This is a genomic window from Algoriphagus sp. SE2 (genome assembly GCF_039563885.1).
GTDB lineage: Bacteria > Bacteroidota > Bacteroidia > Cytophagales > Cyclobacteriaceae > Algoriphagus.
Map to the genome: position 1 here is coordinate 1 of NZ_JBCLWJ010000002.1, position 57,671 is coordinate 57,671.

General features: G+C 37.3%; 48 protein-coding genes and 1 tRNA gene (1 of these 49 running past the window's edge). 30 read left to right on the forward strand and 19 right to left on the reverse strand.

Annotated elements, in window-relative coordinates; translation table 11 throughout:
- Window positions 1-127: 127 nt before the first annotated feature.
- The 9 genes from AAGF08_RS02215 (at window position 128) to AAGF08_RS02255 (ending at window position 9,297) form a co-directional block, all read left to right on the forward strand.
- Window positions 128-754 carry a hypothetical protein gene (locus tag AAGF08_RS02215; protein WP_343509290.1) on the forward strand — a complete coding sequence of 209 codons (627 nt, stop codon included), beginning with the start codon at window positions 128-130 and terminating at the stop codon, window positions 752-754.
- A gap of 71 nt (window positions 755-825) precedes the next feature.
- Window positions 826-3,255 (forward strand): heavy metal translocating P-type ATPase metal-binding domain-containing protein, encoded by a 2,430-nt coding sequence (locus AAGF08_RS02220; RefSeq protein WP_343509291.1) that lies wholly within the window; start codon window positions 826-828, stop codon window positions 3,253-3,255.
- 1 nt (window position 3,256) lies between these two features.
- Window positions 3,257-3,445, forward strand: coding sequence for a cbb3-type cytochrome oxidase assembly protein CcoS (gene ccoS / locus AAGF08_RS02225; protein WP_343509292.1), 189 nt, complete (start codon window positions 3,257-3,259; stop codon window positions 3,443-3,445).
- Complete coding sequence (gene ccoN, locus AAGF08_RS02230; RefSeq protein WP_343509293.1) at window positions 3,438-5,567, forward strand: cytochrome-c oxidase, cbb3-type subunit I; 2,130 nt, start codon at window positions 3,438-3,440, stop codon at window positions 5,565-5,567. The genes ccoS and ccoN overlap by 8 nt, the downstream gene beginning before the upstream one ends.
- Before the next feature lie 11 nt (window positions 5,568-5,578).
- A complete protein-coding gene (locus AAGF08_RS02235) occupies window positions 5,579-5,761 on the forward strand; it encodes a cbb3-type cytochrome c oxidase subunit 3 (RefSeq protein WP_343509294.1) in 183 nt (60 codons plus the stop codon).
- The gene (locus AAGF08_RS02240; RefSeq protein WP_343509295.1) at window positions 5,758-6,684 is read left to right on the forward strand and encodes a cbb3-type cytochrome c oxidase N-terminal domain-containing protein; all 927 of its coding nucleotides are present in this window, start codon (window positions 5,758-5,760) and stop codon (window positions 6,682-6,684) included. Before AAGF08_RS02235 ends, AAGF08_RS02240 begins: the two co-directional genes overlap by 4 nt.
- A 50-nt stretch (window positions 6,685-6,734) precedes the next feature.
- On the forward strand, window positions 6,735-8,150 hold the full coding sequence (ccoG, locus tag AAGF08_RS02245) for a cytochrome c oxidase accessory protein CcoG (protein ID WP_343509297.1): 1,416 nt from the start codon (window positions 6,735-6,737) through the stop codon (window positions 8,148-8,150).
- Between the two features lie 16 nt (window positions 8,151-8,166).
- On the forward strand, window positions 8,167-8,592 hold the full coding sequence (locus AAGF08_RS02250) for a FixH family protein (RefSeq protein ID WP_343509298.1): 426 nt from the start codon (window positions 8,167-8,169) through the stop codon (window positions 8,590-8,592).
- A complete protein-coding gene (locus tag AAGF08_RS02255; protein WP_343509299.1) occupies window positions 8,593-9,297 on the forward strand; it encodes a sulfite exporter TauE/SafE family protein in 705 nt (234 codons plus the stop codon).
- Window position 9,298: 1 nt separating this feature from the next.
- On the opposite strand, the gene hemN is transcribed toward AAGF08_RS02255, so the two are convergent.
- The 4 genes from hemN to AAGF08_RS02275 all read right to left on the reverse strand — a co-directional run bounded on the left by hemN (window position 9,299) and on the right by AAGF08_RS02275 (window position 13,563).
- Window positions 9,299-10,657, reverse strand: coding sequence for an oxygen-independent coproporphyrinogen III oxidase (hemN, locus tag AAGF08_RS02260; RefSeq protein WP_343509300.1), 1,359 nt, complete (start codon window positions 10,655-10,657; stop codon window positions 9,299-9,301).
- 114 nt (window positions 10,658-10,771) lie between these two features.
- A complete protein-coding gene (locus AAGF08_RS02265; RefSeq protein WP_343509301.1) occupies window positions 10,772-11,815 on the reverse strand; it encodes a VWA domain-containing protein in 1,044 nt (347 codons plus the stop codon).
- Entirely contained in the window at window positions 11,796-12,692 is an 897-nt protein-coding gene (locus AAGF08_RS02270) for a hypothetical protein (protein ID WP_343509302.1), read from the reverse strand. The genes AAGF08_RS02265 and AAGF08_RS02270 overlap by 20 nt, the downstream gene beginning before the upstream one ends.
- On the reverse strand, window positions 12,685-13,563 hold the full coding sequence (locus AAGF08_RS02275) for a DUF58 domain-containing protein (protein WP_343509303.1): 879 nt from the start codon (window positions 13,561-13,563) through the stop codon (window positions 12,685-12,687). The genes AAGF08_RS02270 and AAGF08_RS02275 overlap by 8 nt, the downstream gene beginning before the upstream one ends.
- Before the next feature lie 106 nt (window positions 13,564-13,669).
- Here AAGF08_RS02275 and AAGF08_RS02280 point away from each other — a divergent pair, with 106 nt between their 5' ends.
- Window positions 13,670-14,029 carry a DUF4296 domain-containing protein gene (locus AAGF08_RS02280; RefSeq protein ID WP_343509304.1) on the forward strand — a complete coding sequence of 120 codons (360 nt, stop codon included), beginning with the start codon at window positions 13,670-13,672 and terminating at the stop codon, window positions 14,027-14,029.
- The gene (locus tag AAGF08_RS02285) at window positions 14,029-16,416 is read left to right on the forward strand and encodes a Smr/MutS family protein (RefSeq protein WP_343509305.1); all 2,388 of its coding nucleotides are present in this window, start codon (window positions 14,029-14,031) and stop codon (window positions 16,414-16,416) included. The genes AAGF08_RS02280 and AAGF08_RS02285 overlap by 1 nt, the downstream gene beginning before the upstream one ends.
- A gap of 51 nt (window positions 16,417-16,467) precedes the next feature.
- Here the strand turns inward: AAGF08_RS02285 and AAGF08_RS02290 are convergent, their stop codons facing one another.
- From AAGF08_RS02290 to AAGF08_RS02315, 6 genes are read right to left on the reverse strand one after another with little or no spacing between them, the layout of a single operon-like run.
- Window positions 16,468-16,950, reverse strand: a complete 483-nt coding sequence (locus tag AAGF08_RS02290) for a hypothetical protein (protein WP_343509306.1) — start codon at window positions 16,948-16,950, stop codon at window positions 16,468-16,470.
- A gap of 59 nt (window positions 16,951-17,009) precedes the next feature.
- The gene (locus AAGF08_RS02295) at window positions 17,010-17,630 is read right to left on the reverse strand and encodes an ABC transporter ATP-binding protein (protein ID WP_343509307.1); all 621 of its coding nucleotides are present in this window, start codon (window positions 17,628-17,630) and stop codon (window positions 17,010-17,012) included.
- Between the two features lie 2 nt (window positions 17,631-17,632).
- Window positions 17,633-18,412 (reverse strand): acyl-ACP--UDP-N-acetylglucosamine O-acyltransferase, encoded by a 780-nt coding sequence (gene lpxA / locus AAGF08_RS02300; RefSeq protein WP_343509308.1) that lies wholly within the window; start codon window positions 18,410-18,412, stop codon window positions 17,633-17,635.
- The gene (locus AAGF08_RS02305; RefSeq protein WP_343509309.1) at window positions 18,409-19,803 is read right to left on the reverse strand and encodes a bifunctional UDP-3-O-[3-hydroxymyristoyl] N-acetylglucosamine deacetylase/3-hydroxyacyl-ACP dehydratase; all 1,395 of its coding nucleotides are present in this window, start codon (window positions 19,801-19,803) and stop codon (window positions 18,409-18,411) included. Before AAGF08_RS02305 ends, lpxA begins: the two co-directional genes overlap by 4 nt.
- Before the next feature lie 39 nt (window positions 19,804-19,842).
- Window positions 19,843-20,865: a UDP-3-O-(3-hydroxymyristoyl)glucosamine N-acyltransferase gene (lpxD, locus tag AAGF08_RS02310; protein ID WP_343509310.1), complete on the reverse strand. Its 1,023-nt coding sequence runs from the start codon at window positions 20,863-20,865 to the stop codon at window positions 19,843-19,845.
- Window positions 20,866-20,881: 16 nt separating this feature from the next.
- On the reverse strand, window positions 20,882-22,114 hold the full coding sequence (locus AAGF08_RS02315; protein ID WP_343509311.1) for an HD domain-containing protein: 1,233 nt from the start codon (window positions 22,112-22,114) through the stop codon (window positions 20,882-20,884).
- Between the two features lie 59 nt (window positions 22,115-22,173).
- Here AAGF08_RS02315 and AAGF08_RS02320 point away from each other — a divergent pair, with 59 nt between their 5' ends.
- Genes AAGF08_RS02320 through AAGF08_RS02330 form a run of 3 tightly spaced genes read left to right on the forward strand, consistent with a single transcriptional unit; the run spans window position 22,174 to window position 25,371 of the window.
- Window positions 22,174-23,730 (forward strand): bifunctional response regulator/alkaline phosphatase family protein, encoded by a 1,557-nt coding sequence (locus AAGF08_RS02320; protein ID WP_343509312.1) that lies wholly within the window; start codon window positions 22,174-22,176, stop codon window positions 23,728-23,730.
- An 8-nt stretch (window positions 23,731-23,738) separates the two neighbouring features.
- Window positions 23,739-24,170, forward strand: a complete 432-nt coding sequence (tsaE, locus tag AAGF08_RS02325; protein WP_343509314.1) for a tRNA (adenosine(37)-N6)-threonylcarbamoyltransferase complex ATPase subunit type 1 TsaE — start codon at window positions 23,739-23,741, stop codon at window positions 24,168-24,170.
- Window positions 24,160-25,371: an alanine dehydrogenase gene (locus AAGF08_RS02330; RefSeq protein WP_343509316.1), complete on the forward strand. Its 1,212-nt coding sequence runs from the start codon at window positions 24,160-24,162 to the stop codon at window positions 25,369-25,371. Before tsaE ends, AAGF08_RS02330 begins: the two co-directional genes overlap by 11 nt.
- Before the next feature lies 1 nt (window position 25,372).
- On the opposite strand, the gene AAGF08_RS02335 is transcribed toward AAGF08_RS02330, so the two are convergent.
- Window positions 25,373-25,846 carry a response regulator gene (locus AAGF08_RS02335; protein WP_343509317.1) on the reverse strand — a complete coding sequence of 158 codons (474 nt, stop codon included), beginning with the start codon at window positions 25,844-25,846 and terminating at the stop codon, window positions 25,373-25,375.
- Window positions 25,847-26,054: 208 nt separating this feature from the next.
- Between AAGF08_RS02335 and AAGF08_RS02340 the strand changes: the two genes are divergently transcribed.
- The 5 genes from AAGF08_RS02340 (at window position 26,055) to AAGF08_RS02360 (ending at window position 32,844) form a co-directional block, all read left to right on the forward strand.
- The gene (locus AAGF08_RS02340; protein ID WP_343509320.1) at window positions 26,055-28,322 is read left to right on the forward strand and encodes an Rv1355c family protein; all 2,268 of its coding nucleotides are present in this window, start codon (window positions 26,055-26,057) and stop codon (window positions 28,320-28,322) included.
- 1 nt (window position 28,323) lies between these two features.
- On the forward strand, window positions 28,324-29,034 hold the full coding sequence (locus AAGF08_RS02345; protein WP_343509322.1) for a hypothetical protein: 711 nt from the start codon (window positions 28,324-28,326) through the stop codon (window positions 29,032-29,034).
- 25 nt (window positions 29,035-29,059) lie between these two features.
- Window positions 29,060-31,141: a 7TM diverse intracellular signaling domain-containing protein gene (locus AAGF08_RS02350; protein WP_343509323.1), complete on the forward strand. Its 2,082-nt coding sequence runs from the start codon at window positions 29,060-29,062 to the stop codon at window positions 31,139-31,141.
- Complete coding sequence (locus AAGF08_RS02355) at window positions 31,131-32,222, forward strand: hybrid sensor histidine kinase/response regulator (protein WP_343509324.1); 1,092 nt, start codon at window positions 31,131-31,133, stop codon at window positions 32,220-32,222. Before AAGF08_RS02350 ends, AAGF08_RS02355 begins: the two co-directional genes overlap by 11 nt.
- An 82-nt stretch (window positions 32,223-32,304) precedes the next feature.
- Complete coding sequence (locus AAGF08_RS02360; protein ID WP_343509325.1) at window positions 32,305-32,844, forward strand: inorganic diphosphatase; 540 nt, start codon at window positions 32,305-32,307, stop codon at window positions 32,842-32,844.
- Between the two features lie 19 nt (window positions 32,845-32,863).
- On the opposite strand, the gene AAGF08_RS02365 is transcribed toward AAGF08_RS02360, so the two are convergent.
- Window positions 32,864-33,322, reverse strand: coding sequence for a hypothetical protein (locus AAGF08_RS02365; RefSeq protein WP_343509326.1), 459 nt, complete (start codon window positions 33,320-33,322; stop codon window positions 32,864-32,866).
- Window positions 33,309-33,914, reverse strand: coding sequence for an ACP phosphodiesterase (locus tag AAGF08_RS02370; RefSeq protein ID WP_343509328.1), 606 nt, complete (start codon window positions 33,912-33,914; stop codon window positions 33,309-33,311). Before AAGF08_RS02370 ends, AAGF08_RS02365 begins: the two co-directional genes overlap by 14 nt.
- 65 nt (window positions 33,915-33,979) lie before the next feature.
- On the opposite strand from AAGF08_RS02370, the gene AAGF08_RS02375 reads away from it, so the two are divergent.
- The gene (locus AAGF08_RS02375) at window positions 33,980-35,908 is read left to right on the forward strand and encodes an AAA domain-containing protein (RefSeq protein ID WP_343509329.1); all 1,929 of its coding nucleotides are present in this window, start codon (window positions 33,980-33,982) and stop codon (window positions 35,906-35,908) included.
- A 138-nt stretch (window positions 35,909-36,046) separates the two neighbouring features.
- Here the strand turns inward: AAGF08_RS02375 and AAGF08_RS02380 are convergent, their stop codons facing one another.
- The 4 genes from AAGF08_RS02380 to AAGF08_RS02395 form a co-directional block, all read right to left on the reverse strand.
- A complete protein-coding gene (locus AAGF08_RS02380) occupies window positions 36,047-36,586 on the reverse strand; it encodes a DUF4924 family protein (protein WP_343509330.1) in 540 nt (179 codons plus the stop codon).
- A gap of 945 nt (window positions 36,587-37,531) precedes the next feature.
- Window positions 37,532-39,001: an efflux transporter outer membrane subunit gene (locus tag AAGF08_RS02385; RefSeq protein ID WP_343509331.1), complete on the reverse strand. Its 1,470-nt coding sequence runs from the start codon at window positions 38,999-39,001 to the stop codon at window positions 37,532-37,534.
- Window positions 38,998-42,189: an efflux RND transporter permease subunit gene (locus AAGF08_RS02390; protein ID WP_343509332.1), complete on the reverse strand. Its 3,192-nt coding sequence runs from the start codon at window positions 42,187-42,189 to the stop codon at window positions 38,998-39,000. Before AAGF08_RS02390 ends, AAGF08_RS02385 begins: the two co-directional genes overlap by 4 nt.
- Before the next feature lie 143 nt (window positions 42,190-42,332).
- A complete protein-coding gene (locus AAGF08_RS02395; RefSeq protein WP_343509333.1) occupies window positions 42,333-43,496 on the reverse strand; it encodes an efflux RND transporter periplasmic adaptor subunit in 1,164 nt (387 codons plus the stop codon).
- Between the two features lie 352 nt (window positions 43,497-43,848).
- On the opposite strand from AAGF08_RS02395, the gene lepA reads away from it, so the two are divergent.
- From lepA to AAGF08_RS02425, 6 genes are all read left to right on the forward strand, one after another.
- The gene (lepA, locus tag AAGF08_RS02400) at window positions 43,849-45,642 is read left to right on the forward strand and encodes a translation elongation factor 4 (RefSeq protein WP_343509334.1); all 1,794 of its coding nucleotides are present in this window, start codon (window positions 43,849-43,851) and stop codon (window positions 45,640-45,642) included.
- Window positions 45,643-45,744: 102 nt separating this feature from the next.
- The gene (locus AAGF08_RS02405; RefSeq protein ID WP_343509335.1) at window positions 45,745-46,098 is read left to right on the forward strand and encodes a four helix bundle protein; all 354 of its coding nucleotides are present in this window, start codon (window positions 45,745-45,747) and stop codon (window positions 46,096-46,098) included.
- Window positions 46,099-46,188: 90 nt separating this feature from the next.
- Window positions 46,189-47,070 (forward strand): tetrahydrofolate dehydrogenase/cyclohydrolase catalytic domain-containing protein, encoded by an 882-nt coding sequence (locus tag AAGF08_RS02410; protein ID WP_343509336.1) that lies wholly within the window; start codon window positions 46,189-46,191, stop codon window positions 47,068-47,070.
- Between the two features lie 78 nt (window positions 47,071-47,148).
- Window positions 47,149-47,232 (forward strand) — tRNA-Leu (locus tag AAGF08_RS02415).
- Window positions 47,233-47,816: 584 nt separating this feature from the next.
- The gene (locus AAGF08_RS02420; RefSeq protein ID WP_343509337.1) at window positions 47,817-48,362 is read left to right on the forward strand and encodes a DsrE family protein; all 546 of its coding nucleotides are present in this window, start codon (window positions 47,817-47,819) and stop codon (window positions 48,360-48,362) included.
- A 39-nt stretch (window positions 48,363-48,401) separates the two neighbouring features.
- Complete coding sequence (locus AAGF08_RS02425; RefSeq protein WP_343509338.1) at window positions 48,402-50,936, forward strand: ATP-binding protein; 2,535 nt, start codon at window positions 48,402-48,404, stop codon at window positions 50,934-50,936.
- Between the two features lie 7 nt (window positions 50,937-50,943).
- Here the strand turns inward: AAGF08_RS02425 and AAGF08_RS02430 are convergent, their stop codons facing one another.
- A complete protein-coding gene (locus AAGF08_RS02430) occupies window positions 50,944-52,344 on the reverse strand; it encodes a sigma-54 dependent transcriptional regulator (RefSeq protein ID WP_343509339.1) in 1,401 nt (466 codons plus the stop codon).
- A gap of 86 nt (window positions 52,345-52,430) precedes the next feature.
- Window positions 52,431-52,724, reverse strand: coding sequence for a hypothetical protein (locus AAGF08_RS02435; RefSeq protein WP_343509340.1), 294 nt, complete (start codon window positions 52,722-52,724; stop codon window positions 52,431-52,433).
- A gap of 377 nt (window positions 52,725-53,101) precedes the next feature.
- On the opposite strand from AAGF08_RS02435, the gene AAGF08_RS02440 reads away from it, so the two are divergent.
- The 4 genes from AAGF08_RS02440 to AAGF08_RS02455 all read left to right on the forward strand — a co-directional run.
- Window positions 53,102-54,985: an amidophosphoribosyltransferase gene (locus AAGF08_RS02440; protein WP_343509341.1), complete on the forward strand. Its 1,884-nt coding sequence runs from the start codon at window positions 53,102-53,104 to the stop codon at window positions 54,983-54,985.
- Window positions 54,986-55,104: 119 nt separating this feature from the next.
- Window positions 55,105-56,157 carry a M42 family metallopeptidase gene (locus AAGF08_RS02445; RefSeq protein ID WP_343509342.1) on the forward strand — a complete coding sequence of 351 codons (1,053 nt, stop codon included), beginning with the start codon at window positions 55,105-55,107 and terminating at the stop codon, window positions 56,155-56,157.
- A 118-nt stretch (window positions 56,158-56,275) separates the two neighbouring features.
- Complete coding sequence (locus AAGF08_RS02450; RefSeq protein WP_343509343.1) at window positions 56,276-57,277, forward strand: phosphatase domain-containing protein; 1,002 nt, start codon at window positions 56,276-56,278, stop codon at window positions 57,275-57,277.
- Window positions 57,274-57,671 carry the 5' portion of a diacylglycerol kinase family protein gene (locus AAGF08_RS02455; RefSeq protein WP_343509344.1) on the forward strand. Its footprint extends 508 nt past the window's final position, so only the first 398 of its 906 coding nucleotides appear in the window; the start codon lies at window positions 57,274-57,276; its stop codon lies off the right edge, out of view. Before AAGF08_RS02450 ends, AAGF08_RS02455 begins: the two co-directional genes overlap by 4 nt.

Here is a 57,671-nt window from a genome sequence, read left to right on the forward strand (position 1 = left end):
CTTTGGTTAATTCCATAGGGCTTTTTTTTGCTTCATTAAGAAAAACTGATTTTTATCATATTTGTCCGTAGGAATGGTCATGATGTTCTGGTTCTTCAATAAATAGCTTTGAGGAATGTTAATCAGAATGGAAACAAAATCCTCTAGTCTTACAAAATTTGATCTGCCATCTAAATTTATTACTCCACTCAAGTGTGATGTGTTATGTGATGGATTCAAGCCAACGAGAGCTAATGATCAATTTATTTTTGAAGGGTCTGATTATTCCTTACTAACTATGGAGCTTAATAAAGTCTTGGATTGGCTTTTGGTTCATGATCTTCCCAAAGCAATTGAAAAAGAACCCTGCAACACACCGATACTTTTATTTGTACCTAATTTTTCGGTTAATCACCTTCTATTTCATTATGACGGCACAGAAAGTTCCGCTAGAATCATAGATAAATTTTTAACTCTTTTTCAAAATTTGATCAAAGGAAGTAAAGCCACCATCATTTCACCAAGCTTTATTCCAAAATCAAGATTAAAAGAGGAACAAGAAATTATTCAAAAAATTTCAGCCGCAACTTTGGAAACTAGCTTTATAAAATTTAATTTTTTAAGAATTGGTGATTTTTGGTCTTATGCTGTAAAGCATAAATGTACACTATTAGTGACAACCAAAACATATCAATTAGAGCTCTCAAATGTGCTTTTCAATTTTTATAAAGGTGCTTTATGGGATGATCAATTATCATTTTATTTATCCTTATAAGAAATGGTTTCTATTGACATTGATTATTTCTTTTCTGTACTTAATAAAGTAATTTTTATAAACTCCTAAGAATGAAGGTTTCTCCAATCGCCAATTCTGAAGTAAAATGCTACCATTGTGGGGAAGAGTGCAAGGAACTTAATTTAAAAATTGATAATAAAAATTTTTGTTGTCAAGGCTGCAAACTTGTATATGAAGTACTCGCTGAAAATGATCTATGCAATTACTACGAACAAGAAGAATTTCCAGGAGAAAATCAGAAATTTAAAAACTCGAGAACAAATAGATTTGATTATTTAAAAGATGATGGAATTCAAAATCAATTGTTGGATTTTAAAAGTGATTTGGAAAGTCATGTTTCTTTCTATATACCTCAAATCCACTGTGCTTCTTGCATTTGGCTCCTTGAAAATCTAATTCAAATTCATTCTGGAGTAATAAATAGTCGGGTTGACTTCATTAAAAAGAAAGTCCAAATAAAATTCGACCATCATAAAATTACCCTAAAGGAATTAGTATCTCTTTTGTCGACTATAGGTTATGAGCCAAAAATTAGTTTATCTGATAAAGGCGGTGAGCAAAATCTATCTTATGATCGAAAATTAATCTCTCAATTGGCAGTAGCAGGGTTTTGTTTTGGTAATATGATGCTATTCAGTTTACCCGAATATTTTTCAGAAACCCAATTATTAGGAGAGGGATTTAGAGACTTATTTAACTATCTTAATGTTATCCTGTCTTTACCTGTAGTTTTTTATTCAGCAAGCAGCTATTACCAGTCTGCATGGAATTCAGTAAAACAAAGGAAAATAAACATGGATGTTCCTATCGTATTAGGAATTCTTGCTTTATTTCTTTATTCGCTCTGGGAAATATTTATTTCTGGAAATGCCGGGTTCATGGACAGTCTGGGAGGATTATTATTTTTCTTGCTCTTGGGAAAATTGTACCAGCAAAAGACCTTCGCTAATCTAGAGTTTGATAGGGATTATAAATCCTATTTCCCAATGGCTGTTACAAAACTGAATAAAGATAAGGAAGAGGTAATCCCAATTTCAAAACTTGAAGTTGGAGATGTAATCCTCATAAGAAATGAAGAATTAATCCCTGCCGATTCGATTTTACTCAGTGAAAATGCCAATATCGATTATAGTTTTGTCACAGGAGAAGAGATTCCTGTACCAAAACAAAAACGAGAGGTGATTTACGCTGGTGGCCGTCAATTTGGGAATCCAATCATATTGACTATACAGAAATCTCCTTCTCAGGGATATTTGACAGATTTATGGAACAGCGAGTGTTTTGAAAAAGAAAAGAATGGTTTACTTGAGCCACTGGCAAATAAAGTAAGTGGTATTTTTACTTGGGCCGTTCTCTCAATAGCATTCATAGCTTTTACTTTTTGGAGTTTTCAAGATTTGTCGTTAGCTGTAAAATCATTTACCTCAGTTCTGATTGTTGCGTGCCCATGCGCGCTGGCTATGTCAACTCCTTTTACACTCGGTAACACTTTACGAATTTTTGGAAAAGGTAAATTCTATCTAAAAAATGCCAGTGTAGTCGAAAAGTTGGCTCAAGTCGATACCATAGTTTTTGATAAGACAGGTACTCTTACTTCACCTGCACATGCTCAGATTGAGTTTATAGGAGAAGAACTGACGGAACAAACCAAAAGTATTCTTAAATCATTGGTTTCTAAATCTAGTCACCCTTTGAGCAATAGAATTAATTATTTTCTTGGAGATGTGAATCTTGAAAAGATTTCAGAATTCAAAGAACTTAAAGGTGAAGGTGTTCAGGCTAATTTTCATGGGGAACAAATAAAACTAGGTTCAAAGGAGTTTACGGGGTCTCATCTTTTTCCAACTATTGAAGATGGTAATCTAGTCTTCTTATCCATTAGTGGTCAAGACTTAGGGTACTTTTATATCAAATCAGGTTTGAGAGAAAGTGCTCCTAATATGATTCAGCAGTTGGGTCATGAGTATGAACTGCACTTACTTTCTGGGGATCACAGTCACGAGCAGGTTTCACTAAGAGAGAAGTTAGGACAGGTCTTAAAATTCAATTTTAATCAAAGCCCATCAGATAAACTCCAATATTTAAAAAGCCTGAATAATAAGGGTAAGCATACCTTGATGGTAGGGGATGGTTTAAATGACGCAGGAGCTCTAAAAGAAAGTGAAGTCGGTATAGCAGTTACTGAACAGGTTAGTCATTTTTCGCCAGCAAGTGATGCTATTTTGGATGCATCAGTAATTTACAAGATCCCGGCATTTTTAAGCTTTGCCAAAGCCAATAGAAACATCATCAAAATGAGTTTTTTATTGAGTTTTGCCTATAATATTATCGGACTATCACTAGCTGTTCAAGGGTTTTTAAGCCCTGTGATTTGTGCTATTTTAATGCCTCTGAGCAGTATTTCCGTAGTGGTGTTTACTACAATATCTACCAATTTTATAGCAATGAGAAAAGGTCTAATCAAACTAAATCAAAATTGAAATGGAAGTAATTTTTCTATTAATCGGAGTCAGTTTGATACTTGCAGGAACCTTTTTGTACTTGTTTTTTAAAGCCATGAAGGATGGGCAATTTGACGATGATTATACCCCATCAGTAAGAATTTTATTTAATAGTCAGCAGAAAAAAGAAAAAAAAGATCAACCAACAAAACCTAAGTCCTATGAATGATTCTTCTTTAGAAACGTTCCATTATGACAATAAAATTGTCAAATATTTTGGAGCTGCCACCATTATTTGGGGTCTCGTCGGGATGCTGGTGGGGGTGATTGCCGCCACACAGCTCTTTCTTCCCGAAGCCAATTTGGGAAACCCTTATACTACCTTTGGTAGGATAAGACCATTACATACAAATGCTGTAATATTTGCGTTTGTAGGAAATGCCATTTTTGCGGGTGTATATTATTCAATGCCCCGTTTGTTGAAAACACCAATGTGGAACAAAACATTAAGTTGGTTTCATTTTTATGGATGGCAATTAATTATTCTTGCTGCAGCAATTACGCTGCCTTTAGGTTTAACGACTTCAAAGGAATATGCTGAGCTTGAATGGCCTATTGATATTGCAATTGCCCTAGTTTGGGTTGCATTTGGCGCCAACATGATTGGAACCTTAATCACGAGAAGGGAGCGACATATGTATGTAGCCATCTGGTTCTATATGGCGTCATTTGTCACGGTCGCGGTTTTGCATATTTTCAATTCATTATCTCTTCCGGTTTCATTATTTAAAAGTTACTCTGCATATGCGGGAGTTCAAGATGCTTTGGTACAGTGGTGGTACGGACATAATGCAGTGGCCTTTTTCTTGACCACCCCATTCTTAGGTTTAATGTATTACTTCCTTCCAAAAGCTGCGAACCGTCCCGTTTATTCATATAAACTATCCATTGTCCATTTTTGGTCCTTAATATTTATTTATATGTGGGCCGGGCCTCATCACTTACTTTATACTGCATTGCCGGAATGGGCTCAGGTATTAGGTACGGCATTCTCAGTAATGCTTATAGCCCCGTCATGGGGAGGTATGGTGAACGGTCTATTGACCTTGAGAGGAGCTTGGGATAAAGTGAGTAACGAACCTGTTTTGAAATTCATGGTAGTTGCTTTGACTGCTTATGGTATGTCCACTTTTGAGGGGCCTATGCTTTCTCTGAAAAATGTTAACGCCATTGCCCATTACACGGATTGGATCGTGGCACACGTTCATATTGGAGGCCTTGGTTGGAATGGATTTTTAACCTTTGGAATGCTTTATTGGATGTGGCCAAGATTGTTTAAAACAAAAATTTACTCTACTAAGCTTGCAAATACTCACTTTTGGGTGGGGACGTTAGGGATTATTTTCTATGCCCTTCCTATGTATGTAGCTGCTTTGACTCAATTCTTAATGTTGAGAGAGTTTGATGACATGGGTCGATTAGCCTATGGAAACTTCCTTCAAACTGTTGTTGAACTAGTTCCAATGTATATCCTGAGAGCATTTGGAGGATTACTTTATCTGAGTGGAGCTATAATTATGGTTTATAATATGTGGAAGACTGCTCAACAAGGTGTATTCCAAGAAACTGAAGAGGACTCTGCTCCAGCATTGGCAAAAAACTACAAGCCCGCAGGCGAATTTTGGCACAGAGCATGGGAAAGAAAACCAGTTTTCTTTACTGTATTAGCGACAATTGCTATTGCTATAGGAGGTGCTATTGAGATTATTCCAACTATTCTTGTTAAATCCAATGTGCCTACCATTAGTTCGGTTAAGCCATACACGCCTTTAGAATTGGAAGGAAGAGACCTTTACATTTCAAATGGATGTGTTGGATGTCACTCTCAGATGATTAGACCTTTTAGGTTTGAAACTGAGCGATATGGAGAATATTCTAAAGCAGGAGAATTCGTTTATGACAGGCCATTCCTTTGGGGATCAAAACGTACAGGTCCTGATTTGCATAGAGTTGGTGGGAAATATCCGGATAGCTGGCATTATTTCCATATGATGGATCCAAGATCTATGTCGCCAGGATCCTTGATGCCTCCATATCCATGGATGGTTGAAAATGAATTGGATTACTCTGATTTACCAGCAAAAATCAGAACACTTCAAAAACTTGGAGTCCCTTATCCTGAAGGATATGATGAGAAAGCAACTGCTGAACTAGAAGCACAGGCTGCCAAGATCACGGCAAATCTGAAAGAAGCTGGTGTAGAAGTCATGCCCAACACTGAAATAGTTGCTTTAATTTCTTATTTACAGCGATTAGGTACTGATATCAAAGCAACTGCATCCAACCAATAAATCACAATATCATGTATAAAGAAGTTTTAAGATCTATCGAAAATATAGAAATCTATCCTGTGATTTCACTACTGATTTTTGTGATATTCTTTGTCGCAATGTTTATCTGGGTGATCAGAGTACCTAAAACCTACATTGATCATATGAAATCTTTACCAATGGATGAGGATGAAATAATTAAGAACGAGCCATGAAAAATATACTAACCTTATTGTTCGCATTTGTCAGTCTTATGGCAACAAATTCTGTTTTAGGGCAGGAAGTTGAAAGTTCAAGTTATAATAAGCTTATGGAAATGGATGAAAACCAATTGACATTACTTGTTATCATGGGCGTTATTTTAGGGATTATCATTTTATTGTTGATTCTGATAATTTATTTGATGTCATTCATTTCAGCTGTTTTCAAAAAGGAAAATCCTGCTATGGCTGAGGAGCCAAGTTGGTGGGATTCGTTTAAAGAAAAATTCATAACAGGTGATGTTGAAGAAGAAGCCATAGAGAAAAAGCAAATGGCAGATCATTCTTATGATGGAATTACTGAGTTAGATAATTTCATGCCTCCTTGGCTTCAATATGTATTTCTCATTACAGCTGTTTTTGGTATCGGGTATTTCATTAACTATTCAGTTTTGGGAATTGGAAAAACTGGTGTAGAAGAATATGAGGAAGAGTTAAGAATCGAGGCTGTTTTAGCAGAAGAGAGAAAGGCAAATGCTGCTGCGGGAATTGATGAAACCACAGTCGTTTTTGATGAATCTGCTAATTCGTTGGCTTCTGGAAAGGTAATCTTTGAAGGGAATTGTGCCGCTTGTCACGCTTCAGATGGTGGTGGTGGAGTTGGACCGAATCTCACAGATGATTACTGGTTGCATGGAAATACGGTTAATGAAATATTTTCAGTAATTAAATATGGTGTTGTCAGCAAAGGGATGATTCCTTGGCAAGATCAATTAAGTCCTGAAGAGATTCAAAATGTTTCAAGCTATATAATTACCTTAAACGGTACTACTCCAGCTAACCCAAAAGACCCACAAGGAGAACTGGTAGGAGGATCTTCTGGGTCTGATATGGAAGCTGAAACAGATAGTACTGCTGTAATTGCTTCTTCAAATTGATTTCATAAAGCCGGAAGAGTTTTTCTTCCGGCTAAATTAAAGCCGATATCATGGCAAAAAAGAATCCACATTTAGATCCTGATAGTTTTCGAGATGCTCTTGCTACTGTCCAAGAAGATGGAAAACGAAACTGGGTTTATCCGAAAAAAGTAAAAGGCTTTTTTTATAAGTATAGAACATATTTGTCTTGGGTGCTTTTAGCAATTTTATTTGCTGGGCCTTTTATCAGAGTAGACGGTAGGCCTTGGCTCTTGTTTAATATTTTCGAAAGGAAATTCATCATTTTTGGAGCGGTATTCTGGCCACAGGATACGTATCTGTTGATTTTTCTTTTATTGATCTTCTTTGTTTTTGTCATCCTGTTTACCGTCATCTTCGGAAGAGTGTTTTGTGGGTGGGCATGCCCACAGACCCTATTTATGGAAATGGTTTTCAGGAAAATTGAATATTGGATAGAGGGGGATGCCAACCAACAAAGGGCTTTAAATAATGCTCCTTGGACATCGGATAAAATCCGTAAAAAAGGATCGAAATATTTAATCTTCGGATTCATATCCTTAATGATTGGTCACTTAGTAATGGCTTATCTGATAGGAGTGGATCAGGTGGTAGAAGTAGTTACACAACCTCCATCAGCAAATATGGCGGGATTCATTGGCCTGATTGCATTTTCAGGTACTTTCATGTTCGTATTTTCTTGGTTTAGGGAGCAAGCTTGTTTAGTAGTTTGTCCTTATGGAAGATTGCAAGGTGTTTTATTGGATAGCAACTCCATCAATGTGATGTATGATTATGTCCGTGGAGAACCTAGGGCTCCAATCAGGAAAAACCAGGCTGAACTTGAACCTAAAGGAGATTGTGTTGATTGCAGTCTATGTGTGCAAGTTTGTCCTACGGGAATAGATATTAGGAATGGTATTCAAATGGAATGTGTCAATTGTACCGCCTGTATTGATGCTTGCGATGAAGTCATGATAAAAGTTGATAGGCCGACAGGCCTTATTCGGTATGCTTCGCAAAATAGTATCAAAGAAGGTTTTCAAAAATTGATAACTGGAAGAGTTAAAGCCTATGTAGTAGTTTTAATTTTACTTGTTGCAGCCTTTGTTTCTTTGATTGCAACTAGAGAACCTATAAATGGTACCGTGACACGATTTCCTGGTATGACATATCAAACAAGGGAAGATGGAAAGGTTTCAAATCTTTATGAAATTACCCTGATAAATAAAACATTTGAACCCCAAACCGTAGAGCTTAAACCTTTGGCTGAAGGGATGGATTTAGAAGTGGTTGGGGATACCCATTGGACTCTGGAACCGCAATCTAAATTCGAGGGTAGATTTTTCTTGGTGAGGAATCAAGAGGATGTACAGACTTCTCAAGAAAAGGTATTATTACAATTAAGCGCAGGCGATGAAGAATACGGAGATATTAAGACAAACTTTATGGCGCCAGTCAACAAATAATCTAAAGATATTCAATATGAATTGGGGAACAGGAATTTTACTTTCAATTATAGGATTCATTGTCATCATTATGACAATGGTGGTGATTTCTGTTAGAATGGAGGGGATTGAATTAGTGACTGAAGGATATTACGAAAAGGAAATTGCATACCAAGATCAAATCGATAAAGAACAGGTTACATTGGATCAGAATCGGGATGTAATAAGTTTTAACGCTCAAAAACAACTCCTGATCTTAGACTTACCTGAGGGGGCTAAAGGTACTCTTCATTTGTTCAGACCTTCTGATGCTGAATTGGATCAAAAATTAAGTCTTGATGGGAAGAATTTAGGGGCAATCGAGATACCTGTAGGAAAGCTAAAGAAAGGTTATTGGAAAGCTCAATTAAATTGGGTAGAAAATGGAGTGGAGTTTTATCAGGAAAAGAAAATGAATTTCTAAATGCTTTGGACTGCTATTGTATTAGGTTTCTTAGGCTCATTCCACTGTGTGGGGATGTGTGGTCCTATTGCCCTGGCAGTTGGAGGAGCAAATAAGAACAAATTTTTAGGCAACAAGATTTTATACCACATCGGAAGGAGTATGACCTATGCCTTCTTAGGTTTGGTGATAGGAGCCTTGGGGTTTTCATTAGCTTTGGCTGGAATTCAGCAGGGATTATCTATCGGAATGGGAATTTTGATTTTAATTTTTGCAATAAGTTTTAAAAAGTCAGAGCGTTTTTTTTCTATTCCTTTATTTTCAAAAACGATTCATTTAATAAAAAGCAAACTGGGGAAATACCTAAAATCAGGAAAATCTTCAGCATATTTTGCTACAGGGATTATTAATGGACTTTTGCCATGTGGAATGGTTTATATGGCTTTAGTAGCTGCTTTAGCATTACAAAGTTCTTTAATGGGAGCAGCATATATGTTTTTTTTCGGAATTGGAACAGTTCCTTTATTATTGATTTTGATGGTTTCGGGAAGTGTTTTCAGTGTTCCTTTAAGACAAAAATTCCAATCAGCAATTCCTTATTTAGGAGTGATAATTGGAATCTTATTTATTTTTAGAGGTTTAGGACTTGGCTTAAATGGTTTTAGTCCTGATCTGCAAGTTTATAACTATGGAGCTGAGCAGATAGAAATTACAATTTGCCGCTGACTTATATTGCTTTGCTGAATCGGGTCATTTGTTTTTGGCCAGTCTGTAACCTTAGATCCAATTGCATACAAATGTTTCTAATGACCGCTAATCCTGATTTGGTAACCTCAATAATACCCCGGTTTATTTTCACCAGTTTTTCAAACTCCATTTCTTTTAATTGAAAAATCTGCTTATCACTCATTCTTTCCCATATATCCACAGGAATATTAGATTGCTGCTTACAGATCAAATCTAGGATAATCTCTCTTATATGAATGTCTTCATTTGTCATAAGATGACCTTTCTGCAAAGCCCAATTCCCATTATTCATTGAAGCTTTATATGCTTCGATATTTTTCTCATTTTGTGCATATCCTAAATGAATATCACTGATACTACTTGCTCCCAAGCCAATTAATACTTTTGAAGGAGAAGTGGTATACCCCATGAAATTCCTATGAAGTGTCCCTTTTCTCTTAGCTCTATTCAATGGATCAGAAGGCAAAGCAAAATGATCCATTCCTATCTCCTCATACCCTAATTTGATCAGTTTCCTCTTCCCAAATTCATATAGCTCTCTCTTTTGAATATCGTTGGGAAGATGCGCTTCAAAGCTTTTTTGTGCAGGAAAAGCACTCGGCAAATGAGCATAGGAGTAAAAGGCTATTCTTTCTGGTTTCAGATTGGCAACTTTTTCAAACGTATCCTCCAAAGTATTTAAAGTTTGATGTGGAAGCCCATATATAAGATCAAAGTTGATAGATTTGTAGCCGGATTTTCGGGCGTTTTCTGTTGCTTCGATGACTCGCTCTAAGGGTTGGATTCGGTGTATTGATTGCTGAACTCTGGAGTCAAAGTCCTGAATCCCGTAGCTTACCCTATCAAAGCCAAGTTTTTTTAAAGTTTTTAAATGTGCTAACGTCGTATTATTGGGATGCCCTTCAAAACTGAATTCTGCATTTTCTATGATTGATGAATTTTGAATGATTTCTTTTAGGAAATATTCAAGTGATTCTGGTTTGAAAAATGTCGGAGTCCCTCCTCCTAGATGAATTCCTGCAAGTTTTGGTACCGTTTGGAAAATAGCTAAATATTTTTTCCATTCATTAAGTAAAGCATCCAGATAAGGTATTTCAACCGAGTGATTTTTAGTAATCCTTTTATTGCATCCACAATAGGAGCAAAGGCTTTCACAATAGGGTAGATGAATGTAAAGTGTGATTCCTTCTTTTTCACCATATAATTCAAATGCTGTTTTTACTAGCGATTCCCAACTTTTTGGGCTCAAGTTATTTTCCCAAAAAGGAACTGTTGGATAGGAGGTATAGCGTGGTGCTGGTTTGCTATATTTTTCGATTAATTCTGGTGAAAGAGACATTTCTTTTTGTTTGCACAAAAATGTCTCGAAATCACAGGTAAATCGGTGATGATAATAAGTATACAACCTGATAAATATCAGGTTTAAGGCTCGTAGAAGAAATAGTGAGTTTATTTAATCAAGTAGGAAATTATTGAGGAAAGTGCTTTTTAGAATTAGCCACAAAAAGAATAGCATCATAGCCCAGAACAAATAAACGCGATAGTAATCTGAAGTTTCTTTATAGCGGTTTTCAAGAATTTCTGCTTTTTCCAAGTTGTCAATTCTTTCAAAAATATTATTCAAAGTTCCTCCATCTGCGGCTCTGAAAAATTCTCCGTTTCCTATTTTAGCTATCTCTCGCAAGGTAGTTTCATCCAAGTAGCTTTCCACCATTTGAGGTCTGCCAAAGAAATCAGTTCCATAAGGAACCATTCCATCTTTTCCTACGGCAATCGTATAGATTTTGATATCGAGAGCTGAAGCTAATTCAGCTGCAAAAAGTGGGTCCACATTTCCTGCATTACTTTCTCCGTCGCTGAGTAAAATCAAAACCTTGGAAGCTGATTCAGACTCTTTCATCCTGTTAGTGGCAGAGGCGATGGCAGAACCAATAGCGGTTCCTTTTGCTTCCATCATGTTGAAAGATATATCCTGGATCAAGTCTGTTAGTAATTTGTAATCGTTGGTTAGAGGTGCTAAGGAATAAGCCTCTCCAGCAAAAACGACCATACCAATTCTGTCTCCAAAGCGGCCATTGATAAAATCTACAGCTGTAGCTTTTGCAGCTTCCAGTCTGTTTGGAGTAAAATCCTGCAGATCCATAGATTCAGAAATATCCATAACCAAAACAATATCGATCCCTTCCGTAAACTGTTCTACTCGCTCATTACTTCGCTGGGGCCTGGCCAATGCAATAACAATCATCACTAATGAAAGGAAAAAAAGTCCCGTTGGAATCAGTCTTAAAAAGGTCCAGGGATTATTCTTTGCTATTCTTTTAGGAAGAGAAAGTTCGAGAACTGGATTTTTCAAAAACTTTACAAACTTCCTAAAAAGCATAAGAGCAGGAATAATCCAAAGGAGATTTAGAATCCAAAGATTCTCCCATTCATATGATTTGAAGGTCTCTGGCAAAAACCAAGACCAGCTAAAAAACTCAGCTAGTTGCTCTTGCATGCTTCATCTCTTTTAGTTTTTCCAAATGCTTCTCTCTTGCTAATTTTAATAAATAGCTAGTTGCCTCATCACTTTTTTCAGATCCTCCGGCATATATGATTAAGTCGATAGTTCTTAAAGCTTTAAAAACTTCTGGATCATCTAACTCCTCACCAATTTCACTAGAGGTCCATTCCTGAAAAGGAAGCTTCGTAAGACTTTCCATGTAGGCTTTCCAGATTCCCTGAACTTCATCAGCAAGTTCAAGGGATGGTTGTTGGGTAAGCAAAGTTGTCTTCTTAATCCATTTCTTTTCAAATTGATTCCAACGTCTTTTTTGGTTCCTATCTCTCCACATTCTTTTTATTCTATCTGCAAACAAGAAATAGAAAATTAGAAGAAGTAAAAGGATGCCACCAATTAATGCTCCTACTACTATCCAGTTGAATTCTTTTTCAAGAGGTTGATATACATTGTTTTCCTGAAAAACAGGCTGTTCAGGTATACTGTCTAGGGTAAGTTTAAGTTTCAACTCAGCTTCCAGCGGAAAATGGGTAATACTATCGTATCGAACCAATTCGTAGACAGGTAAAGCCAAAAATACACTTGGTTCCAATGAAAAATTAGAAACGAAATAGACTGTACTATCGCTTGTTATTCCTCCGATAGTATTTGAAATAAAAGTCTTTTTTTCTAAAAGTACTAGAGGAGAAAAATCATAAAGTGAATCAGGAAATATCAATTGCTTCTGCTCCGGATAGCTAGCCTTTAGCACATAACCTACACGCTCACCGAGTTTGGCAGAATCCTGCATAAAATACCCATCCACTTTCACCTCTTGCGCCCAAGAAAGAAAAGGTATGAAGAATAAAAGAAGGAGCTTACTGAATTTACCCACGTTTCATTCTTTTGTTTCTGTATTTGAATAATTCAAGTAATGGGGCCACAATATCTTGCGTCGTGTCAATACTTAAGTAATTGATCTGATTTTTTTTACAAATCTCACTTAAATGATCTCTTTCCGAAGTAAAAGTATCAGCTATTTTTCTTGAAAAACTTCCAAATGCAGTATTCACCCAAGTTGTTTTGCCACGCTCTTTATCATAAATGGGAATGATTCCGAGTGAGGGCAACGCTGATTCCCGAGGGTCAGTAAGTTGAATTGCCACTAAATCATGTCTTTCTGCTAGGGCTCTGAAAGGTCGCTCATACCCTTCGTCAATAAAATCTGAAATGACGATTACCACACTTCTCTTTTTAATTAAGTTCAAAGCAAATGTAAACATGGCATTCAAATCAGTTTTTAAGGATTTGTTTTCATAATCAAAGATCCCTCTTATCATTTTGACACCCTGTTTGGTTCCCTTACCTGGAAGAATCAAATTCTCTTTTTGGTCTGAAAAACTGATTAATGCAACTTGACTTCCATCAAAAACTCCAGCTAAGGTCAATACGCCTGCAATGGTTTTTCCTTGATCTATTTTCTTATGCCCTGCTTGGCCTATATCCTGACTACCACTTATATCCAATAAGAAATAAACACATTGATCTTTGTCTTCACGGAAAGTCTTAACAAAGGTGCCATGACCCTTGGCGGAAACTTTCCATTCGATCGTTCTTACGTCATCTCCGTATTGATAAGGGCGCAAATCATCAAACTCTAGACCAGAGCCTTTAAATAGAGATTGGTACTCTCCTTGCAAGTGATTATTGGCCACTTTGCGGATCATTATCTCGTATTTCCTAAGCTTACTGAATAATTGATTCATTCTGGGTGATTTGAACTGGCTAAGTTATAGTACTCGCTTGAATTATAAAATTTGTCTTATATGAAGGGTGAAGGAAATTTCCGTTAAAAAACCATAATTTTGCGTTGTGAAAAGATTAAATATAATTTGTTGGATTATTCTTTTTTTGATCAGCTGTAATGACAATACAGAACCAGAAGGTCTTCTAAGTGAAGATAAAATGGTCAATGTGCTGATTGATATACATTTAACGGAAGGAGTTACCAGCGCACTTCCTATTGCTTACGATTCATCTCAAGTTTTATACAAGCTTTTGGAAAAAGAAGTTTTTATTAAACATCAGGTGGAGGATTCTGTTTTCACTCAAAGTCTGAGATACTATTTACAATATCCATCAAAAATGGATAAAATGTATGCTCAGATTCTTGATTCCCTAGCTGCCAAAGAAATAGCAGGAGTTAATAAAGATGACGGAGAGATTTTCTGATGATATACCCTTCTAATTTAGAACAAAAAATAAATTTCGTTAAAGTAAAAGAACTTCTTAAAGAAGAGTGCACCTCTCCTCTAGGGATGAGCTATGTCGATAAAATCTCTTTTTCTTCGGACTATAATCTCGTCAAAAAGCTCCTCGATCAAACCAAAGAATTCTTTGAAATACTCATTTCAGGCGAAGCTTTTCCTACCTCTAACTTTACTAATCTTCATCCTTATTTAGAAAAAGCAAAGTTGGAAGGAGCGCATCTGGATCAGGAAGATTTTCACGAAGTGAAATTATCTCTTCATACCCTGAGAGGCTGCATATCATTTTTTCAGAAATTTGGAGAATCCTATCCTGCACTTAGTCAATTACTTGGGTTATTGATTGATTTAGACTTAGGATTACTAAAGGCTATTGAGCAAGTAATAGATGAGAAAGGACATATTAGAAGTAATGCAAGTCGCGATCTTCAGCTGATTCGAAATCAGATTATTTTTGAGGAATCGAGATTGAGAAAAGTGATGGAGCGAATCTTTAAAGAGGCAAGATCCAAGGGGTTAACTCCGGAAGATTCAGGGATGACCATTCGTGGAGGAAGAATGGTAATTCCAATTGCTGCAGAAAATAAAAGAAAACTCAGAGGTTTTATTCACGATGAGTCCGCAACCGGCCAAACTGTTTTCATGGAGCCTGAAGAGGCTTTGGATATAAACAATGAAATCCGGGACTTAGAGTATATGGAGCGTCGGGAGATTGTAAAGATTTTAACTCAATTAACAGACAAGTTAAGGCCAGCAATCCCCTTTTTAAGAAAGGCTACAAGTTATCTTGGGCTAATGGATTTTATTCGGGCGAAAGCGAAATTTGCTCAAAAGACAGATTCAGTTAAACCTGAGATAACGAAAGAGAGACAATTGACATGGACAAAAGCAAGGCACCCACTTTTAGAGATGGCCTTGAAATCACAAGGGAAGAAGATCATTCCTCTTGATGTGAAATTAGGGGGGCATGAGCGATTGTTAGTTATTTCCGGACCTAATGCAGGAGGGAAGTCTGTTACGCTTAAAACAGTTGCGCTACTTCAATATATGCTCCAATGTGGCCTACTGATCCCAGTACAACCGGATTCTAAAAGTTCTCTTTTTGATAATTTCTTTATTGATATTGGAGATGAACAAAACCTTGAGAATGATCTTAGTACCTACAGCTCACATTTGATGAGCATGAAGCATTTTACGCAGTTTTCAAATAGAAAGACCATTCTATTCATAGATGAATTTGGTACAGGCACAGAACCACAATTTGGAGGGGCGATTGCTGAATCTATCCTCTTGGCTCTAAATAAGCTTGGTTCTTTTGGTATCGTGACCACGCATTATGGTAACCTAAAGCAAATAGCGAATAAAAACCAGGGACTTGTCAATGGAGCGATGCGCTATGATGTGGATAATCTGGAACCCATGTATCAATTGGAAATAGGTAAACCAGGCTCCTCTTTTGCCTTGGAGATAGCTTCTAAAATTGGAATTTCAAAAGAAATCCTTCAATACGCCAAGGATCATATTGGGGAAGAGCGAGTCCGTTATGACAGGCTATTGACGCAATTGGAAAACGAAAAAAATCAATACACGAGTTTGTTGGCAGATGCTAAAGCCAAAGAAAGGCTTTTAAAAACCAGATTGAAGGAATACAATGAATTGAAAGAGACATTAGAGCTTAACAAGAAAAGATACATACAGGAAGCGAAACAAGAAGCGAAGAGCTTATTGGATCAAACAAATAAAAAAATCGAATCTACGATTCGTCAAATAAAGGAAGATAAAGCAGATAAAGAAGCTACCAAAAAAATAAGGAAGGAGCTTGAGGAGTTTAAAGAAGAAGTAAAGCCAGAAAAGATTGCTATTAAAGATCCTGAAGTACTTGTAGTGGGGGGTAAAATTTCAGTAGGAGATTGGGTAAGGTTAAAAGATAACGGTGCAATTGCTCAAGTTCTTCAATTAAAGAATAAGGAAGTTGAGATTTCTATTGGTGAGTTAAAATCAAATGTTAAGCTTTCCAGACTAGAAAAAATTTCTCAGACTCAGGTGAAAAAAGAACTTAAATCTGTTGCAAAAAGAAGTGGGTATAATACCAATGAGAAGTTGTTGGAGTTTTCTCCCAACCTTGATTTGAGGGGTAAAAGAGGAGAGGAGATTTTGCCTTTAATTCAGACTTTTGTAGATGAAGGTTTTATGTTTGGAGTGAAGGATCTAAGAATTGTTCACGGAAAAGGAGACGGGATTCTTAGGGATATTACACGGAACTTACTTAGAAATATGCCTCATGTGAGAAAGATGGAAGACGAACATGCAGACAGAGGCGGGGCTGGAGTTACTTTAGTTACCCTAAAATAAAAAAGGAGCATTTTCGCTCCTTTTTTATTTTTGCTAATTGAATTGACTTTTTTATTTCTTTAAAAGATCAAATTCATAAGTTCCTGCCACAGCGAATGTACCATTTATTCTAGCTCCCGGTGCGGAAATAGTGAAGATCAACTTTAAATTATCTGCGTTTCTGGTAAATGAAATTTCTCTTCCGGCAGCGGGTTTTACTCCGCTTAGAATAAATTTATTGAAACTACTTCCAGCAAAACTCCAAGTTCCTGAAGCATCAAACAATTCATTGCTGTTTCTGCTAGTATATGTTTTCGAAGAAGTTGAGCTTAATGTTAGTTCAAAATTTTGAAAATTATCTGTAACAAGTACGCCATCTCTTTTTACGGTACCTCCTCCAGAAGTTTCCCAGGTCAGACTGCCAGTTCCAGTTAAAGCTTCAACAGCCAGCTCTTCTGCAGTTTTTTGCGGTGGATCTGGCGTATCGTCTCCACAACCTTGAACTATTACAAGAATTGCGATGAAAGCAAAGACCTTTAAATATGTAAATCTCATAGAATTAATAATTTCTTTCAAATGAAAATAAATATACATAAGTATGTTTAAAACTAAACTTACTTATAATCTTCAAGTTTTATTTTTTGCAAGCAAAATTCATATTCTCTTGGATCATTTGAGCAAACGAGAAGCGTTCGATTGGATTTATACTCAAAAACTAAATCTTGATACCATTTGATGCCTTTTTTATCCAAGTTTGAAGTTGGTTCATCAAGTAAAATCAAATCAACCTCAGAAAAAAGAGCAATTCCCAATTTGACGCGTTGTTTCATCCCTGAGGAGAATTGGGAGAGTTGTTTTTCAGCATGCTCTTTCAGATAAAGTAATTCAATTATTTGCTCAACGGTAAAGCCTGAAATACAATTCTTGAATTTAAAATGAAACTGTAAAAGCTCTTTTAAGGAAAATTCTTCAGGAAGCTCCATATAAGGAGCGGCAATGCTTATATGGGAAAACCATTCCGAATCAGAAATAGATTGGTTTTCTTTTAAATATGAAATTTTGCCAGATGTAAGAGGAATCGCTCCACTGATACATTTAAGTAGAGTGGATTTTCCAGAACCATTGCTCCCTGTTACTGCTAATGATTCACCAGATTCAATTTCTAAATCCAGGTTTTTAAAAATCCACTCATATTGAAAGCGCTTTGAAGCTTCTTCAAGTTGGATTTTAAACATGATTAATTGATATAGCCTTTCATTACACCTCGCTCAGATGATCTGATGAAATTTAATATTTCATCTCTTTCTTTAGTAGCTGGTAGGTTTATTTCAATTTCTTCCAAAGCACGACTATTATTCATGCTATTGAGGAATAAATATCTATAGACTTCTTGAATATGGCCAATTGACTCACTGGAAAAACCTCTTCTTCTTAACCCTAAAGAGTTAACGCCTGCGTATGAAAGAGGCTCTCTTGCAGCTTTTGTGAAGGGGGGAACATCTTTTCTTACCAAAGATCCACCTGAAACCATGGAATGCATCCCTATTTTCACAAATTGATGTATTGCGCTTGATCCCCCAATAATAGCCCAATCATCAATGGAAACATGGCCAGCTATCTGAACAGAATTTGCTATTATAACATGACTTCCTAACACACAATCATGCGCCACATGAACATAAGCCATTAATAAACAATCGCTTCCAATGACGGTAGTTTGTTTGTCAACCGTGCCTCGGCTTACTGTGACACACTCACGAATGGTAGTATTATCTCCAATCATCACTGTGGAGTCTTCACCTTGGAATTTCAAGTCTTGAGGAATTCCAGCAATTACAGAACCTGGGAATATTTTACAATTCTTTCCGATTATGGCTCCCGGAAAGATAGTTACATTAGGACCGATCCATGAATTATCTCCAATGACCACATTCTCATGGATCATTGTAAAAGGATCTACATGGACATTTTTTCCCAACTTTGCTTTTGGGTCTACATGGGCCATTGGGCTGATCATGATTCTTTACGGGTTATGCTGGCTGTCATAACTGCTTCACAGACTAACGTGTTTCCAACATATGCTTCACCACGCATTTTAGCTATGCCTCTTCTTATTGGAGCCAATAGTTCACATTTAAAAATTAGGGTGTCCCCTGGTAGTACCATTTTTCTAAACTTACAATTTTCAATTCCTAAGAAATAAGTCCAATAATTCTCCGGGTCTTCCACTGTACTCAAAACTAAAATACCTCCAGTTTGAGCCATAGCTTCTACTTGCATAACGCCAGGCATTACGGGATTTCCAGGGAAATGCCCCATGAAAAATGGTTCATTGATTGTTACATTTTTCACTCCTGCTACTACAGTCTCATCTAGGTATATGATTTTGTCTAAGAGTTGAAATGGATATCTATGAGGTAAAATATTACTGATCTGGTTGATATCCATTACCGGAGGTAGCTTCGGGTCATAATGAGGGATATGACTTGAACTTGCCTTTTCCATAGCTCGTTTTAATTTCTTTGCAAAAGCAACGTTGGCTGCATGTCCAGGTCTTGCTGCCAAAATCTGAGCTTTTAAAGGTCTACCTACTAATGCTAAATCGCCGACCACATCCAATAGTTTGTGTCTCGCTGGTTCATTTCTATACCGAAGATCCACATTGTTTAAGATACCTTCTTTCTTTACTTCTACCTTTTGTTTATTAAACATTTTAGCCAGACTGACCAGCTCTTTGTCTTCAACAACACGATCTACAACCACAATTGCATTATTCAAATCTCCCCCTTTTATTAGATTTGAATTATATAGCATTTCTAATTCATGAAGAAAACAAAATGTTCTACATGAAGCTATTTCAGGAATGAATTGGCTGATATCTGTAATAGATGCATGCTGGCTACCCAAAACAGGAGAATTATAATCTACCATTACGGTTACTCTATAATTATCAGTAGGCAAAGCAACCATTTCTACTTCTCTGGAAGAGTCTTTATACTGGATACTCTCTTCCACCTCAAAAAATCTTCTTAAGGCGTTTTGTTCCTCAAGACCTGCATCTTGTAGGACATCTATAAATTGTATAGAAGAGCCATCCATTATGGGGGGCTCGGGTCCATCAAGTTGAATCAATACATTGTCTATTTCCATCCCGACTAAGGCAGCCAAAACATGTTCAACTGTATACACTCGGGCTCCATTTTGTTCTAATGTTGTTCCCCTGGAAACGTCTACTACTAGATCACAGTCCGCATCAACGGTAGGCCTTCCTTCGAGATCAACGCGTTGAAATTTAATTCCATGGTTAGGAGGTGCAGGTAGGAACGTCATATTGGAAATTACTCCTGTATGAAGACCTACTCCAGATAGTTCTACCTGCTTTTTGATGGTATGTTGTTTTACCTTCATCTGATATTTTAAACTTTCAGGATGATTAAGGGTGCAAATTTACGGCTTTTTTTCCAGTTCTCTCAAACGGTTTTCCAGGTCGTCTAAATTTTTGAAAATGGAATATGATTTCAGGAAGTTTTTCATCTCAATTCCTATGTAACCAAAAATAGTTTGACCAGTATTTTTTACTGATTTACTTATGCCTGTTTTTGCTCCAATTGTGGTTTTATCAGCGATTTTCAGATGACCGCTTATTCCTACTTGACCAGCAATGATACAATTTTTTCCAATTTCAGTTGAACCAGAAATTCCAGTTTGGGAAGCGATTACTGTATTTTCACCAATTGTTACATTATGGGCGATTTGAACCAGATTATCGATTTTCACCCCTTTTTTAATAATAGTCGACCCCATCGTTGCACAGTCGATTGTGGTATTTGCTCCTACGCTGACGTGATCTTCAATAATAACATTTCCGATTTGGGGGATTGGTTTATAGCTTCCATCTGATTGTGGTGCAAACCCAAAGCCATCAGAACCAATTGTAGCCCCGGGATGTATTTCACAATTAGAGCCAATTGACGTGTCGGAACAAATTTTTGCACCTGGATGAATAATAGTGTTACTTCCTATAGTTACTCGGTCTCCAATATACACCTGAGGATGAATCTTTACATTATCTCCTATTACACATTCCTTTCCAATATGTGAATAAATACCTCTAAAGCCGTCCTTCCCCATTTCGCTGGAAATATCCATAAAACTTGGCTCTTGCACTCCAACCATGCTAGATTTTGTGAATTGGTTATAATACTCCAACAGTGTAGAGAATCCGGAATATGCGTCCTTTACTCTTATCAATGTTGTATTTACTGCCTTTGTTGGAATAAAATTTTCAGAAACTATTACTGCAGTCGCTTTTGTCTCATAGATAAACGCTTGATATTTTTCATTGGAGAGAAAACTGATTCCACCAGATTTCCCTTCTTGAATTTTATCAAGTCTGTATACTTTTTGTTTTTCATCTCCTTCTACTTTTCCTTGAAGGATTGCGGCTACTTGGCCTAAAGTAAATTCCATATGCTGGTTGGACGTATTAGAAATTTAAATTTAAACTTTTGGCTTTACATATATAGTGTTTCTCCACTATTTTGCTCATTACCTTGATATTCGGCAAATCCGCAGCTTGTGCCACATCAATTACTTTTCCCTTTTTAGTAAGGATATTAATCCTGTCTTTTGCCAAATACCCGTAGTTGCTTACTGCCCCGTGAGAAAAGAAATAAGTGATATCCTCTTCAGGAATCCCAAGTTTCGAAATTGTTTTTGTTTTCAATTCATCGATCTCCTCTAGGCTTGGCTGCTCATTTGTTAATGCTATTTTAAAAAGGTTTCTGGTCAAAAACATGTTGGAAATATTTCTTAATACATAATCGGGATGTTTCTTCCATAGCTTTATTGCTCCCCAGATATCCAAATCATCCATTTCTAAAAATAATTTTAGAATCTCAGGATTTTGCTGAAAATCATAAATAGTGTTTTCATTTTGTAAAAAGAAATCAAACTCATCGGTTATCGTAAACCTTGTCCCGCTTTTGCGAAGCATTTTGGCTCGTTCTATCAGCTTGATGAGCATTTTCTCGGCACTGACAGTGGTTTTATGTAGATAAACCTGCCAATACATCAATCTCCTTGCACTTAGGAAGTTTTCAATAGAATAGATCCCTTTTTCTTCAATAACAACTTGATCATTTTTAACATCCATCATTTTGATGATTCTGTCAGCACCTATTGTTCCTTCAGAGACTCCTGTAAAGAAGCAATCCCTTTGAAGGTAGTCTAATCTATCAATATCCAACTGGCTGGAAACAAGCTGGTGAAAGAACTTTCTTTCGTATGTATTCTTAAATATTCTTAAAACTAAATCGAGCTTTCCATTGAGTTCTTTGTTGAAAAGCTCAATGGTTAAAAGTGATAAATCCTCATGTGGGACGCTTTTAAGCAGGCTATATTCTAAGGCATGTGAAAAAGGGCCATGACCTATATCATGCAGTAAAATAGCAATAAGAGCAGCTTCATATTCTTTATTGGAGATTTCTGTTCCTTTTATGCGTAGATTATCCAGCGTAATACTCATCAAATGCATCGCACCTAAAGCATGATGGAATCGAGTATGAAGAGCTCCGGGGTAGACAAAGTCTGTCAAACCTAGCTGTTTTATTCTCCGTAACCTCTGGAAATAAGGGTGATCAATGATGGTAAAAATCAACTCGCTTGGGATCGTGATAAATCCATAGACCGGGTCGTTTAAAATCTTTTGGCTTTTCAATTGGGCCGAATTTGATTGACTCAAAAGTAATTATAATTTTAAAAGAAACGGAACCTGAAATGTCTCAAAAATTCAATATTCTGTGGGCAGATGATGAAATCGACCTGCTTAAACCACATATTCTTTTCCTAGAACAGAAAGGGTATCAGATTACTACCGTAAATTCTGGAGTAGATGCCATCGAAGAAGTGGAAGGTCAAAATTTTGATGTGATTTTTTTAGATGAAATGATGCCTGGAATGACAGGGCTTGAAACATTACAACAAATCAAGATTTTAAAGCCTCAAATACCAGTGGTAATGATTACCAAGTCGGAGGAAGAGCATATCATGAATGATGCTATAGGAGGAAAAATAGCTGATTATCTGATCAAACCATTAAATCCCAATCAAATCTTGCTTTCTGTAAAAAAACTTTTGCAAAACAAGCAGCTGATCGATGAGAAAACGACTTTAAGTTATCAGCAAGAATTTATGAAAATCAGCATGGCTTTTGGAGATGCCGAGGATCATCAGGACTGGGCTGATATATATAAAAAGCTAATTTATTGGGAAATGCAGATTGATTCTACCGAAAATAAAAGCATGATTGAGGTTTTGGAAACCCAAAAAATAGAAGCAAATGCCTCCTTTGCCAGATTTATTAAAGAAAATTACATAGACTGGATGGAAGAGCAAAACAAAGAAAAACCATTGCTTTCCCATCAAGTTTTGAAGCAGAAAGTTTTTCCTAAAGTCCAAACCGGGAAACCTTTATTTTTGATTGTCATCGATAACTTAAGATATGATCAGTGGGAAGATATTGAGCCCATTTTATCTACCTATTTCAATGTAGAGGAAAAGGATACATATTATAGTATTTTACCAACTACCACCGCATTTGCAAGAAATGCATTGTTTAGTGGAATGATGCCTTTAGATATGGCAAGATTCTATCCTAAATTATGGGAGGATGAGGATTCTGATGAGGGGAAAAATAATTTTGAAGAAGATTGGTTGAAAATAAACCTTGATAAAAACAGACTTTCAATTAAATCATCTTATCAAAAGATTTTACAGACAAATCAGGGTAAAGCGGCAGTAGAACACTTCCATGAACTACTTCAAAATGATCTGAATATTTTGGTGTATAATTTTGTGGATATGATGTCACATGCCAGGACTGATATGAAAATGATTCGTGAGCTAGCTCCGGATGAATCAGCTTATAGGTCTATTACAAAAAGTTGGTTTGAACATTCTTCTTTATTTGATTTGTTCAAAAAGATCTATCAAGCTGGTGCTGATGTGATTGTGACAACAGACCATGGGACTAAACGAGTGAATCGACCCTACAGGATTATTGGTGATAAAAATGTAACAACTAACTTAAGGTATAAGCAAGGTAAAAACCTTAATTTTGAAGGAGGGAAAGTGTTTGAAATAAAAAGGCCGGAAGATGCAAAACTGCCTAGGTTGAATGTTTCATCAAGTTATGTATTTGCCGTTGAAGATTATTTCTTCGCCTACCCCAATAATTACAATTATTATGTAAACTTCTACAGAGATACTTTTCAGCATGGTGGAGTTTCTCTGGAAGAAATGATCATTCCAATTGTTCATTTATCACCAAAATAATCGGAACATTGATTGAGTATTCATATAGGATAGATGCTATTTCAACTGCCGCTAAGAAGATAGTTGAAGTAGCAAATTCCGAAAAAATCTGGGTTTTTAAAGGAGAGATGGGAGCAGGTAAAACCACTTTGATAAAAGCTTTGGCGAAACTTTTTGAAATCCAAGATCAAGTGAGTAGCCCTACTTTTGGAATAGTTAATGAATATGAAAGTAAATCAGGAGAGAAATTTTATCATTTTGACTTTTATCGGCTAGATGATCCTACAGAAGCTTTGGATATTGGGATAGAAGATTATTTTTATAGTAAAAATTATTGTTGGCTGGAATGGGCCGAAAAAATAGCTGAATTTCTTCCAGATCAATATTTTCTTATTAAAATAGAAATTCTTTCAGAAACAGAAAGAAATCTCACGCTTCAACATATAGATGATGTCAGCTGAACTAAGTGAATTATCCGCAGTAGGTTTAATACCTAAAGAATCTCCATCAAAAATCAGGAAGGATTCAAAATCCATCACGGTCGGAATTCCAAAAGAGATATCATCCCAAGAAAAGAGGGTCGTGTTGACTCCTGAAGCTGTGGGGATTTTGTCTAATTATGGACTTTCTGTAATTCTTGAGACAGGAGCCGGCCTACATGCAAAGTTTTCTGATCAGGATTATTCTGATGCCGGGGCCAAAGTCGTCTATTCTAGAAAAGAAGCATTTGCTTCGGATATAGTTTTAAAAATTGATTCTCCCACTATAGAGGAGGTGGCTGAAATGACTCAAGGAAGTTGTTTGATATCAGCGCTTCAACTTGGGAGGCAAAGTAAAGAATTTATTGAGGCGCTAAATGCTAAAAAAATTACTGCTGTTGCCTTTGAGTATTTAGAAGATAAAGTAGGAGGCATGCCTGTAGTAAGGGCTATGTCTGAAATAGCGGGAAGTACTTGTATGCAAATAGCAGCTGAATACTTATCCAGTGTAAATGATGGTAAGGGATTAATAATGGGAGGTGTTACCGGTGTCCCACCTACTCAAGTAGTTATCATTGGAGCTGGTACTGTTGCGGAATATGCAGCCAGAACAGCGTTGGGTCTTGGAGCTAATATCAAAGTTTTTGATAATCATATTTATAAATTAAGAAGGATCAAGCAATTATTAGGTCAACAAGTTTATACTTCTACCATCGATAATTTTAGCTTAAGCCAAGCAATGGCTGAGGCTGATGTAGTGATTGGAGCTTTAAGAGCTGAAAAAGGAAGGAATAAAATTGTAGTAAGTGAGGAAATGGTTGCCAATATGATGCATGGCAGCATTGTCATTGATGTGGGAATTGATCAAGGTGGATGTATTGAAACTTCAAGAGTAACCAGTCATGATGAACCTGTCTATAGAGTTCATGATATCATCCACTACTGCGTTCCGAATATTGCTTCCAGAGTTGCTCGAACCGCTTCTTACTCCTTAAGCAATATTTTTACACCGATTATTCTACAGACTGCCGATCTAGGTGGAGCTGAGGAGATGATATTTAATTATAAGTGGTTTCTACGTGGTGTTTATACGTATAGGGGTAGTCTGACCAATGCTTATTTAGGTAGGAAATTTGGACTTTCTCATAAAGAACTTCAACTATTACTAGCTGCCAGATATTAATTTAAGAAAGGAGGTTTTGACGAAGCAAAAATTCTAACTGCTCGTTTGCTTTTAGAAGAGCCTCGGTTAATTTCTCGTTTTCTCTTCTTAACATATAAATTTCAAAAGCATTTTTAATTACGGTTCTTAGGTAATCTTCTTCCCAAGGTTTTGTGAGGTAATGATAAACTTGACCTTTGTTAATTGCATCAATAACGGCCTGTATATCAGTATATCCAGTTAATAAGAGTCGGATTGGTTTAGGGTAAATTGGAATTATACTTTCCAAAAATTCAACACCCGTTTCTTGAGGCATTCTTTGGTCTGTAATTATTATGTCGACTTCCTCGTTTTTTAATAATTCTCGTGCCTCATTTGCCGAAATAGCAAGAAAAATTTTATAATCTCTACGAAATGTAGCTTTGAATGCCTGAAGGTTATTTTCCTCATCATCAACATATAGAATTTTTATTTTTTCTTCCCTTTCCGTTTCCATTCGATCTTCAATCTTTCGATAGGTTATTTCCTTACTACAAATAATCTTATTTCCAGTTAAAAAACAAATCTAATTAGAAGGATAATTAAGTTAAAAGAGCGCTCTTTGAATTAGTTTTTAAGTTTTTAATCTATTATGCCAACGAATGTATTTGACATAAAGCGTAATAAATTATCTTTACCCAGCCATTCACCCTCATATTCAACAAATGTCATCTAAATTTTCTACTGATCAAAATGCTCAGTATAGACCGGAAATTCTTAATCCTACTAAAGAATTAGATTATTCAAGATTAAAAGAATTAAAAGGATATGAGTTTGTTTTGGTCTCTGATCAAATAGAAAGTCAAGTTGCCGATTTGATAAAATCGGAAAATCCCACTAGAACAATACCTCCAAAAGAATTAAACAATCTCGTAACTAATTTTTTTAATAATACGGATAAAGAGAAGTATGGTAATTGGGTTTATTTCCCATGGAAAAATACCCTGGTACACATTCTATCAGGGGAAGAATTTATAAAAATAAGAACAGTAAGAAATAATTTTAAAATTACACCTATTGAACAAAAAATACTAGGTGAAAAGATAGTGGGTATTGTTGGACTTTCTGTTGGTCAAAGTATAGCATTAGCCATGACTTTAGAGAGAGGTTACGGTGAAATTAGATTAGCGGATTTTGATACCCTAGAACTAAGTAACCTTAATAGGTTAAAAGCTGGAGTAACAAGCTTAGGTTTAGAAAAAGTAATTATAGCAGCAAGGGAAATCGCAGAAATTGATCCTTACTTGAAGGTAAAGGTATATCGGGAAGGGATCACGGCAGAAAATGTTGATGAATTCATTTTGGAAGGAGGTAAAATGGATTTGTTAATTGATGAGTGTGATAGTTTGGATATCAAAGTCTTACTTCGAGAAAAAGCAAAAGAACATAGACTAACTGTAATGATGGACACCTCTGACAAAGGAATGTTAGATGTGGAGCGATTTGATCAGGAACCAAAAAGAGAACTTTTTCATGGATTACTTAAAGGAGTTGATTTAGATTCTTTAAAGAATCTTAGTAGTACTGAAAAAGTATCTATTGTATTGAAAATAACTGGACTAGAGACGCTTTCAGCTAGAATGAAAGTTTCTTTGTTGGAGATTGGACAAACTATAACTAGCTGGCCCCAATTGGCATCTGGCGTATTTCTAGGTGGAGCTTCAGTAGCTCATGCAGCTCGCAAATTTCTTCTTGGGGATGACATTAAATCAGGAAGGTATTATGTTGATTTTGATAACTTATTTAAGTTAAGTGACTCCGAGGAAATTAAAATTGACTCTCCTGTAATCCCTGGTATATCAGATTTTCAATATTCCATTCCTTCTGATGTACTTCAGTCTGCGTATCAAATCTCTCGTTCCGAGCTTGAAACTTTGATTGATAAAGCTAATTGGGCTCCCTCAGGAGGGAATATTCAACCATGGGTATGGGTCTTTGATAGAAAGGGTGTCTTACATTTATTTCATGATAAGATAAGAAGTCATTCCATGTTGGATTACAAAGGGACTGGTAGCTTGATAGCTTTTGGGGCAGCTATAGAAAATCTAAGGCTTCAATCTGGAAAAATGGGAATTGATATAGAGGTGATCTATCAGATAAAAGCGTTTGATTCTGATTTAATAGCTAGTATTAGATTTTTGACTAAACAACCAAAGCCCTTAAAAATTAAATATGCTGAATTAGTTGAGGGGATAGGTTTACGGTGCACTAACAGAAAAAATAGGAAAAGATACTTACTTAGTCAAGATGAGCTAAATTCGCTTTTGGAAGTGTCAAAAGAAGACCACGTCTTCTTAGAGTGGACTGACCAAGAGAATGATTTAGAAGAGCTGGCTAAAATAGTGGGTGGGATGGATAGACTCAGATTTTTCCATGATCAGGGATTAGTAGATTTTGTTAACGAAGTTAGGTGGACTGAAAAAGAGGCTATAGATAAAAAGGACGGAATAGATATAGCAACACTAGAGCTTTCAGGAACAGAGAAAGCGGCTATGGGATTACTTAGAGACCCAAGAACTATTAAATTTTTCCGAAAATATTTGATGGGCTACGGTTTGACTAAAATTTCAAAAGACACAATTACCTCAGCTTCCGGAATAATTTTATTGAAAACTAAGGATTATTCACCAATTTCAATTCTCAATGTAGGGATCGTTTTACAAAGGCTATGGATTAAAGCTAATATGCTGGGATTAAGTGTTCAACCAGTAACTGCGATGTTATTTATTTTTCATAGAATATTAAATGAAAAGGAGACAGGGTTTACAGAAATAGAGGAGCAAGAGATTATAAATCTAAAAAATTCATTCACTAATATTTTTAATAAGGAAAAGGAACAGAAAGAAATTTTTATGTTTAGGATCAATAAAGCGGGTGAGCCTTCTGTAAAGTCTTACAGAAGAAATCTTTCAGACACTTTGATCATTATCTGAGATGTTCAATTTTAAAGCATTTAGGGCCATTGACGAACCAGAACGATGTCAAAAATTCGTTCAAGGGCACTCTGATGTATTGCGACAATATGGAGTAACCAAAGTTACCTCTGCAAATAATGATTGGGTTAAGAATCCCTTTGTTTACGTTGTAACAGTAGAAAAGGCGGATACTGGAGAAGTTGTCAGCGGATTAAGGATTCATATCGCACACCCGGATTATCCTTTACCTATGGAACAGGCCGTCTCTCAGGTGGATCATAAAATTTTTGATTTAGTAAAAGAGTATTCTTCTTTTGGTACAGGAGAAGTTTCGGGGCTTTGGAATTCTAAATCCATTTCAGGCTATGGAATTGGTGCAGTATTGCTTATTCGGGCAGGAATTGCGATTGCTACTCAGTTAAAACTGGGTTCTTTGCTCGCCTTAGTGGCGGAGTATACCCTGAAGCCATCTTTACAAAAAGGTTTTGAAATAGAAACGGGTATTGGAAATTCTGGAACTTTCTTTTATCCCAAATTGGATCTTGTCGCAACATCAATTGTGATGAAAGATCCGGAGAATTTACCTTTAGCTGACACCTCTGAAAGAGATAAGATTTTTGAACTAAGAAACAATGTCCAATTCAAAAAAATTGAAATGGGAGCTAAAGGAGAATTTGAAGTAAGCTATGATTTGTTAGTAAAGAATAATAATTGGAGAAATGATATTTAGGGTTTTTGTTTTTTGCTTTTTCTTCTTGACGGCGTTCGCCGGGGCGTATGCAGAAGAAGACGACATAATTAAAGTAGAGTGTTTTTCGTATTTGATGGTCGATAATGATATTGCTGTCAATGAAATATTGACTTCAAATTCCTTTATTCCCAATAACTGTAATACATTCAATTTTGGGATCAGTAATAGTTCAGTATGGGTAAAAGTCGAGTTGCCAGACTTAGATCAATTTGAAGACCCTATATTTTCCTTAAACTCCACTTCTATCGATATTGTCAAATTATATTCCATCAAGGATGGAAAAATAATTAAAGAACATTTGAATGGCCGTTTAATAGGTATTGATGAAAGAGAGTACGTTTCACAAAAAATAGTTTTTGATTTTTCGGAAGAAGAGGTAAACGCTGATTTTTATTTATTCAAAATTGAAAATGTAGACAAAAAGATTTTTACTGGATATATTTCCTCAAAAGATAGCCTACAAGACATATTGAATTTTGAAGACCTCCTTTTTGGTCTTTTAACAGGTGTTTTTATTGGACTGTTTTTTTATAATCTATTTCTTTATTTCTCTGTAAAAGATAAAGTTTACTTTATCTATGTGCTTCATACCTTGTTGGTATGGTTTGCACAGGCTTCTATACTTGGATACACACAAGGTATCATATGGCCTGAATGGGACTGGATGAACCAACGATCTATCGTTATTTTTTCATCAGCCGTGAGTATAGTTGGAATTTGGTTTCTAAGAATTTTCCTTTTATCCAAAAGTATCGTTCCAAAGTTGGATAAAGGTTTTTTTGTGATCTATGGTGTTTATGCTTTCATTTTGATAAACGCTGTTTTAATTTCTATCACGTTAAGTTATCAGGTATTACTAGTTACTCAATCTATCGTTGTTCTCTTTGTGTTGTTTACAGCTGTGATGATTTTGAGAAAAGGTTTTAGACCTGCTCGATATTATTTACTTGCTTGGTCAATCTTTATGATAGGAATATTTTTATTTGTTTTCAGCGAAATGGGGATCATTCCAATCAACAATTTGACGGCTTATATTATGCCAATTGGCTCAGCTTTGGAAGTTGTTTTACTTTCATTTGCACTTGCTGATCGAATCAATATTCTGAAAAAAGATAAAGAACGAGAACAAGCAGAAAGACTAGAGATTTCTAAGGAGAATGAAATCTTAGTACGAGAACAAAATACGATTTTGGAAGAGAAGGTGAAGCTTAGAACTGATGAGTTGGAAAATGCATTAAGAAACCTTCAAAACACTCAAAGTCAATTGGTTAATCAAGAGAAAATGGCTTCTTTGGGTCAATTGACAGCCGGTATTGCACATGAAATAAATAACCCGATCAACTTTGTAAGTTCCAATATTACCCCATTAAAAAGGGATATTAAAGACATCATGGAAGTGATAGAATTTTATCGAGACACAGGTAGAAAGGAATTTTCTGAATCTTCAATTAAGAAAGCAAAAAATCTAGAAGAGGACCTAGAGCTTGATTATGTTTTGGATGAGGTGGATCAACTTTTAAAAGGAATGGAAGATGGGGCCAGAAGGACTGTTGAAATTGTTAAAGGTCTTAGGATTTTCTCAAGAGTGGATGAACAAGATCTTAAAAAAGTTGACCTTCATGACGGAATTAATAGTACTATAATTCTTCTTAACAGCACCATGCCAGGTAAAATAAGGATTGTTCGGGAGTTTGGAGAATTGCCACTTGTAGAATGTCTGGCTGGTAAAATAAATCAAGTTTTTATGAATATTATCAATAATGCAGTTCATGCGCTTTCTGATAATATTGATGGTATAAAAGACCCTCATATAACTATCCGAACTCAGGCACATTTAGACGAAACCGTCACTATAGAGATTGAAGATAACGGCCCGGGAATGCCAGAGAGCGTAAAACAACGTATATTCGAACCATTCTTTACAACAAAGGCTGTAGGAAAGGGGACTGGTTTAGGCCTCTCCATTGTTTATTCTATAATTGAAAACCATAAAGGAAGTCTGGAAGTAAATACCCAGCAAGGACAGGGTACTACTTTTAAAATAACGCTTCCTGTTCATCAAAGTACCCAGAAATATGAGTCATAAAATTCACGTACTTTACATAGATGATGAGGATAATAACCTTAAATCATTTAGAGCTACTTTAAGAAAAGATTTTAAAATTTTTACAGCTATTGACGCTGAAGAAGGCCTCAGGATTGCGCAAGAAGAAGAAATTCATGTAGTCATTGCAGATCAAAGAATGCCTGGAATGACAGGTACTGAATTTTTTGAGAAGATGGTCAAAATAAACCCTGACCCAATTCGAATTTTACTTACTGGCTACTCTGATATTTCCAGCGTAATTGACGCAATAAATAAAGGGGAGGTTTATAGATTTATAGATAAACCCTGGAATATTGAACAGATAAAAAACTCCATTAAGAATGCAGCCGACATCTATTTCATGAGAATGGAATTGAAAGAGAAAAATATCAAATTGAAGAAACTTCATTCTGAAATGAATCAATTTGTATATAGTCTTTCACATGAACTTAGAGGTCCATTGATGAGTATTTCTGGCATTTCTAAATTGGCAAAACTTGAAATTGAAGACTCTCAAACCAGAGAATACTTCGATATGATTGATTCAGCAACAGTAAAGCTGGATGACTACATTTATAAAATGCTTGATTTTTATAGATCTACGAAAATTGATCATAAAGTAACTTCTGTTAATTTTAAGGAAATCGTCAAACAACAAATGGAAGCCTATCATTCAAAATTCGACTTATCGAATTTCCATTTGGATGTTCAAGTAAATCAGGAAAAGGATTTCTACTCTGACGATGCAAAAATCAGAGTAATTTTAAATAACCTTTTTAGTAATTCTGTTCAATTTCAAAAACCTGAACCCGGACCAAGAAACATCAGTTTGACAGTAGATGTTTTAGAGGATAGTGTGGTCATTTCTGTGGAAGACAATGGTATAGGAATAGATCCCAAGCATCATCCGGATGTATTCAATCTATTTACCCGTGCTACACAAAAAAATGTTGGAGTAGGGCTGGGGCTTTATATGGTCAAAGAAGCAGTAGAACAAATGGGAGGATCCATCAATTTAGAGTCAGCTCTTGATGAAGGTACAAAGATTACTGTAACGCTACCTGATATGAAAAAAGGTTGAAGAACTGTCATTTCGAACGTAAAATGTATCTTTGCATTGGATTAGAGCGAAGTCTCACTTTTTATTAACTAATACAAAAAATATGATTAATCCTTGGCACGACGTCAATATCGGAAAAAATGCCCCTGAAGTTGTAATGGGTGTAATTGAAATCCCTAAAGGAAGTAAAGGGAAATATGAGCTTCACAAAAAATCAGGCATGCTAATGCTGGATCGAGTGCTATTTTCAGCAGTTCATTATCCTGCAAATTATGGATTTATTCCCCAGACGTATTGCGAGGATCATGATCCTCTTGATATTCTTATCATTTCCCAGATTGATATTCCTTCCATGTGTTTGGTGGAGGCAAAAGTAATCGGTGTTATGAGAATGACTGACGGAGGTGAAGCGGATGATAAAATCATTGCAGTAGCTGCAGGAGATCAATCCGTAAATTATATCAATGATATTGACGATCTTCCTCCGCATTTAATGAAGGAGGTTCACCGGTTTTTTGAGGATTATAAAAAACTCGAAAATAAAGAAGTAAAAGTCGAGGATTTCCTCGGTAAGGAAGATGCTTTGAGGATCATCCAGGAAAGCATTGCGCTTTATGATAAGCATTTTAGAAACCAAAGATAAATTCTAAGCCTGATTGATATCAGGCTTTTTTCTTTTTCACCTGTTGCTTTGCAGCTTTCTTCAGGAGATATTTCACCAATTGGTTGTAAGACTCATGTTCGTGATTTGAGATAGAGATTGATTGCTTATCTGAGAAAGCTATCGTAAGCTGCTTGAATTCTTTTTTATTGGCCAAAATAGTTTCTTCTTCCCAGGCTAAAATTTGGTTAACAGGATATGTTTTTTCATAGCCTCTTATGGGAAGTTTTACCACGATTTGATCTTTACCGGCAGCAATAAACCGATAGCCTGCCAAAAGTTTTATGAGGATCATCAAGATCACCAGAGTAAGCAGTGGCGCAGCAATCAGATAAAACCAAATTCCAAAACTTCCGACATAAGCAAAATCTCTCAGGATAAATACTAATCCTGCTAATAAAATAATTACGAGAATGCCTAGTGAAAAATATGTAGATAATTTTGGTTTAATTAGAATCATGGAGTGTTTGAATTTCTTTCAATTTTTGCTTTGCAAAAGTCCTTAAATCTTCGAAAAAAGCGAAGAAAATAACTTCAAATTCATCCTCTTTCTCTAAAAGTGCCAAATGAGCTTCCTCCATTTTGGAGTTAAACCTCGTTCTTTTAGAAAGTCCGGTTAATGACATTTGAATTCCCTTTATAGTCGAATAGTTGTAAAGCCAATTATCTTTCTTCATCCAATAAAATAGATTTCCAAAGTTTTCCGGGAAGATAGCCTCATATTTTGAAACTTGATCATATACTGACTGAGCAAATGTTTCCAATGGTTGATTTGAATATCTATTCCAATTTTTACCCAAAAAATAATCGAAATAAATATCGGTGATCACAGTTGAATAATGCCCAAACTTAGGCCTTAAATAAGTTTGTCCTGCTCTTACCAAAGGGTGAGTGTCCGTGAATTTGTCAATAGCTCTATGCAGTTGAATCCCATGACTGATTCCTTCAGGAAAATTGGCCATCATCTTCCCTTTGACAAAATCTCCAATGAAATTGCCAACTAGTATTTCCTCTTGATGAAAAGAAAGATAGGCATGGGCCAAATAGTTCATCCTTGCTTTTTTTGAATAGAAAACTTAATCCGATTTGATTAGTTTCGACCCTAAAATAAGCATTGATGGACAAAGTCACAGAGGAATTAAAGAAAGGACTAAAACTTTTAAAACTAGAATGGCAGGAAGACCTGGCCCAATACAAACAGAAATTTCTGAATTCCTCCATTGCTGAAAAGAAAAAAGAAGGGATTACCTGGCATCCTGTGCTGCTCAAGAAAAGTAAAATCGGGATGGGAGAAAGACTCCTTGTAGAGATCGAAAGGACAGATTCCAATCAATCTTCTGCTTTTTCCTCTGGGAAATCAGTGTCTTTTTTTACTACGCAAGATAGGTATCAAAGTGCTGAGCACCGGGTAAATGGGGTGATCAACTTTGTCCGTAATAATTCCATGATCGTGACACTTCAGGTGGATGAGATACCTGATTGGATGGAAGGAGGACGCTTGGGAGTGGATTTGCTCTTTGATGAGGCAAGCTACCGGGAAATGGAGTTTGCCTTGAAGCGGGTGATTTCTACCGAAAACAAACGCGTGGAGGAGTTGAAAGAGATTCTCTTGGGTAAGAAGTCGCCACAGTTTTCTGAGAAAGCTCAAAGCAATGCATCTCATCTCAATGACTCTCAAAATAAAGCCTGCCAACTCATCTCAAATGCAAAAGATGTGGCGGTGGTACATGGACCTCCTGGAACAGGGAAAACGACTACCTTGATCGAAGCAATCGAACAAGCAGTGATTTTAGGTCAATCCATTTTGGTCTGTGCTCCCAGTAATGCTGCTGTGGATCTGTTGGTAGAAAAGTTGATTGATCGAGAAATTGAGACCTTGCGTTTGGGGCATCCAGCGAGGGTAGAGAAGAAGATTTTGAACCAAACTTTGGATGCGAAAACGACTTTTCACCCGAGTTATAGGGATCTTAAAAAGCTTCGAAAAGAAACGGATAAATACCTAAAGCTGGCTAAGCAATACAAAAGGAATTTTGGACCTGAGGAGAGGGTACAACGCAAACTGATGTATGCGGAAGTCTCTCGACTTCGTGAAGCGGCCAAGTCACTGGAAGAATACATTCAGTACGATATTTTCCAGAAGACTAAGGTTTTTGCCAGCACTCTGGTGGGGGCCTCTTCTTACAGCTTAAAGGGGATGGAGTTTGACGTGGTATTTATCGATGAGGCTGTCCAGGGCTTGGAAGCAGCCACTTGGATTCCGATTTTGAAGGCCAAGAAAGTGGTTTTTGCAGGGGATCATTGTCAGCTTCCTCCTACTATCAAATCTTATCAGGCTGCTCAGGAAGGATTGGCTGAAACTTTATTTGAAAAAGTGATTGCCAGAAAGCCTCAGGCTTCACAGATGCTTCAGGTGCAGTATAGAATGCTGGAAGTTATTATGGGATTCTCCAATGAACAATTTTATAAAGGTAAACTTCAGGCTGCCGAGAATACTAAATTGCATGTTTTCCCCGGAGATAGCAATGCGTTGGAATGGATTGATACCGCCGGAGCTGGGTATTTAGATCAGAAGGAACATGAAAGTCTAAGTACCTGTAATCCGGAGGAGGCCGCTTTTGCCTGTCGCTATTTGAATGAGATGATTGTGCGAATTGGAATTGGGAATTTCAAGCAAGAAGGTTGGACCATCGGCTTAATTGCTCCCTATGGTGCCCAAGTTCGCCTGCTTCGTTCTTTGATTTTTGAAGGGTTTGAGTATCCAAATTTGAGAGCTTTTTCGGATTTGATAACCATCGATACGGTCGATGGATTCCAAGGGCAGGAGCGTGACCTGATGTTGATTTCCCTCACTAGATCCAATGAGAAAGGAGAAATCGGGTTTTTGGCGGATACTCGCAGAATGAACGTAGCTTTGACTCGAGCCAAACGAAAACTAGTGTTGATAGGAGATAGCAGCACGCTAGCGCAAAACACTTTTTTCGATCAGCTACTGCAGTATTTCGAGAAGAATGAGGGATACCGGAGTGTATGGGAGTTTTTGGATTAATAATATGAGTTTTATTTAATCTCTGTTTTTACCTCCATTGATCTTATAAATCAAATAGCCAATACCTACAACAAAATGTAGGATCAAAATCCCTACAACTATAAAAATGAATGTGTTGCTCATTGGTTAAATAGGTATTTAATTCTTTGACAAAGAATGCAATGTTTGGTAATACCTGCTGAGATAGCTCAAAACATCTCCAAAAGCTTCCGCCGATTTCAACTGTTCATCTGACACTTTTTTGCCTAAAAGCCGGCAAAGTAATAAGCCGTAAATACCGTTCAGGCATATTTGTATTTCATTCCCCAAGTCCCGTCCTTCCGCCTGCATCACAGCTTCAATTACAAAAGGTTTGGTTTTATTGTAGATTTCAAAATATTTGGCATCTGTTTTTAAGAGTTTCCAATGGATTTCTGCCAAAGAAAAGACTAGCTCATTGAGCTCTTTTAAATGTCCTTTTTCTAGAATATCCTGATCTTTCATTTTTCCTAAAAGGGCTAGATACCATTCCGAAATCTCATTTCTTTCTTCTTCGGAAACCGGATATTTAGAAACTACAAAGGTTTTGATTTCCTCCGGATTGCCTTGGTAAGACCGGATCAAATCCTCCATTTGATACATGTAGATGATATATTCGGCAATATTGGTTGCTCTCTTGTTCTCTGCTACAGACTTCATGCGGCAAAGGTAAGAAAAGATTGTTTTTTGTCTTCTTTGCTTTCCAAAAGCAAACTAATCCTTGAAAAGATTTTTGTGTTGGCAAGCAGCTTTGTCACGTTGAGCGGAGTCGAAGCGTCTTCGATTTTGAGACTCCCGTCTCTCAAGTGCTACCAATGACAGGTTAACTTAACTTTTGAAAAATAAATAATCTCAAAATTTTATACTTTGTTAATGGAGATTAATTTGAGTTGATAATTGTTTCTCCATATAAACATTTTGCTATTTGTACCCTTTGTCCTTTTGCCCTGATGCAAAAGGACGAAAAAATCAAGATTTGGCAAAGCTTCCACCGCACAAAGCCTCCGCCCGCCCCGCTGCCAAATCCTCCCACCGCACGTCCGATTAATGATTGTTCTAAAATTGAAATGTCATTTTGTAAAAAAAGTCGAATTTTGGAGGGACTCCCTTAAACTATCCGGTTTTTGAGCTGAAGGCAGATCCGTTAAAAAATCGGTTAGCTCGCAAGTTTCGAGCGAGATCCGCCGATTTTTAGGAGATGCCAAAGCGAAAAAATCAAATCGGAACGCATTGAATTAATTACTGGAATTATTACCGATTTGAAGGAGAGTTTAGGGAAGAGGCTTTTGGGTACTTTTGGCCTCAAAAGTACCAACGAGGAGGTTAGTTTTTTTCAATGCAGATTTCAAGATGATTATTGCTTCTCCAAATAAACACGATTCCCAGCCAACTGTGACTGTTACCTTCTGCTGCGTCAGCCCCACGCGCCTACACTTACTACGTTTTATTGTTGAGAATTGGTTTTCAGATGCGAAAAGGAAACAATAGAATCCATTTTGGATCCCACTGTTTCCTTTTTGTTGTTCGATGAATATTTAACATTCGGACTGACAGACCATTTTTTATAGGATTTATAGGAGAAATAATTCCGTAAACTGACTCATCCTAATTGCCATTAACTTGCCAGCCGCCTCCAAGGCTTCTGTAGAGTTCGACTTTGGCCAAAGCCAATTGCATCTTCAATTGCACCACTTCTAACTGGTTTTGCAAGGCATCTTCCTGAGCATTGATGATTTCCAGATAATTAGCAAAACCACTTTCGAATAGCAAAAATGCATCAGTCATCCCTTTGGTAGTTGTCCGCATTCTTTCCTGGGCGATTTCATATTCTTCCTGCAGCTTTTCCATATTCACCAAAGCACTGGAAACCTCCATCACAGCAGTATTTACCTTGTCTCTAAAATCTAATTCTGCAATTTCCCGCTGCTTGATAGCAATTCGGTGATTTGTCTTCAGCTTTCTATTTTGAAAAATAGGTTGGAATAATGCCCCATTCAGTAAGGCAAAACCAGAACCTACCGGGTCAAAGACTGAACCGAAAGCCATGGAATTCAATCCAGCACCTGCACTAATTGTCAATGAGGGATATTTCATCGCTTTAGTAATTCCGACTCGGGCATTCGTAGCGATCAATTCATATTCTGAAGCTGCCACATCTGGCCTGTTTTGGATAAGCTCAATTGGTACTCCTGTGGTATATTCATGGTCCAACGCTAACTGATCCAAAAGCCCCTTAAACTCCAATGCACCAGGATTTTTTCCCAAAAGGTTGTTCAATCTATTCTCTTGAATAGTATAAGCTTTTTCCAATTGAGGAATAAGAGCCTTCGCTCTCAGCATCTGTGATTTTGTTTGCTGGATTGCCAAAGAGGTGTTTTCCCCAGCATCATACTGAAGCTCCACAATTCTCAAAGTGTTTTTACTAAGGTCATAATTCCGCTGCGCAACTGTCAGCTGCGATTTGAGCATCAGGATATTGAAATAAGTTGAGGCAATCTCCGAAACCAAGGCAGTTTGAACAGCTTTTCGGAATTCCTGAGTTTGCATGTATTTGGCTTGTGCAGCCTCTTTTTGCCAACGTAACTTTCCCCATATATCGATCTCCCAACTCGCCTGAAGTGTCACTGCATAAGCGAGATTTTCGGTGTATAAAGTATTAGGAACACCATCAGGATGGTTTCTCCTGGATCTATTCGAACCGTAATTATTGAAATTTCCTGAGTAGTACTCCCGTGTAAAACGGGCTGGATTAGAATTCAGGCTTGGTAAGAAATTCGCTTTGGATTGAAGAAAGCTCTCATTCGCAATCTCAATCTGTTTCGCTGTTTTCTGCATGTCAAAATTGCCCACCAAAGCAGAATCTATCAGTGAGTTTAACATGGAATCCTGAAAGAATTCTTCCCAATTGATGGTGGCAATTGGTTTATCTCCTACAAAAACACTATCCTGAAGCTTGTCACTTCCGTAAAACTCATCCGGTAAATTGGTTTCAGGACGAGTGTAGTTTTCGCCCACTTTGCAGCTCGCTGCCACCAATATCAAAAAGAGATATACTATTTTCTTTGCGTGGTTCATTGTACTGCTGTTTCTACTTTTTTACTTACTTTCAGAGTGAATCGATCCTGCAATTCTTGGAATACATAGGATAGAACCGGTATGAAAATCAGACCTAGTGAAATTCCGAAAATCATCCCTCCGGCAGTACCAATACTGACAGACTTGGTTCCTTCCGCCGAAGAGCCAACCGAAAACATCAATGGAATCAAGCCTGCGGTAAATGCAAAGGAGGTCATCATTATCGGTCTTAATCTCAACTGACAAGCTTCAATTACTGCTTCGAAAACAGGCAATCCAGATCTTCTTTTTTGGGCGACAAACTCCACGATAAGGATCGCGTTTTTCGCCAACAAACCAATCAACATAATCAGCCCTACCTGCACATAAATATTATTATCGATTCCGGCAAGGTTGATAGAGGCAAAAACTCCTAAAATACCAGCTGGTAAAGAGAGGATCACTGCCATCGGAAGCCAGAAACTTTCGTATTGAGCGGCGAGAATGAAATAGGTTAAAATAATACTGATGATAAAGATGATTGTCGTATCAGAACCTGATTTCTTCTCCTCCAAACTCATTCCTGTCCATTCAAAACCAAGGTTGGCAGGAAGTTTATCCTCGCTGAATTTATCTAGCATTTTCATCACATCACCAGTACTGTAACCTTGTGCAGGCGTGATATTGATCCTTGCGGCATTGTATAAATTATATCTGAAAACTGTCTCAGGGCCGTAGGTTTGCTCCAGTCTTACAAAAGAACTCAGCGGAACCATCTCGTCTTTGTTGTTCTTAACCATGATGGAATTTATCGCGTCTGGAGTTTCGCGAAACTGAATATCTGATTGCATGTAGACCATGTATTGTCTAGTGAATCTGTTGAAATCTCCAACTCTCGTTCTACCGAAATTCGACTGGATGGTAAACATCATATCCTTCACGGATACGCCCAGCGCCTTTGCTTTTTCATAGTCAATATCCAATTTGAATTGAGGGAAATTGGTGTTGTAGGAAGTGAAAGCTTTCTCAATTTCCTTTTGGCTGGAAAGCTCTGATACAAACTCATTGATCAACACGCCGAATTCTGCCAAATCTCCATCTGAATAATCCTGAAGGACAATCTGAACACCGTCAAAATTCCCGAATCCCTGAACCGTCGGTCTTGGATACATATTGATTTTAGCTTCGTTCAAAACACTCAGTTTCTCCGTCAAATGCTTGACCACTTCTTTGATATTTGAAATATCTCCTCGCTCAGAAACTTCTTTCAGTTTCACATAACCCAAACCCGTAGAAGCACTTTCGGAATCATCCACGATGTTATAGCCGGAAACCGTGTTGACACTCGCCACAGCTGGTTCCAAATGAAGCAGAGAATCAGCCTCTCGAAGAAGTTGGTTGGTTCTATGAAGAGACGAACCTTCTGGCATGGTCAGGGAGAAAATCAGGAAATTATCATCTTCTGTGGGGATAAATCCTTTCGGAGTGGAAGATGCCAAAAAGAAAGTCAATCCTGAAACGACGACCAATCCACCGATTGTCCACCATCTTCTAATGATCGCCCATTTTACAAGTCTGATGTATTGGAAAGTGAATTTGTCAAATACCTTATCGAATTTTCTTAGGCCAACAGTCTTGAAGAATTTGAATTTATAAACCCCTTTGGAAGATTTGATTTTCCCGATCAGATTGTCTTTTTGGACTTTCTTCTTTTTGCCTTTACCTAAGATCAAAGCACTTAATACAGGTACCAAAGTCAGGGCATTAATGGCAGAAATAAGTACTGCGAAAATGATGGTAAAGGCAAATTCTTTATAGAAAACCCCAACCGGTCCATCCAAGAAGCCTGCAGGTAAAAATACCGCGGCAATCACAATGGTAATGGAAATAATCGCACCTGTAATTTCAGACATGGCGGAATTCACCGCATCGATGACATGCATGCCATGGTCATGGATTTTTTCATAAATCGCCTCAATCACCACAATGGCATCATCGACCACGATTCCGATGGCAAGAACGATCGAAAACATACTCAATACGTTCATCGTCGCGCCAATAGCCTGAAGGAAAAAGAAAGTACCGATCAAGGAAACCGGGATGGAAATTGCCGTAATAATCGTGGCTCGGAAATCCTGCAAAAAGATAAAGACTACCAAAAACACCAATACAAATGCCTCAATCAAGGTCTTTTGTACGTGATGCATGGATTCGTCAATTTGATCACGAACACTGTAAGTAATCTTGTATTTCATGCTCTCCGGGAAAGCTTTAGCTTGTTTTTCCATGATTTCACGGACCGCCTTGTCAATTTCCACAGCATTGGCACCTTGCTGCTGCACAATGTCAATAGTCACTGCAGATTTGCCATCTAGCTTGTTTTCACTGGCATAATTGGAAGCTCCAAACTCCAGTCTTGCAACATCTTTTAGCCGCAATTGAGAACCGTCTTCTTCTGATTTGATGACAATGTTTTCGTATTCTTCCGGTTCACTAAATCTGCCGGAATGCTTCAATACAATCTCGAAAGTTTCCTCTGAGTTTTCTCCGAATCTTCCAGGCGCCGCCTCAAAACTTTGATCCCTTACTTCGTTTAAAACCTCTCTTGGAGTCAAACCATATAGCGCTAGTTTCTCAGGATTAAGCCAGATTCGCATGGCATAGTCACGGGATCTCAAAATGGAAGCTTCAGCAATACCACTAACCCTTTTCAATTCCCTTCGAATGTTCATTCTGGTGTATGCATTCAAGAAAGTTTCGTCATAAGCTCCATTTTCACTGTAGATGTTGATGGTCATCAAAGAACCTTTCAGTCTTTTTAAAACGACAATTCCCGCTTCTCTAACTTCAGATGGAATTTGCTCCATCACTTTTGAGATTCGGTTTTGAATTTCTACCGCTGCTACATTGGGATCTGTACCTGGTTCGAAATAAACGGTGGATCTTCCTCGGCCTGAGTTGGTCGCAGTGGAGTTGATGTAACTCATGTTTTCTGCACCATTGATAGCTTCCTCGAGGGGTAGAAGAACAGAATTAGCAACAGTTTCTGCGTTGGCGCCTGGGTAGTATACCTGCACACTGACACTTGGCGGAGCTATTTCAGGGAATCTTTCCACCGGCAGTAGTCTCATGCTTGCTGCACCAGCCAAAACCAAAAGAATGGATATCACCAGCGCTAAAACTGGCCTTTGTATTATATTTTTTATCATGAGTTCATCAGGATTTACCTCGATAAAAGCGGGGAAATAAAAAAAAAGAGGTCCCGCTCCTCTACATTCTGTAAAGGAGAATCGATCAGGTTTAGGTCTGAATATCGCTCTGAAACATTTTTTGTGTCAGAGAGAATTGAGAATTATTTTGGGTTGTTATCTGTCAGGAGTCGACCTTGCTCAATTGGCTTTACAAGTACTCCATCACTTAATTTATCAAGACCGGCAGTCACAATTCGATCATTAGCTTTTAATACATCACCACTAACGATAAAGTCGTTACCAGACCTTCCTTCAATTTTGATTTCTTGTCTGACCACAGTATTGTCCTCATTTAAGACATAGATAAATCGTTTGTCCTGAATAGAAGTTGTGGCAGATTGGGGAACCAAAATGGCATTAGGATAAATCTGTTCCATCAGAATCTTTCCTGTATTTCCTGTTCTTAAAAGTGTATCAGGATTTTCGAAATGAGCTCTCAAGGTGATTGATCCGGTAGATCTGTTAATCTGACCTGAGTTAGCATCGATAGTTCCAACTTTGTCATATACACTTCCATCAGCTAAGACCAATTTCACATCAGGATTCATTTTTCTGGATGAAGAATCTTTCTTCATTCTTTCAAAGTAGAGGTAATCCGACTCACTCATGGAGAAATAGACATAGATCTCACTGACATTAGATAAGACTGTCAATGGTTCTGAATCCGATTTTTTCACCACGTTTCCAATAGATTTTGGGATTCTTCCCATTAGTCCATCCACAGGTGCCTTGATTGTAGTGAATTCCATATTGATGCGCATATTCGCAGCTGCTGCCTCTGCTTTTGCAAGTGAGGATTGTGCTACCTCATAATCCGCTTTTGTAGTTTCCATCCTAACTTCAGAGATCACTTCATTTTCGATCAAAGGTCGTAGCCTCTCGATCTCAGTTTTCGCTTTCCTCAACTTCGCTTTTTCAAGTTCTACATTTGCAAGGGCATTTTTCAGATCCTCCATATAAGGCTGACTATTAATTTTGAATAAGACATCACCTTTATTGACATATTGTCCTTCATCTACATAGATTTCCTCCAGGATCCCTTCCACCTGAGGTCGGATTTGTACGTTTTCTACACCCTCTACTGATCCTAAATACTTATAGGAAACAGCTGCTTTTTCCTCTTTCAATGTTAAAATGGGAAGTGGAATACCTTCTTCCTTCACTTCGGCTTCCTCACAACTGAGGATCCCAATGCCGAGGCAAAGAAGCAAGAGAGTTTGGGGTAAGGATTTTTTTATTTTATTAATAGTTGGTTGAGTTTTCATAATCAATAGGCTTTGATTCCTAGGTATTTGCTCTTTTCAGAAACCAATTAGAAATAATCATACCATGGGCTATATTTTGATCATTTGGACGATTATTGCTGATTATCAGGACGGAATTCATAAAAACCAACCTTTAATTGGGTAAAAAATGATGAAAATTGGGGAGGAAATAACCAATTATTAGAGTAGTAATTGGTTTCGATTAACTTTTTGGAAGTGAAGGAATAAAGCTTTCGGAGGGGGCTTTTTAAGATTTAACATTTTTTAAACTCTTGTCTGCTATTTTTTGCTTTCAAGAAAGGATGAAAAATAAAAAGCGATAAGCCTAATTTTTACTACTTTTGCCCCCAGAATGGATATGCAAAAAATAAGAAATTTCTGTATCATCGCCCATATTGATCATGGGAAGAGTACATTGGCGGATAGACTGCTGCAGGAGACTGATACCGTCGCTGATCGCGATATGCAGGCGCAGTTGTTAGATAATATGGATTTGGAGCGGGAACGTGGTATTACCATTAAATCTCATGCCATCCAGATGAAATATACCCACGAAGGGGAAGTTTATACGCTGAACCTCATTGATACTCCGGGACACGTTGATTTTTCCTACGAAGTTTCCAGATCCATTGCTGCCTGTGAAGGAGCTTTGTTGATTGTGGATGCTTCTCAAGGGATAGAGGCCCAGACCATCTCAAACTTATACCTTGCTTTGGGTCACGATCTGGAAATTATTCCTGTTTTAAATAAAATTGATCTTCCTGGAGCAGATCCGGAATCAGTCGCTGACGAGGTAATAGATTTGATAGGCTGTGATTGGGAAGATATTATTCTTGCCTCCGGCAAAACCGGAATTGGAATTGATGACATTTTGAAAGCTGTAGTGACAAGAATTCCTCCTCCTAAAGGAGATCCTGATGCCCCACTTCAAGCTATGATTTTTGATTCGGTTTATAACCCATTCCGTGGAGTGGAGGTTATTTTCCGAATTTTCAATGGGACTTTCAGCAAAGGCGATAAAATCAAGTTTGTTAATACAGGTAAGGAATACGAGGCCGATGAAATAGGTATTCTGGGATTGAATCAAATCCCACAGCAAACCATGAGCGCCGGCAATGTAGGTTACTTGATCTCTGGAGTTAAAGTTGCTAAAGAGATCAAAGTAGGGGATACGATTACCCATATCAAAAGACCTTGCGAGAAAGCAATTCAGGGCTTTGAAAATGTGAAGCCGATGGTTTTTGCGGGTATTTACCCAGTAGAAACTACCGATTATGAAGAATTGAGGGCATCCATGGAGAAGCTTCAGCTAAATGATGCTTCTTTGGTTTGGGAACCTGAAACTTCTGTAGCTCTTGGTTTTGGTTTTAGATGTGGATTCTTGGGTATGCTTCATATGGAAATCATTCAAGAGCGATTGGAGCGGGAATTCGATATGACTGTGATTACCACGGTTCCTTCGGTTCAATTTAAAGCATTAATGACCAATGATACTTATCAATTGATCAATGCACCATCCGATATGCCTGACCCAACACGAATGAAGCATATTGAGGAACCCTATGTTAAAGCTTCGATCATCACGGCGGCAGAATATGTTGGTGCAGTGATTACTCTTTGTATGGATAAGCGAGGTCAAATAAAGAATCAGGTTTATCTGACTGCTGACCGGGTAGAATTGACTTTCGATATGCCTTTGGCGGAAATTGTATTTGATTTCTTCGATAAGTTGAAAACTATTTCCAGGGGTTACGCTTCATTGGATTACGAATTAATCGGTTACCAAATTTCGAATATGGTTCGATTGGATGTAATGTTGAATGGCGAACCAGTTGATGCCTTATCAGCGGTAGTTCACAGAGATAAAGCTTATGAGTGGGGAAAGAGACTTTGTGAGAAGTTGAAAGAATTGGTACCGAGACAAATGTTTGAAATTGCTATTCAGGCTGCAATTGGCACTAAGATTATCGCCCGGGAGACAGTTAAGGCTTTGCGTAAAAACGTATTGGCGAAGTGTTATGGTGGTGATATTTCCCGTAAGCGTAAACTCCTTGAGAAGCAGAAGAAAGGTAAGAAACGCATGAGACAAGTCGGAAACGTCGAAGTGCCTCAGGAAGCGTTTATGGCGGTACTTAAGCTTGATTAATCTGATTTACGATTTTAGAAGTACGAATTACGAGATTTAATAGTACTTCTAACCTTAATTTTCATAGTTAAGTTTTTTAGATTTAGTTCTAAAATTTGATATATGAAACAGGAAATAATCAGGAGAACCAAGCAGTTTGCTATAGATGTTTGGAGATTATGTTCGAAGTTGCCACATTCCAGGGAGTTTAATGGTTATGTAAATCAACTCATTAGGAGTTCTAGTTCTTTTGCTGCCAACTATAGAGCAGTGACTAGAGCAAAATCTAAAGCCGATTTTATTAACAAATTGAAAATAGTAGAGGAGGAAGCTGATGAAAGCCAATTCTTTCTTGAGGTTATAAATGAAATAAACGACAATTTTGAATTATCATCAGAAATTAAGCGACTAATAAAAGAAGCAGATGAGCTAGTAGCTATCATTGTTGCTAGTATTAAAACATCAAGATCTAGTTAATTCTGAAATGGATTTTCAGGATCATAAAATAATTTAAGGGTTGGAGTTCCTGTGGATCTCGTAAATCCAAAATCGTAACTCGTAAATAAAATGATCTTAATCGACGGTAAAAAAACATCCGCTGAAATCAAATCCGAAATCGCTGCTCGAGTGGCGGAGATAAAAGCTGAAGGAGGAAAAATACCTCATTTGGCAGCTATTCTTGTTGGCAATGATGGGGCAAGTCAGACGTATGTAAATTCCAAGGTAAAAGCTTGTGGAGAATGTGGTTTTGAGTCAACTCTGGTTCGATTAGAAGATACAGTATCTGAGGCTGAACTTCTGAAAATGGTTGAGGATATTAATGAGAATCCGGAGATTGATGGATTGATTGTACAACTACCACTTCCAAAGCATATTTCTGTGAAGAAAGTGACTGATAAAATCAAGCCTGAAAAAGATGTGGATGGATTTACTCCTGCCAATGTGGGCCGTATGGCTCTAAACTGGCCAGCTTACGTGGCGGCAACTCCTAATGGAATTGTGGAGCTTCTAAAAAGATATGAGATTGAAACTTCTGGCAAAAACTGTGTGGTGATCGGAAGAAGCCATATTGTAGGAAGCCCAATGAGCATTCTGATGGCTAGAAATGATTACCCTGGAAATGCTACAGTGACATTGACTCACAGTCGAACAAAGAATCTGGAAGAAATAGCAAGAAATGCTGATATTTTGATCGTGGCTTTGGGTAAACCACAATTTGTCACTGCTGACATGGTGAAGCCGGGAGCTGTTGTAATTGATGTTGGGATCCACAGAATCGAAGATGCAAGCAAGAAATCAGGTTTTAGATTAGTGGGAGATGTGAAATTTGATGAAGTAGCTGAGAAAGCATCTGCAATTACACCGGTCCCAGGTGGAGTTGGTCCTATGACGATCGCCTCTCTTCTTTACAATACCTTGCTTTCTGCTGAAAAGAAAGTTTACGGGTAAATTAAAAAATATTTTGAAAAGCTTTAGGTTGAGGTTTGCTTCGAATAGGCAAGTCTGATACTTTTGCATTCCCAGTAAGCGCACGTGGTGAAACTGGTAGACACGCCAGCTTGAGGGGCTGGTGCTTTAAGTAGTGTGGAGGTTCGAATCCTCTCGTGCGCACAAGAAAGCTCTGAAGAAATTCAGGGCTTTTTTTGTATCCTTTGAGGTCTCAAAAACCTCGAAGGTTTTGTTTACCTTAAAGGCGCAGAGAACGCGGAGCTTTTCACAGTGAGGAAAGAATTGTTTAGGTCATTTCGACCAGAGCGAGCTTGCCTGCCGGGAGGTAGGAAATCTCTTCAAACTACCGTCAAGCGAATATCAAAACCAGGAACCTACCTAGCGATGTGTAGGTAATCATATTCTTCTGAAATAAAATCTCCCGCAAAGAAGCAAAAGAGCTTAGGAGTATCTAGTCATTTCGACCAGTGGGAGAAATCTCATTTTACTCAAATTAAAGTCAGGCGAGTGTCAGAGGCCGAAGCAGTCTCGGCTTAAAAAAATATCACAGCAAATTTACAGCGCAATTAAAATTAAAACGCGCTGAGATTTTAATAGTATCGTTTGTGCTTTTTCGGAATATTTAATAAGGATTCTTGTATTTCAATCGCCAATTGAACAATCGAAAAGATATCTTTTATTTTTTCCACCAATGGCCTCTTCTCTCCCCATATTTTCCTTACATTTTCGCCCAAATTAAATTTCTTATGAATCGACTCTTTAAAGCAGCTCTTTTCTCAGCTGCACTTTTCCTTTCCCAGTTTACATTTGCTCAATCTGAAGCTCAGTTTCCTTTGGTAAAAGGGTTTGGTGGAATTTATGAAATCCCTGATGCTACTGAGCGACCTGATCCAAGCCTGGAATATAAGGTTATTGTAGATATGACCACAGGGCCAGCAGATACTAAGCAAATCAGCAGATGGGTAGATAATGTGGCTAGGTTAATGAATCTTCATGGACTTGCCGGAGTGAAAAAAGAACAGATGCACGTGAAGGTAGTAATTCATGGCGGTGCAATTTTTACGATTTTGAATGATGCAAATTACAAGAGTCGCTATGAAGTAGATAATCCAAATCTTCCTGTTTTTGAAGCTTTGAAAGCTGCAGGTGTTGAAGTCTATGTCTGTGGACAGTCCATGCGTGCTAGATCCTTGAGCAAAGATGACATTTGGCCAGGGATTCAGATCGCACATTCTGCTCTCACCACTCTTACCACTTACGTACCTCAGGGATATACACTGCTGAAATTCTAATACTTGGAATAATTATTGGTATTTTTGGGGGATAGATTTATGAAAAAAGTCAATCCCCCATCCAAAACAGCCAGTAAAGTCGTTATCGGCTTTTTCTTTGCTGCTATCTTCCTGATTGGTGTAGCAGGATTGACCTATTATACCCTTAATCGGCTAGTTGATACAGTTGCCGAATTGGCCCGTCCCAATAAAAAGTTAAATCTTCTTAACGAATTACAAGCTCAAATTTTTTCGGTCTCTCAAATAGATCAAGTGGGTGTTGGAGGAGATTTTAGGGTGAAAGATTCCACCCTAAACTCATTAAACCTGAAGCTTTCTCAATTGGATGAATTAGCCTCTGATACCTTGGAAAAAAACAATATTCAAAGTATTAGAGAAAACCTGGCAACTTTGGTAACTGGCTACATGGATCTCTTTGAGGTGAAACGTAATCTGGCAAACCGTAATTTCACCCAGGAAGCTTTGAAAAAAGTAGAGCTAGGAATCCGAAGAAGAGCAGTTGATGTAGAAACCCAACCACTTAGAACCCTAGAACCAAGAAATATTATACTGGATGAACTTGAGGAACAAAATGCAAACCTTCAGGAACTTCCTCCAAATCAAGAGTTGCAGAGAGGGAGGGTTTTATCTAATGAATTATCCAAGGAAGAGGATAAATTGGTGAATTACCTTCGGAATCTTCAAAGGCAAAATTCTAGACCCAATTCGACGCAACCAGTTACCATTGACAGTATTCTTTATAACATCCGAGGAGTAATCAGTAGGATATACCGGGAGGAATCCTACCAACGAGAAAAGCTTGCCACCCTAGAAACGGATCTTTCAATAAAGCAAAGTGAAATAATTGGTACCATCCAACAATTGTTAAAGGTTCTCGAGGATACAGTAATAAAAGACTCAAACTCCCAAAACAATGCTGCTTTTGGACTGGTAAATGACGTTACCTTCTTTTTATTGATGATCGTTGGGCTAGCCGTTCTAGGTTCAGCACTTATGGTTTATTCAATTTTAAAGGAAATTAAATTGAATAAAACCTATCAGGAAAACCTCTTGATTTCTCAGCAAAAATCTGAACAGTTGGCCAGATCGAAGCAGGAATTTTTGGCAAACATGAGTCACGAGATTAGAAATCCACTTCATGTTATTCAGGGCTACCAATCTGTTTTGGAAAAATCAGAAATGAATACCGCCCAGCAATCTTACTTACGGATGATCGGGTTTGCTTCGCAGACATTAATGGAGATTGTGGATGATGTACTTGATTTTTCCAAACTTGAGGCAGGGAAACTAAAATTGGAGTATACGGCATTTGATCCAGTAGCCCTTTTCAGCTCTCTTCAGAATTTTTATGACCTACAAGCTGATGAAAAAAAACTTGCTTTCCATTGGGATTTGAATCTGCCAGAAGATAAATGGTTGGAAGGAGATCAGCTCCGTCTAAAACAGATTTTGAATAATTTACTTTCCAATGCATTTAAATTCACACAGGAAGGATCTATTCATGTAGATATAGCCTGGGCAAATGAAAAGCTAAGAGTTGAGATAAGCGATACTGGGATCGGAATGAGCGAAGAAGTATTGGAGAAGGTTTTTCTTGAATTTGATCAAGCCGATAATTCCATTTCCAGGAAATTTGGAGGTACGGGGCTTGGGTTAGCAATTGTTAATCGACTTGTGATGTTGATGGATGGGGAAATTGATACGAAAAGTGAAGTTGGAATAGGAACAGAAATTAAAATCACTTTACCCCTTAGAACAGTTCCTTCCAAAGCCGCAGAGGTAAATTCTGAAGAATTCAATTTCATCGATTTGAATGGTAAGAATGTGCTCTTAGTAGATGATGATAAAGTTGGCTTAAGGTACTTGGAAACAATATTCTCTTACTTCGGAGCGAATGTTATTGCCTTTCCGGGAGGGGCGAGCTTTCGGGATGAATTTGAAGAAATCGATATTGATCTTGCTATCATAGATATCCAAATGCCGGAATTTTCTGGGTTTGATGTGGTTAAATCTCTGCGATCTTTTACTTCTTACCAAACCCTGCCTATTCTGGCGATGACTGCCAATGTCTTCGTGGAAGAAAAGGAAAAAATGATGAAGGAAGGTTTTAATGAATTACTTTTTAAACCTTTCCAGGAAAGAGCATTGGTTGCGTGTCTTAGTAGAGTTTTCCCAGACAGGGCTACCAAGGGGCAGCCTGTGGCTTTGCCAAATCAAGCTGAAAATCATGATCTTTTCGATTTGAAAGATATGAGAAGGTTTTGTATGGGGGATGAAGATTTGTTGATGGATATTCTAAAAGATCTGATCAGAGATACCCAAAAAGATATGGCTAAACTTAAAAAGGCGAGACTAAATAACAGATGGGACGAAGTTTTGGAGATTTGTCACCAATTGGGAAGTCGATTGGGGCAGATAAAAAGTCCAAGTGGAGAACTCGCCAGAAAAGTAGAAAACAGTTTAAAATTAGGTACTCGGAACGGGTTGGGTGAAGTTTTAAATCTTTTGGATGTTGAGGTAAAACACCTATTATCGACTCTCTCAGAGTTAGTGTTTGCTCCGGCGAGTCGATAATATTTTATTAATCCAAACCGTATTTTTCCATTTTACTATACAAGGTTTTACGATCCATGTTAAGTATTCTGGCTGTTTTGGATTTATTGAATTTTGTATCATTTAAAACTTTTTGAATTAGTTCTTTCTCCTGCTCAACCCACTTAGATTTATAATCTTTGGGAGATGGTAGCTCATCATTCATAGAGAAGGAGGAATTACCGTTATTGAAACCGGAAACTTGACCAGATGGCTCATATAAATCAGAAGGAAGTGCATCTTTTTCCACCAATCCTCCTGAAGTTAGAAGAACAGCTCTTTTGATTATATTCCTGAGCTCCCTAAGATTTCCAGGCCAATCATATGCAAGGAATATTTCCCAAACTTCCGGAGTAAAGCCACTAACCGATTTGTTAAGGCGCTGATTACTCTCTTCTAAAAATTGCTGAGAAAAATCTTCAAGATCTTCTTTTCTTCTTCTTAATGGGATTGCATGAAGGGTGAATTCATTCAAACGGTGATACAAGTCCTCTCTGAAATGCCCGTCACCAGATTGTAAGATCAGATTGTCATTCGTTGCAGCAATAATTCTTACATCAATTTGGATTTCTTTATTTCCCCCAATTTTCCGGATTGTTCTTTCCTGTATAGCGCGTAGTAATTGGATTTGAACTTCATAGCTTAAGTTTCCAATCTCATCTAGAAAGATGGTTCCTCCCTTGGCAGACTCGAAATGCCCTGTTTTATGATCTAAAGCTCCGGTAAAAGCTCCTTTTACATGACCGAATAATTCACTTCCAGCAAGTTCTCTTGGCAATGCTCCACAATCAATTGCTACAAAAGGTCCATTTTTTCGGGTTGATAAATCATGGATTCTTCTCGATACGAATTCCTTTCCTGTACCAGTTTCTCCCAAAACTAAGACACTCAAATCAGTAGGAGCTACTAATTGTATGTGCTTTTCAAGTTTTTCGGCCTCAGCAGAACTACCAATTACATAACTTCCTTTAGCCACCTTTGGTAATGAAGGTTTTTGTGGAGTAGTTGGAGAATTCTGGATTTCTGGATTAGTCGTAGATAGTGACTCTTTTACAGTAGCCAATAACTCGTCCGGATTGATTGGTTTGGTGATATATTCAAAAGCACCAAGCTTCATGGCTTTGATTGCAATTCTTATATCTGAATAATGGGTGATAAGAATAACTTGGGTATGAGGATATTTGGATTTCGTCCATTGTAGTAACTCCATACCCGTGCCGTCAGGTAATCGAAAATCAGCAATGATCAAATCAAAATTATTTGAAGCCATCATTAACTGGGCATCCTTTACTTTGACGCAGGTCTGAACTGCATAGCCATTTTTCTCCAAAAAGGTCTTTACAATTCTAGAATAGGTGAGGTCGTCTTCGACTAATAATATATGCTTCATGCAAAAGTCTGGGTTTACATTACAAGTTTAACAAAAAAAGCATCTGGCAGGTGCCCGATGCTTTTAAATTAGTAAGGATTAAGCAACTAGTCTATTATTTTAATTCCATTTTGATCAAATTTTGCGATCAATTTTTCTTCAGTACCATTTTCAAATATGACCTCAAAGTGGAATGTCCTATCAAGTTGTGTGATTTGAGAGGCCTTCAAAACGGAAAGTGACTTTAATTTCTCGTCCGCTGCAATTGTTGTTTTTACAGCTTCAGGAAGAGCTTCAGGCTCGATTTTTACTTTTTCTTGCTGAATCGCTGATGCTTGATTAGTTGTCTGATTTATCCTTTTCTTAGGACTAGCCATAGCTCTTGATCCGAAAACAAACATCGCTTATAGGTAAATGATCTTTTTCAAGGCAACTAGTTGGTTAGGATAATCTTTTTCTAGGGTCTGAATTTTATTCTTCCAAACCTGAGCTTTCAAATCAATTATCTAATCATGCCAAGGATGTGCCAAGCACTTATTCCAGCACTTAAAGTACTTTTTTGATCAAGGTCAAAACTAAATATGGGGAAAATGCACTCAGTATGTTCCAAATAAACCATAAAAGTTATGGTTAAAACTCTGTTATCTTGCTTAATTTAAAGGTTTATCTGTTTTACGGTGATTCACAAAATTTAAAATTATGAAATCGAACTTTTTTGAAGAAAAATTCTTTTAAAAACTAGTAACTTTGAACTACCAATTAACATTCGCCAGAATCCATGAGTGACGCCATCAAACACGAGTGCGGTATAGCAATGATCAGGCTGCGTAAACCTGTACAATACTATATAGATAAGTACGGAACCGCAGCTTACGCAGCAAATAGACTTTATGTCTTAATGCAAAAACAAATCAATCGAGGTCAAGATGGCGCGGGAGTTGCCAATATAAAAATCGGTACCGATCCTGGAACAAGGTATATCAGCAGATACCGCTCTGTTGAACCGTCCGCTGTCAATTATATCTTTGACAAAATCACTAAGAAATATAAAAAGGCTAAGAAAATCGGAGGACATGATGCTCTTACAGATGCAGAATGGCTAAAAGAAAATATTGCATTCACAGGAGAGGTTTGGTTAGGTCATCTTCGGTATGGAACCCATGGTGAAAATAGCATTGAAACCTGTCACCCTTTCCTAAAGCAGAATAACTGGAGAAGTAGAAACCTAGTCATGGCAGGAAACTTTAACATGACTAATGTTGAAGAACTATTTAGTAGACTGGTACAGCTTGGTCAGCATCCAAAAGAAAAAACAGATACGGTTACCGTAATGGAAAAAATCGGTCACTTTTTGGATGAGGAAAATCAACGAATTTTCGATAAATACAAGCACCAATATTCGAATGAGCAGATTACAAATGTAATTGAGAATGAGCTTGACTTGGCAAGAATTCTAAGGAGGTCTTGTAGGGATTTTGATGGTGGATATACCATGGCGGGAATGGTAGGGAATGGTTCAGCATTCGTAGTTAGAGATCCATCCGGGATTCGTCCTGCATATTATTATGCAGACGACGAAGTGATAGTCGTAGCTTCAGAAAAGCCAGCCATTAAATCTGCCTTTAACATTGATTTCAACTCAATTCAGGAAATCAAGCCAGGGCATGCCTTGGTTATCAATAAGGATGCTTCTTACGCAGAGTCAGAAATCCTTCCCGCCCGAGAGAAAAAGTCATGCAGTTTTGAGAGAATTTATTTCTCAAGAGGAACAGATCCTGCGATTTATCAGGAAAGAAAAGATCTTGGAAAAGCTTTGATTCCCCAGATTTTGAAGGCAATTGATTTTGATCTAAAGAACACTGTATTTTCTTACATTCCAAATACTGCCGAAACTGCATTTTTGGGAATGATTGAAGGTTTAGAGGATTACTTGAGTGCCAAAAGACGAGAAGTATTTTTGGATGGGAAGCCTCATATGGGTGAACTTGATGAACTTCTGAATTTCAGGCCAAGAGTTGAGAAATTGGTAAGTAAGGATGTAAAACTTCGAACTTTTATCACAAATGATGATGAACGTGATACGATGGTCGCCAATGTTTACGATACTACTTATGAAGTCATAAAACCGGGAATTGATTCCTTAGTGGTTATTGATGATAGTATTGTCAGAGGTACCACATTGGAAAAAAGTATTTTAACTACGCTTGATAAGTTAAATCCAAAAAGAATAATCATCGTTTCTTCTGCGCCTCAAATAAGGTTCCCTGATTGTTATGGGATTGATATGTCCCGAATGAAAGAATTCATAGCTTTCAGAGCCGCCTTAGCACTTCTGAAAGAAAGGGGTATGGAGGATGTATTGGAGAAAATTCATGAGTCTTGCCTAAGCCATCCTAATTCTTATGAGAATTATGTGAAGGAAGTATACAGTTCATTTACAGATGATGAAATTTCTGAAAAAATAGCAGAAATAGTATCTGGTGATAACATTAAAGCGGAAGTTAAAGTCATCTTTCAAACTGTAGATAACTTGCACAAGTGCATTCCAAATCATATTGGAGATTGGTATTTTACCGGTAATTATCCAACTACAGGAGGTACTAGGGTAGTTAACAGATCATTTGCAAACTTTATGGAAGGAATTACCGTCCGGGCATACTAATTAAAAAGTAATTGAGAGAAAAATTAAAGAGGCACAGGGAATATTCCTTGTGCCTTTTCTCTTTTAGAAACCCTTGGATTGATAAATTAGTGTTTTGAAACTAAAAAGCTTTAAGAATAATGGATATAAATGTATCTCTTTTAAAAGAAATCTGTGAAATCGCAGGAGCACCTGGCTTTGAAAAGCGAGTTCGTGATTTAGTAGTTGAATTAGTAACTCCTATTTCGGATGAGGTGAAAATCGATAATCTGGGAAATGTGATTGCGATCAAAAAAGGAAAAAGAAACCCAGATGGAAAGCGCGTGATGGTCGCTGCACATTTAGATGAAATAGGTTTTATAGTTACCCATATAGATGAAAATGGATTCTTAAGATTCCATACTCTAGGAGGATTTGACCCAAAAACACTAACTGCCCAGCGAGTGATAGTCCATGGAAAAAAGGATTTAGTAGGAGTTATGGGAAGCAAGCCAATTCATGTGATGTCAGCGGAAGAAAAAACTAAACTCCCAAAAACAACAGATTTTTTTATCGACTTGGGAATGACAAAATCTGAAGTGGAAAAATTTGTCACTATAGGTGATCCAGTGACAAGAGATCGTGAATTAGTAGAAATGGGAGACTGCGTCAATTGTAAATCAATTGATAACCGTGTAGCCGTTTTTATTCTTATTGAAACTTTGAAAAAACTTAAAAATCCTCCATTTGATGTGTATGCTACATTTACAGTTCAGGAGGAAGTAGGAATAAGAGGAGCAAACGTTGCAGCCCATGGGATCAATCCGGATTTTGGAATTGCTTTGGATACGACGATTGCATTTGATGTACCCGGAGCTCAAGCTCATGAAAAAGTGACAGAACTAGGAAAAGGAACTGCAATTAAGATCATGGACGCTATGACCATTTGTGATTATAGAATGGTTGAATTTATGAAGCAGACAGCAGATCGAGAAAATATAAAATGGCAACCAGAAATATTAACTGCTGGTGGAACAGATACTGCCGGAGTACAAAGAATGGGAAAACAGGGAGCCATAGCAGGAGCTATATCTATTCCTACAAGACATCTGCATCAAGTGATTGAAATGGCCCATAAACAGGATATTTCAGATTCCATTTCTTTATTGACTGTTTGCTTGGAGCAGTTGGATAAATATGACTGGAAACATTGAAAAAACTTTTAAAGTAAAGCTATCCTATCCGGGATAGCTTTACATATACTGACTGAAAGAAGTTTTTATAATAGCATTTTTAGTAAAATCAGGCCTTCTTTTTGCAATTTATTGTGGTATGAATACGGAATCATTCATACAAAACAAGGCGAGATTGAAGGAAAAAATTAAAGTTGAGCCATTTCTTTCCTTTGGAAATAAGGAGAAGATTTTTGTAAAAGGTCGAGTAATTACATCCTACAAGCAAAAAAGACCGAAGTCAAGTATTTCTTGGTTTAAGAATATTTTGGCAACTATTAGAAGGTATTCTGTAAAATCCATCCCAGAGGCACTTGTTGAGATACATTTTCATGGGCATAGATTCGAGGTCAGAACTGATGAAAATGGGGTTTTTGAGAAACACATTGAGGTGGAAAATCCCTATTTGGAAAACCCTGAATTTGTTAATTTCAAAGTTTTAGAACCGCTGGGGAAAAATAAATCTACCTTGGCTAGTAAAGAGGTGTTGCGAATTGAAAGCAATTCCGGAATTATCTCAGATATCGATGACACCATCTTAATTTCACATTCAACTGATATTGGTAAAAAATTTTGGCTTTCAATCTCAAAGAATGCTTACACAAGAAGACCATTGCCAGGGGTATCGGATTTTTATAATGAATTAACCCACCAAAGGGAAGTCCCTATATTCTATGTGTCAAGTAGCGATTGGTCTTTATTTGATTTGATTCGGGATTTCATGCTTTTTAGGAATATCCCTTTGGGCCCCACGTTACTAAAAGACAAACATATCAACCTGAAAAATATCTGGAAATCTGGTGGAGGAAACCACGATCATAAATTAGAGAAAATTCTTTTTCTTTTTGAGCTATACCCTAAGATGAAGTTTTTTCTAATTGGAGACAGTGGGCAGCATGATCCTGAAATTTATGCCAATGTGATTAAAAAATATCCAGATAGGGTACAGGCTGTTTTTATTCGATTAATAGGTCAACTAGGGATTAAACGGAAGGAAAGTATAGAACAATCGGTGGGTATGAAGAAATTTTTCTTTGTAGAGTCTTCCGATCAAGCACTGGAAATTGCAAGGAAAAATCAATTTATAAAAATAAGAAAATGAGAAAAGTATGTTTATTTATATTTAATCCTGTCTCTGGGGACACACCTATAGAGAAAGAGGAATTAGAAGAAATGGTTCGTGTAAAATTACCTGATTTTGAAACATTTATTGTTGAAACTTCTGGTTCTGATGACATAGATCGAATCCAATCAGCATATAAGAAAACCCGCCCTGAACTAGTTTTGATTGGAGGAGGAGATGGCACGGTAAAGTTGGTAGCAAAAGCATTGAGGGATACGAAAGCTCCATTTTGTGTAATTCCATTTGGGTCAGCAAATGGTCTTGCAAAATGTCTTGGAATCCATACTATTGAAGATTCTTGGGAGGCTATTCGATGTTATACCATTCATCCTATTGATGCGATTCAAATCAATGATGAGTTGTGTTTACATCT

What these genes read in the sequence shown, in the direction of transcription:
- AAGF08_RS02215 (WP_343509290.1), top strand. Translation starts at nt 128, where the DNA reads ATGGAAACAAAATCCTCTAGTCTTACAAAATTTGATCTGCCATCTAAA.
- AAGF08_RS02360 (WP_343509325.1), top strand. Translation starts at nt 32,305, where the DNA reads ATGATTAATCCTTGGCACGACGTCAATATCGGAAAAAATGCCCCTGAA.
- AAGF08_RS02235 (WP_343509294.1), top strand. Translation starts at nt 5,579, where the DNA reads ATGTATAAAGAAGTTTTAAGATCTATCGAAAATATAGAAATCTATCCT.
- AAGF08_RS02435 (WP_343509340.1), bottom strand. Translation starts at nt 52,724, where the DNA reads ATGTTTGTTTTCGGATCAAGAGCTATGGCTAGTCCTAAGAAAAGGATA.
- AAGF08_RS02405 (WP_343509335.1), top strand. Translation starts at nt 45,745, where the DNA reads ATGAAACAGGAAATAATCAGGAGAACCAAGCAGTTTGCTATAGATGTT.
- AAGF08_RS02275 (WP_343509303.1), bottom strand. Translation starts at nt 13,563, where the DNA reads ATGAATCAATTATTCAGTAAGCTTAGGAAATACGAGATAATGATCCGC.
- AAGF08_RS02290 (WP_343509306.1), bottom strand. Translation starts at nt 16,950, where the DNA reads ATGAGATTTACATATTTAAAGGTCTTTGCTTTCATCGCAATTCTTGTA.
- AAGF08_RS02445 (WP_343509342.1), top strand. Translation starts at nt 55,105, where the DNA reads ATGGATATAAATGTATCTCTTTTAAAAGAAATCTGTGAAATCGCAGGA.
- AAGF08_RS02430 (WP_343509339.1), bottom strand. Translation starts at nt 52,344, where the DNA reads ATGAAGCATATATTATTAGTCGAAGACGACCTCACCTATTCTAGAATT.
- AAGF08_RS02440 (WP_343509341.1), top strand. Translation starts at nt 53,102, where the DNA reads ATGAGTGACGCCATCAAACACGAGTGCGGTATAGCAATGATCAGGCTG.
- AAGF08_RS02335 (WP_343509317.1), bottom strand. Translation starts at nt 25,846, where the DNA reads ATGGAAACGGAAAGGGAAGAAAAAATAAAAATTCTATATGTTGATGAT.
- AAGF08_RS02375 (WP_343509329.1), top strand. Translation starts at nt 33,980, where the DNA reads ATGGACAAAGTCACAGAGGAATTAAAGAAAGGACTAAAACTTTTAAAA.
- AAGF08_RS02380 (WP_343509330.1), bottom strand. Translation starts at nt 36,586, where the DNA reads ATGAAGTCTGTAGCAGAGAACAAGAGAGCAACCAATATTGCCGAATAT.
- AAGF08_RS02340 (WP_343509320.1), top strand. Translation starts at nt 26,055, where the DNA reads ATGTCATCTAAATTTTCTACTGATCAAAATGCTCAGTATAGACCGGAA.
- AAGF08_RS02420 (WP_343509337.1), top strand. Translation starts at nt 47,817, where the DNA reads ATGAATCGACTCTTTAAAGCAGCTCTTTTCTCAGCTGCACTTTTCCTT.
- AAGF08_RS02345 (WP_343509322.1), top strand. Translation starts at nt 28,324, where the DNA reads ATGTTCAATTTTAAAGCATTTAGGGCCATTGACGAACCAGAACGATGT.
- AAGF08_RS02305 (WP_343509309.1), bottom strand. Translation starts at nt 19,803, where the DNA reads ATGAAGGTAAAACAACATACCATCAAAAAGCAGGTAGAACTATCTGGA.
- ccoS (WP_343509292.1), top strand. Translation starts at nt 3,257, where the DNA reads ATGGAAGTAATTTTTCTATTAATCGGAGTCAGTTTGATACTTGCAGGA.
- ccoG (WP_343509297.1), top strand. Translation starts at nt 6,735, where the DNA reads ATGGCAAAAAAGAATCCACATTTAGATCCTGATAGTTTTCGAGATGCT.
- AAGF08_RS02320 (WP_343509312.1), top strand. Translation starts at nt 22,174, where the DNA reads ATGTCTCAAAAATTCAATATTCTGTGGGCAGATGATGAAATCGACCTG.
- AAGF08_RS02295 (WP_343509307.1), bottom strand. Translation starts at nt 17,630, where the DNA reads ATGTTTAAAATCCAACTTGAAGAAGCTTCAAAGCGCTTTCAATATGAG.
- AAGF08_RS02395 (WP_343509333.1), bottom strand. Translation starts at nt 43,496, where the DNA reads ATGAAAACTCAACCAACTATTAATAAAATAAAAAAATCCTTACCCCAA.
- AAGF08_RS02390 (WP_343509332.1), bottom strand. Translation starts at nt 42,189, where the DNA reads ATGATAAAAAATATAATACAAAGGCCAGTTTTAGCGCTGGTGATATCC.
- lpxA (WP_343509308.1), bottom strand. Translation starts at nt 18,412, where the DNA reads ATGATCAGCCCAATGGCCCATGTAGACCCAAAAGCAAAGTTGGGAAAA.
- AAGF08_RS02370 (WP_343509328.1), bottom strand. Translation starts at nt 33,914, where the DNA reads ATGAACTATTTGGCCCATGCCTATCTTTCTTTTCATCAAGAGGAAATA.
- AAGF08_RS02450 (WP_343509343.1), top strand. Translation starts at nt 56,276, where the DNA reads ATGAATACGGAATCATTCATACAAAACAAGGCGAGATTGAAGGAAAAA.
- AAGF08_RS02285 (WP_343509305.1), top strand. Translation starts at nt 14,029, where the DNA reads ATGATATACCCTTCTAATTTAGAACAAAAAATAAATTTCGTTAAAGTA.
- AAGF08_RS02250 (WP_343509298.1), top strand. Translation starts at nt 8,167, where the DNA reads ATGAATTGGGGAACAGGAATTTTACTTTCAATTATAGGATTCATTGTC.
- hemN (WP_343509300.1), bottom strand. Translation starts at nt 10,657, where the DNA reads ATGTCTCTTTCACCAGAATTAATCGAAAAATATAGCAAACCAGCACCA.
- AAGF08_RS02240 (WP_343509295.1), top strand. Translation starts at nt 5,758, where the DNA reads ATGAAAAATATACTAACCTTATTGTTCGCATTTGTCAGTCTTATGGCA.
- AAGF08_RS02410 (WP_343509336.1), top strand. Translation starts at nt 46,189, where the DNA reads ATGATCTTAATCGACGGTAAAAAAACATCCGCTGAAATCAAATCCGAA.
- AAGF08_RS02355 (WP_343509324.1), top strand. Translation starts at nt 31,131, where the DNA reads ATGAGTCATAAAATTCACGTACTTTACATAGATGATGAGGATAATAAC.
- AAGF08_RS02385 (WP_343509331.1), bottom strand. Translation starts at nt 39,001, where the DNA reads ATGAACCACGCAAAGAAAATAGTATATCTCTTTTTGATATTGGTGGCA.
- AAGF08_RS02220 (WP_343509291.1), top strand. Translation starts at nt 826, where the DNA reads ATGAAGGTTTCTCCAATCGCCAATTCTGAAGTAAAATGCTACCATTGT.
- ccoN (WP_343509293.1), top strand. Translation starts at nt 3,438, where the DNA reads ATGAATGATTCTTCTTTAGAAACGTTCCATTATGACAATAAAATTGTC.
- AAGF08_RS02255 (WP_343509299.1), top strand. Translation starts at nt 8,593, where the DNA reads ATGCTTTGGACTGCTATTGTATTAGGTTTCTTAGGCTCATTCCACTGT.
- AAGF08_RS02425 (WP_343509338.1), top strand. Translation starts at nt 48,402, where the DNA reads ATGAAAAAAGTCAATCCCCCATCCAAAACAGCCAGTAAAGTCGTTATC.
- AAGF08_RS02330 (WP_343509316.1), top strand. Translation starts at nt 24,160, where the DNA reads ATGTCAGCTGAACTAAGTGAATTATCCGCAGTAGGTTTAATACCTAAA.
- AAGF08_RS02365 (WP_343509326.1), bottom strand. Translation starts at nt 33,322, where the DNA reads ATGATTCTAATTAAACCAAAATTATCTACATATTTTTCACTAGGCATT.
- AAGF08_RS02265 (WP_343509301.1), bottom strand. Translation starts at nt 11,815, where the DNA reads ATGCAAGAGCAACTAGCTGAGTTTTTTAGCTGGTCTTGGTTTTTGCCA.
- lpxD (WP_343509310.1), bottom strand. Translation starts at nt 20,865, where the DNA reads ATGGAATTTACTTTAGGCCAAGTAGCCGCAATCCTTCAAGGAAAAGTA.
- lepA (WP_343509334.1), top strand. Translation starts at nt 43,849, where the DNA reads ATGGATATGCAAAAAATAAGAAATTTCTGTATCATCGCCCATATTGAT.